Origin of the sequence: Vibrio sp. 2092 (assembly GCF_033339635.1) — a bacterium.
Classification (GTDB): domain Bacteria; phylum Pseudomonadota; class Gammaproteobacteria; order Enterobacterales; family Vibrionaceae; genus Vibrio; species Vibrio alginolyticus.
The window spans coordinates 57,672-115,342 of sequence record NZ_JAWOUY010000003.1; the positions used below are offsets into that span (position 1 = coordinate 57,672).

Annotated in this window: 48 protein-coding genes and 2 tRNA genes (2 of these 50 cut by a window edge); 30 read left to right on the forward strand and 20 right to left on the reverse strand. The window is 44.9% G+C overall.

Features of this window, described 5'->3' with window-relative positions; genetic code table 11:
• From R7P80_RS06715 to hemL, 12 genes are all read right to left on the reverse strand, one after another.
• Window positions 1-282: the 5' portion of a beta-N-acetylhexosaminidase gene (locus R7P80_RS06715; RefSeq protein ID WP_005380048.1), read on the reverse strand. It extends 1,638 nt beyond the left edge of the window; the window shows 282 of its 1,920 coding nt (coding positions 1-282); the start codon lies at window positions 280-282; the stop codon falls past the left edge of the window.
• 8 nt (window positions 283-290) lie between these two features.
• Window positions 291-1,181: an N-acetylglucosamine kinase gene (locus tag R7P80_RS06720; RefSeq protein ID WP_017635903.1), complete on the reverse strand. Its 891-nt coding sequence runs from the start codon at window positions 1,179-1,181 to the stop codon at window positions 291-293.
• 2 nt (window positions 1,182-1,183) lie between these two features.
• Window positions 1,184-2,923 (reverse strand): glycoside hydrolase family 9 protein, encoded by a 1,740-nt coding sequence (locus R7P80_RS06725; protein WP_017635902.1) that lies wholly within the window; start codon window positions 2,921-2,923, stop codon window positions 1,184-1,186.
• A gap of 63 nt (window positions 2,924-2,986) precedes the next feature.
• Window positions 2,987-3,982, reverse strand: a complete 996-nt coding sequence (locus tag R7P80_RS06730; protein WP_005380041.1) for an ABC transporter ATP-binding protein — start codon at window positions 3,980-3,982, stop codon at window positions 2,987-2,989.
• 47 nt (window positions 3,983-4,029) lie between these two features.
• Entirely contained in the window at window positions 4,030-5,013 is a 984-nt protein-coding gene (locus tag R7P80_RS06735) for an ABC transporter ATP-binding protein (protein WP_005380040.1), read from the reverse strand.
• A 2-nt stretch (window positions 5,014-5,015) separates the two neighbouring features.
• Complete coding sequence (locus tag R7P80_RS06740; protein ID WP_047102642.1) at window positions 5,016-6,041, reverse strand: ABC transporter permease; 1,026 nt, start codon at window positions 6,039-6,041, stop codon at window positions 5,016-5,018.
• Between the two features lie 2 nt (window positions 6,042-6,043).
• Complete coding sequence (locus tag R7P80_RS06745; protein ID WP_005380038.1) at window positions 6,044-7,030, reverse strand: ABC transporter permease; 987 nt, start codon at window positions 7,028-7,030, stop codon at window positions 6,044-6,046.
• 170 nt (window positions 7,031-7,200) lie between these two features.
• Window positions 7,201-8,883: an ABC transporter substrate-binding protein gene (locus R7P80_RS06750; RefSeq protein ID WP_005380037.1), complete on the reverse strand. Its 1,683-nt coding sequence runs from the start codon at window positions 8,881-8,883 to the stop codon at window positions 7,201-7,203.
• Window positions 8,884-9,665: 782 nt separating this feature from the next.
• A complete protein-coding gene (locus R7P80_RS06755) occupies window positions 9,666-13,052 on the reverse strand; it encodes a response regulator (protein ID WP_047102640.1) in 3,387 nt (1,128 codons plus the stop codon).
• Window positions 13,053-13,278: 226 nt separating this feature from the next.
• Complete coding sequence (gene rsmC / locus R7P80_RS06760; RefSeq protein WP_025768200.1) at window positions 13,279-14,304, reverse strand: 16S rRNA (guanine(1207)-N(2))-methyltransferase RsmC; 1,026 nt, start codon at window positions 14,302-14,304, stop codon at window positions 13,279-13,281.
• Between the two features lie 76 nt (window positions 14,305-14,380).
• Window positions 14,381-15,466, reverse strand: a complete 1,086-nt coding sequence (locus tag R7P80_RS06765) for an AI-2E family transporter (RefSeq protein ID WP_025768201.1) — start codon at window positions 15,464-15,466, stop codon at window positions 14,381-14,383.
• Window positions 15,467-15,811: 345 nt separating this feature from the next.
• Window positions 15,812-17,107 (reverse strand): glutamate-1-semialdehyde 2,1-aminomutase, encoded by a 1,296-nt coding sequence (hemL, locus tag R7P80_RS06770; protein WP_054579090.1) that lies wholly within the window; start codon window positions 17,105-17,107, stop codon window positions 15,812-15,814.
• A 246-nt stretch (window positions 17,108-17,353) separates the two neighbouring features.
• On the opposite strand from hemL, the gene erpA reads away from it, so the two are divergent.
• The 3 genes from erpA (at window position 17,354) to vmeK (ending at window position 22,030) form a co-directional block, all read left to right on the forward strand.
• Entirely contained in the window at window positions 17,354-17,695 is a 342-nt protein-coding gene (gene erpA, locus R7P80_RS06775) for an iron-sulfur cluster insertion protein ErpA (protein WP_005380031.1), read from the forward strand.
• Between the two features lie 105 nt (window positions 17,696-17,800).
• The gene (locus tag R7P80_RS06780) at window positions 17,801-18,916 is read left to right on the forward strand and encodes an efflux RND transporter periplasmic adaptor subunit (protein ID WP_154205059.1); all 1,116 of its coding nucleotides are present in this window, start codon (window positions 17,801-17,803) and stop codon (window positions 18,914-18,916) included.
• 9 nt (window positions 18,917-18,925) lie between these two features.
• Window positions 18,926-22,030: a multidrug efflux RND transporter permease subunit VmeK gene (gene vmeK / locus R7P80_RS06785; protein ID WP_025768204.1), complete on the forward strand. Its 3,105-nt coding sequence runs from the start codon at window positions 18,926-18,928 to the stop codon at window positions 22,028-22,030.
• Window positions 22,031-22,095: 65 nt separating this feature from the next.
• On the opposite strand, the gene R7P80_RS06790 is transcribed toward vmeK, so the two are convergent.
• A complete protein-coding gene (locus tag R7P80_RS06790; protein ID WP_033905576.1) occupies window positions 22,096-23,388 on the reverse strand; it encodes a peptidoglycan DD-metalloendopeptidase family protein in 1,293 nt (430 codons plus the stop codon).
• 130 nt (window positions 23,389-23,518) lie between these two features.
• On the opposite strand from R7P80_RS06790, the gene tyrS reads away from it, so the two are divergent.
• Both tyrS and R7P80_RS06800 read left to right on the forward strand, forming a co-directional pair.
• Window positions 23,519-24,706 carry a tyrosine--tRNA ligase gene (tyrS, locus tag R7P80_RS06795; protein ID WP_017820416.1) on the forward strand — a complete coding sequence of 396 codons (1,188 nt, stop codon included), beginning with the start codon at window positions 23,519-23,521 and terminating at the stop codon, window positions 24,704-24,706.
• Window positions 24,707-25,124: 418 nt separating this feature from the next.
• A complete protein-coding gene (locus tag R7P80_RS06800; RefSeq protein ID WP_005380062.1) occupies window positions 25,125-25,970 on the forward strand; it encodes a magnesium transporter in 846 nt (281 codons plus the stop codon).
• Here the strand turns inward: R7P80_RS06800 and dacB are convergent.
• Together dacB and R7P80_RS06810 are read right to left on the reverse strand one after the other, a co-directional pair.
• The gene (gene dacB / locus R7P80_RS06805) at window positions 25,949-27,370 is read right to left on the reverse strand and encodes a serine-type D-Ala-D-Ala carboxypeptidase (RefSeq protein ID WP_017820417.1); all 1,422 of its coding nucleotides are present in this window, start codon (window positions 27,368-27,370) and stop codon (window positions 25,949-25,951) included. The two genes, R7P80_RS06800 and dacB, sit on opposite strands and share 22 nt — an antisense overlap.
• Window positions 27,371-27,556: 186 nt before the next feature.
• Window positions 27,557-28,579 (reverse strand): porin, encoded by a 1,023-nt coding sequence (locus tag R7P80_RS06810; protein ID WP_005380064.1) that lies wholly within the window; start codon window positions 28,577-28,579, stop codon window positions 27,557-27,559.
• A gap of 545 nt (window positions 28,580-29,124) precedes the next feature.
• On the opposite strand from R7P80_RS06810, the gene greA reads away from it, so the two are divergent.
• Window positions 29,125-29,598, forward strand: coding sequence for a transcription elongation factor GreA (gene greA, locus R7P80_RS06815; protein ID WP_005380065.1), 474 nt, complete (start codon window positions 29,125-29,127; stop codon window positions 29,596-29,598).
• Window positions 29,599-29,682: 84 nt separating this feature from the next.
• On the opposite strand, the gene yhbY is transcribed toward greA, so the two are convergent.
• The gene (gene yhbY, locus R7P80_RS06820; protein WP_005380066.1) at window positions 29,683-29,979 is read right to left on the reverse strand and encodes a ribosome assembly RNA-binding protein YhbY; all 297 of its coding nucleotides are present in this window, start codon (window positions 29,977-29,979) and stop codon (window positions 29,683-29,685) included.
• A 138-nt stretch (window positions 29,980-30,117) separates the two neighbouring features.
• Between yhbY and rlmE the strand changes: the two genes are divergently transcribed.
• From rlmE to R7P80_RS06905, 17 genes are all read left to right on the forward strand, one after another.
• Window positions 30,118-30,747: a 23S rRNA (uridine(2552)-2'-O)-methyltransferase RlmE gene (rlmE, locus tag R7P80_RS06825; protein WP_104975562.1), complete on the forward strand. Its 630-nt coding sequence runs from the start codon at window positions 30,118-30,120 to the stop codon at window positions 30,745-30,747.
• Window positions 30,748-30,855: 108 nt separating this feature from the next.
• Window positions 30,856-32,829, forward strand: a complete 1,974-nt coding sequence (gene ftsH / locus R7P80_RS06830; RefSeq protein ID WP_017635895.1) for an ATP-dependent zinc metalloprotease FtsH — start codon at window positions 30,856-30,858, stop codon at window positions 32,827-32,829.
• Window positions 32,830-32,881: 52 nt separating this feature from the next.
• Window positions 32,882-33,712, forward strand: a complete 831-nt coding sequence (gene folP / locus R7P80_RS06835) for a dihydropteroate synthase (protein WP_017820419.1) — start codon at window positions 32,882-32,884, stop codon at window positions 33,710-33,712.
• A 19-nt stretch (window positions 33,713-33,731) separates the two neighbouring features.
• Window positions 33,732-35,072: a phosphoglucosamine mutase gene (gene glmM / locus R7P80_RS06840; protein ID WP_005388992.1), complete on the forward strand. Its 1,341-nt coding sequence runs from the start codon at window positions 33,732-33,734 to the stop codon at window positions 35,070-35,072.
• 220 nt (window positions 35,073-35,292) lie between these two features.
• Complete coding sequence (secG, locus tag R7P80_RS06845) at window positions 35,293-35,631, forward strand: preprotein translocase subunit SecG (RefSeq protein WP_005380080.1); 339 nt, start codon at window positions 35,293-35,295, stop codon at window positions 35,629-35,631.
• 16 nt (window positions 35,632-35,647) lie between these two features.
• Window positions 35,648-35,731, forward strand: a tRNA-Leu gene (locus tag R7P80_RS06850).
• 56 nt (window positions 35,732-35,787) lie between these two features.
• Window positions 35,788-35,864, forward strand: a tRNA-Met gene (locus R7P80_RS06855).
• Between the two features lie 225 nt (window positions 35,865-36,089).
• Complete coding sequence (rimP, locus tag R7P80_RS06860) at window positions 36,090-36,545, forward strand: ribosome maturation factor RimP (protein ID WP_005386424.1); 456 nt, start codon at window positions 36,090-36,092, stop codon at window positions 36,543-36,545.
• 36 nt (window positions 36,546-36,581) lie between these two features.
• Complete coding sequence (gene nusA, locus R7P80_RS06865; protein WP_005380084.1) at window positions 36,582-38,069, forward strand: transcription termination factor NusA; 1,488 nt, start codon at window positions 36,582-36,584, stop codon at window positions 38,067-38,069.
• A 22-nt stretch (window positions 38,070-38,091) separates the two neighbouring features.
• On the forward strand, window positions 38,092-40,803 hold the full coding sequence (gene infB / locus R7P80_RS06870; protein ID WP_005380086.1) for a translation initiation factor IF-2: 2,712 nt from the start codon (window positions 38,092-38,094) through the stop codon (window positions 40,801-40,803).
• Window positions 40,804-40,917: 114 nt separating this feature from the next.
• Entirely contained in the window at window positions 40,918-41,313 is a 396-nt protein-coding gene (gene rbfA, locus R7P80_RS06875) for a 30S ribosome-binding factor RbfA (RefSeq protein WP_005380087.1), read from the forward strand.
• Window positions 41,313-42,266, forward strand: coding sequence for a tRNA pseudouridine(55) synthase TruB (truB, locus tag R7P80_RS06880; protein ID WP_017820421.1), 954 nt, complete (start codon window positions 41,313-41,315; stop codon window positions 42,264-42,266). Before rbfA ends, truB begins: the two co-directional genes overlap by 1 nt.
• A gap of 141 nt (window positions 42,267-42,407) precedes the next feature.
• The gene (rpsO, locus tag R7P80_RS06885) at window positions 42,408-42,677 is read left to right on the forward strand and encodes a 30S ribosomal protein S15 (RefSeq protein WP_005380094.1); all 270 of its coding nucleotides are present in this window, start codon (window positions 42,408-42,410) and stop codon (window positions 42,675-42,677) included.
• Between the two features lie 292 nt (window positions 42,678-42,969).
• Window positions 42,970-45,105, forward strand: coding sequence for a polyribonucleotide nucleotidyltransferase (gene pnp / locus R7P80_RS06890; protein ID WP_054574827.1), 2,136 nt, complete (start codon window positions 42,970-42,972; stop codon window positions 45,103-45,105).
• A gap of 178 nt (window positions 45,106-45,283) precedes the next feature.
• The gene (gene nlpI, locus R7P80_RS06895; RefSeq protein ID WP_005380101.1) at window positions 45,284-46,204 is read left to right on the forward strand and encodes a lipoprotein NlpI; all 921 of its coding nucleotides are present in this window, start codon (window positions 45,284-45,286) and stop codon (window positions 46,202-46,204) included.
• Window positions 46,205-46,303: 99 nt separating this feature from the next.
• Window positions 46,304-46,726 carry a MarR family winged helix-turn-helix transcriptional regulator gene (locus R7P80_RS06900; RefSeq protein WP_005380103.1) on the forward strand — a complete coding sequence of 141 codons (423 nt, stop codon included), beginning with the start codon at window positions 46,304-46,306 and terminating at the stop codon, window positions 46,724-46,726.
• A 124-nt stretch (window positions 46,727-46,850) separates the two neighbouring features.
• Complete coding sequence (locus R7P80_RS06905) at window positions 46,851-48,197, forward strand: MATE family efflux transporter (protein WP_033905574.1); 1,347 nt, start codon at window positions 46,851-46,853, stop codon at window positions 48,195-48,197.
• 51 nt (window positions 48,198-48,248) lie between these two features.
• Here the strand turns inward: R7P80_RS06905 and R7P80_RS06910 are convergent, their stop codons facing one another.
• The 3 genes from R7P80_RS06910 to R7P80_RS06920 all read right to left on the reverse strand — a co-directional run bounded on the left by R7P80_RS06910 (window position 48,249) and on the right by R7P80_RS06920 (window position 52,334).
• Entirely contained in the window at window positions 48,249-49,127 is an 879-nt protein-coding gene (locus R7P80_RS06910; protein WP_021034024.1) for a U32 family peptidase, read from the reverse strand.
• Between the two features lie 20 nt (window positions 49,128-49,147).
• Entirely contained in the window at window positions 49,148-50,161 is a 1,014-nt protein-coding gene (locus tag R7P80_RS06915; RefSeq protein WP_225491533.1) for a peptidase U32 family protein, read from the reverse strand.
• A gap of 133 nt (window positions 50,162-50,294) precedes the next feature.
• A complete protein-coding gene (locus R7P80_RS06920) occupies window positions 50,295-52,334 on the reverse strand; it encodes a bifunctional diguanylate cyclase/phosphodiesterase (RefSeq protein ID WP_005380112.1) in 2,040 nt (679 codons plus the stop codon).
• Between the two features lie 363 nt (window positions 52,335-52,697).
• Here R7P80_RS06920 and R7P80_RS06925 point away from each other — a divergent pair, with 363 nt between their 5' ends.
• The gene (locus R7P80_RS06925) at window positions 52,698-53,225 is read left to right on the forward strand and encodes an SCP2 domain-containing protein (protein WP_191907458.1); all 528 of its coding nucleotides are present in this window, start codon (window positions 52,698-52,700) and stop codon (window positions 53,223-53,225) included.
• Window positions 53,209-53,712: a GNAT family N-acetyltransferase gene (locus tag R7P80_RS06930; protein WP_005380119.1), complete on the forward strand. Its 504-nt coding sequence runs from the start codon at window positions 53,209-53,211 to the stop codon at window positions 53,710-53,712. Before R7P80_RS06925 ends, R7P80_RS06930 begins: the two co-directional genes overlap by 17 nt.
• Before the next feature lie 62 nt (window positions 53,713-53,774).
• Here R7P80_RS06930 and R7P80_RS06935 read toward each other — a convergent pair whose 3' ends face one another.
• Complete coding sequence (locus R7P80_RS06935) at window positions 53,775-54,221, reverse strand: hypothetical protein (protein WP_005380120.1); 447 nt, start codon at window positions 54,219-54,221, stop codon at window positions 53,775-53,777.
• A 159-nt stretch (window positions 54,222-54,380) separates the two neighbouring features.
• Between R7P80_RS06935 and R7P80_RS06940 the strand changes: the two genes are divergently transcribed.
• From R7P80_RS06940 to R7P80_RS06960, 5 genes are all read left to right on the forward strand, one after another.
• On the forward strand, window positions 54,381-54,782 hold the full coding sequence (locus R7P80_RS06940) for a DNA polymerase III subunit psi (RefSeq protein WP_005380121.1): 402 nt from the start codon (window positions 54,381-54,383) through the stop codon (window positions 54,780-54,782).
• A gap of 12 nt (window positions 54,783-54,794) precedes the next feature.
• Window positions 54,795-55,250: a ribosomal protein S18-alanine N-acetyltransferase gene (rimI, locus tag R7P80_RS06945; RefSeq protein ID WP_005380122.1), complete on the forward strand. Its 456-nt coding sequence runs from the start codon at window positions 54,795-54,797 to the stop codon at window positions 55,248-55,250.
• A 285-nt stretch (window positions 55,251-55,535) separates the two neighbouring features.
• The gene (gene prfC / locus R7P80_RS06950; RefSeq protein ID WP_005380123.1) at window positions 55,536-57,125 is read left to right on the forward strand and encodes a peptide chain release factor 3; all 1,590 of its coding nucleotides are present in this window, start codon (window positions 55,536-55,538) and stop codon (window positions 57,123-57,125) included.
• Window positions 57,126-57,219: 94 nt separating this feature from the next.
• The gene (locus R7P80_RS06955; RefSeq protein WP_005380125.1) at window positions 57,220-57,417 is read left to right on the forward strand and encodes a DUF5363 family protein; all 198 of its coding nucleotides are present in this window, start codon (window positions 57,220-57,222) and stop codon (window positions 57,415-57,417) included.
• Window positions 57,404-57,671 carry the beginning of a TatD family hydrolase gene (locus tag R7P80_RS06960; RefSeq protein WP_005380129.1) on the forward strand. Its footprint extends 506 nt past the window's final position, so 268 of the gene's 774 nt are visible here — the first part of the coding sequence; the start codon lies at window positions 57,404-57,406; its stop codon lies off the right edge, out of view. The genes R7P80_RS06955 and R7P80_RS06960 overlap by 14 nt, the downstream gene beginning before the upstream one ends.

Consider the following 57,671-nt stretch of genomic DNA (forward strand, 5'->3'; position numbering starts at 1 on the left):
AAAGCCATCCGAGTAATAACGGAATGGGTTCGAACCAATACTGAATTCACAGTAATAGTGATGGTTGGCAGCCAGTACCACCCCTTCTGGCTTAAGTGTGCAAAAACTACCAATTTGAGTCAGTTGACCATTTGAAACGCTGTCTGGAAGAATGTAACGATCGAAAGCGAAAGTTAAGCTCCAGCTGTTTAGGTCTTGGTCGCTCAAGTTATGAAAGGTGAGGCCAAAGCGGCAGTTTTGTTTCTGCTCAGAAAGGACCACGAGATCAACACGATATTCCATATCTACTCCTACGCCGCACTGAGCGAGTAAAGGTTATGTTCTGGTTTGCCAGCAAACATAATTGCGCCTTCAATCGCGTCAAACTGTGGCTCAACAATCCATTGCTGAACTGGTGGTGAGAGCCAACGTAAAATGCGTTCAGCAATGCTACCCATTAAACAAATACGTGTTGCGCCGCGCTTGTTTAATGCCACGAGAAACATTTCTATATCCGCTGCGGTTTGCTTCAGTATTTCAATGGCCAGTGCATCGCCTTGTTCCGCATGTTGGAAAATAGCCGGAGAAAACTGCCCATAATCACGAGGAAGCGCCTGTTTTGACCACGCCACCACGTTGTCGACCTCATTTTCGAAATGCGTCATAAAGTGTTGTGCTAGGGGCGTTTTTTCTCTGATGCCATCTTCAGCTAACAAAACTTGCTGAACTAGGCGTAGCCCCATCACTGCGCCGCCACCTTGATCCGAAATAGGGAACTCACGACCACCGACAACGTGTTGCTCCAATCCTTTAAGGTAGATGCCACAAGAACCGGTTCCCGCAATCATGATTGCGCCATCTTCGCCATTGTGCGCACCAACGCACGCACCGTAAGCATCGGTATTCAGAGTTATACTGGCAAATGGATGAGGAAGAGACATGAAGGCTTGCCAAGATGCTTTGTGCTCTGCGCCAGCAAGGGCTAAGCCGACGTGCATCGACGCGAAATCTTGTTGTGTTAGACCGCCTTGCTCGGTAGCCGAAGTGATGGATTCAAGAATCGAAGCCATTGCTATTTCAGCACCTAGCATGATGTTGGCACTGCCGCTTTTGGCCTCGCCAAGAAAATTACCTTGTGAATCTTTAATCCTGGCTCGACATGACGTGCCGCCACCATCGATACCGACAAAATACATTCCCATGATTATTCTTCCTTCATATTTTTAGAGGTCGCCAACTGAGAAACATGCTGAGCTTGACTCATTATCGCGAGTAAGTACCAAGCGCCATGCGGGATCCATTGTTCGCCCCAGCGCCAGTTTTGTAACACGTCTTCTTTTTGTGCTGGTGGGTTAAATGCAATGTCTTCCTCGTCTTCAAAGCCGCCAGTGATTCCGTTACACACGCCACCTTTTGCGTTGAAGAAACCATATTGAGGGAGGTAATCAGGGTTGTTACGACCATGGCCATCTAGCATGCACATGTCGTATGGGTTTAAGCCTACAACCCAGTTCAATGCATCTTGAGCAAACACAGAAAGTTGTTGCTGTACTTCTTGCGACGCTATATGCGGTTGAGCAAGGTACGCCATGGTCGCGAGTGAGCCCAGTCGAGCATTCTCGCCTTGCCACCAATAGCCGGATTCATTGTTGTGTGCGACAAAAAATGCCTCGCGTTTTGACTCATTTACGCCTTTAACATATTGGCGAGGGTAACCGAATGGGTTGATCACTTTATTCGATATTGTGATCTCAAACTCACACGCTAGGTTGACGATACGTTTTACCGATTCCGCTCGTGCTGAGTCGTCTTCAATTGATAGATATTCGCATAGGGCAATAACTGGTAGACCAGCTTCGGCTGCGTGAAAATATGGACGGCTGCCGTCTTGGTTTGCTGACCAAAAGTGTTGAATCTGCTCGTCGCTCATTTGGCGTGCAACTAAACGTTGCGCCCACAAACGGCTCTCTTCCAAGTAGCGAGTTTCTTTGGTTGCTTTAAACAGTTCTACACAAGCCAGTAGCGCACAGTATTCGTCGATAATGTTTTCTTCCCCATCATTGAGGTACTGCGTATTGTGCTCTTTTAAGTGCCAGTAACCATTTTCGGCAGCGTTGCGGTATTTTTGTTGATCGTATTCACCGTGAACACTTAAACGCGACGCTGCCGCTAGCGCTGCAATGGCGACACCGCCACCTTGTCGAAAGCCTGCTTGATAGTCGTCAAATTTGTGACCAAGTTGAGTTTCGTACGCGCAAATCTCGCGTTGCGCAGTATCTTTGCTCCACTTGTCAAAGACCGTCATGTAGAAAAAGCCTTTTTCGTTTTGCATACGCACAAGAAAGTCTGCACCGAACAGGGCTTCTTCAATCAGACGTGTACGTGTGAAAGCTGCAATGTCTTCGCTTCCTTCAAGCAATGAAACCCCTTTTAGGATGTTCCAAACCACCATTGGGGTTTGTTGAGGATTCAAATAATTCGCGTATGAAAGGTGACTTAAATACTTGCTAACGTCTCCTGATGCGTCGTACCAGCCGCCGTGTACATCAACCTTTTTATTGGAGTTTAGTACTGGAAGTTGTCGATCTTGTTTATCGAAGATCCCGCCGCAACGTTGCGATTTGAAGTAGTGGATCACATCTGACAAAGTTTGATCCAACAGAATGTGTTCGCCAACGATGAAAGAGGAAGAGCGCGTATCTTCTACTTGCAAGAAATAGTCACCTGACGTTGTGAAAGAGGAAAAGTCGATGAGGTAGAAATAGCCCTGATGCCAGTTCGCCACTTTACCTTGTTCTTCAACCGCAAAAGTTGCCACGGTTTGCTCGCTAGTGGCACAAATCAATTGAGCAGTGTAAGAAGACAAGTGTGGTTGTTCGGTCTGGATAATGGCTTTCTTTGGGCCCAGACGTTCATAACCAATGTGGTTAGTCAGTAGCAGCATTCAATGTCTCCGGGAAACGATAAAAACAGGAATGGGTCAGGCTGAACCTGACCCTCGTTATGATTAATCTTCAAATAAGTAACAGCGGACAAAGTGGTTGTCGGACAGTTGAGTGACGCCCGGTAGTCGTTCGCGACATTTGTCGGTAGCGTGTACACAACGTCCAGCAAATGGACAGCCGACAGATTCTGGTGTCCAAAGTGGGATTTCCCCTTTGTTGCCTTTCAGTTTCTCGTGAATAGACTTCGATGGATCTGGAACCGCAGATACCAACAGTTGCGTATATGGGTGTTGAGGATCGTGAATGATTTCTTCAGTATCGCCCCATTCAACCATGTGACCTACGTACATGACCGCGAGATCTTCAGCAATGTAACGCGCTGTTGCGATGTCGTGAGTGATGTAAAGCAGAGACATTTGTTTCTCGAACTTCATCTCTTCCATCAAGTTCAGAACACCGGCACGGATTGATACATCGAGCATCGATGTTGGCTCATCCGCCAATACCACTTCAGCACCAACTGCGATGTTACGAGCTAGGTTTACACGTTGACGCTGACCGCCAGATAGCTGGTGCGGGAACTTTTGCGCCGTTTCTTTTGGTGGAATAAGACCAACTTGTTCAAGTAGGTCGTACACACGCTCTTCCAGTTCTTTCTTGTTGCCCGGTGCTACTTTCTTATGAATCAGCAGCGGGCGCGCAATATGGTGGAAGATATTGTGCGTTGGGTTTAGCGAGCCAAACGGGTCTTGCCACACCATTTGTACACCTTCACGGTAGGTCATTAAATCGTGACGAGAGGTGATGTCTTGGATATCACGACCTTTGTATTCAATGATGCCATCGGTTGGTGCGTACATTTTTGCAATCATTTTTGCAGTAGTAGACTTACCTGAACCAGATTCACCTACCACTGACAAGCCGCGGCTCTTGTACATTTTGAAAGAGACGTCGTTGATTGCGCGCATCTTAGATTGTTTGATTGAGTTACTGTTTAAAGGGAAGTCCTTAACGACATTTTTACCCTCAATCAGCAGTTCGCCGAATTGTTTGCTCATAATTCTCTCCAGTGTAATTTTTGTTCTTAGCTAGCGTTTTTTTGTTGTTAAACCTTAGCTTGAGCAATGGTGTCGCCGTACAAATGGCAATTTGAGAGGCGACCTGGTTCAATTTGACGTAATTGGGTTGGTACACGTGTACATGCTTCATGTACGCGATCGCAACGAGCTTGGAAGCGGCAGCCCCGTGGTACTTCTAGCAAGTTCAACGGGTTACCTGGAATACCAGTCAATTTGGTCTTTGGTCCAGTTAGTGGAGGGAAAGAGCTACCCAAACCTTTGGTGTAAGGGTGGTAAGGACTTTCCAGAATTTGCTTAGAAGGCGCGACTTCAATCAACTCACCTGAGTACATGATGCCGATACGATCCGAGAACTCGACCATCAATGACAAGTCATGTGTGATGAACAGAATTGAGAAACCAAACTCTTCTTTAAGCGCGTAAATTTTTTGTAGAATTTCACGTTGAACCACTACATCCAATGCGGTAGTCGGTTCGTCCATGATGATCATTTTTGGGTTCAGAGCCAAAGCGATTGCGATTACTAGACGTTGACGCATACCACCAGAGAACTGGTGCGGGTAATCACTCAATCGGCTAGGGTGGATATCAACGATTTCCAGCAGACCTTCAGCGCGTGTTTTTGCTTGAGCGCGAGTCATATTGGTATGACGCATGATGACGTCACAAAACTGCTCTTCCATGGTTAGAACAGGGTTCAAAGCGTTCATCGCACTCTGGAATACCATCGACATTTCACTCCAGCGGAACGCTTGCATGCGATCATCGCTGTACTGAAGGATATCTTCACCGTTGAAGATAACCTCACCACCTGTGATAAACGCTGGTGGCTTATGAAGGCGCATTAGTGAGAAGGCAACAGTGGATTTGCCACAGCCAGATTCACCAGCCAGACCGAATACTTCACCTGGTGCAATGTCGAAGCTCACGTTGTTACAGGCGCGGACATCGCCCGCGTCTGTGATGTAGTCTACGCATAGGTTACGGATGGAAATTAGTGGTGCAGTCATGATTATTTATCTCCGCTCCATAGTGCATTTTGTGGTGCCAGTTCAGGCTCACGCTCTTTCTTGTCTTTTGCTGCTAGTTTTTTCCAGCGTTTCATGCCTTTGTGAGAACGAAGTTGAGGGTTCGCAATTTCGTCAACGGCAAAGTTCAACAGAGCAAGACCAGTAACCAGTAGTGTTAGGGCAATACAAGGTGCTAGTACTTCCCACCATGCGCCAATCAGCATGGCTGATGAGGTTTGCACGTTGTAAAGCATGATGCCCCAACTGATCGTGTTGGCATCACCCAAACCTAGGAACGAAATGACCGCTTCAGTGTTGATCGCCAACATTACTGAGCCAATGAAGCTCGCACCGACAATTGGGATAAGGTTTGGTAAAATCTCAACGAAGATGATGCGGAATGAAGACTCTCCCAATACTTCGGCAGCTTTAACGAACTCTTTCTCGCGTAGTGCCATAGTTTGAGAGCGGACAACACGTGCACCCCATGCCCAAGAAGTACCAGCGATAATCAAGGCAATGGTGAGTGGGCCTGCTTCACCGATAAAGGCCGCCAACACGAATAGCAATGGATACTGCGGGATTACTAACATGATGTTCATCGCGGCACTCAATACGTCATCCACTTTACCGCCGAAGTAACCTGCCGATATACCAATGACTGTTGCTAAGAAACACACGATGATGCCAGCACCAAAGCCTACACCCAGTGATACTCGTGCACCGTAAGCCACCTGCGACCAGATATCGCGACCCATTCGGCTAGTACCTAATACGTGGTCGGCCTTTTTAGACATAAGCAGTGTACGACGATCGTCTGCTAGGTTTTTAGCGACCCAACCATCAGGGTTGTTTTGTGCCTGTTTTACAACAAAGCTTGGGTATTCGTGTGGGTTACCGGTTCGCTTGTCTGGCGCATGCTTTGTAAGTAAAGGAGCGGCAATCGCAACGAACACGAACAGCGTAACAATGCCAAGACCAATGCGAGCAAATGCGTTACCTAAAATAAGTTTGAATAGTTCTTTCATGATTATTTGCCTCCCGTACGTAGGCGAGGGTCTAGAATCATGTACAGCATGTCAGCCATTAAGTTGAAGCACAGCATGAACATCGTCATGATAATTAACTGACCTTGAAGTACTTGGTAGTCACGAGCGTGAATTGCGTTCAATAGAACAGTACCTAGGCCTGGGTAGTTGAAAATCATCTCGATGATTAATTGACCTCCAATGGCCATACCTAAAGACATAGACAGTGCGGTAACACTTGGAAGTAGTGCGTTACGTGCGGCGTAATTAAAGACGACGCGGTTTTCACTCAGCCCTTTACCTTTAGCCATCGTGATATAGTCTTCGGCGAGAAGGTTGATCATGTTGTTACGCATGTTAACTAGGAAGCCACCAATTTGAACGATGGTTGCACAGAATAGAGGTAATACAGCGTGGTAACCCACGTTCTTGATGAACTCCCAGCTTGTCCAATCAGGAATAGTACCTGGCGTGTAAGCATAGCCAGATGGGAACCATTTCAGGCCAATCGCAAAGGTAAACAGCGCTAACATTGCGATAACCATTTGTGGAATAGCTTGAATGATCAATGTACCAGGCGTTACGAATGCATCGTACTTACTACCGCGCTTCCAGGCGGCAAAAATACCAAGGACAGAAGCGATGGAGAAAGAAAGTACAACCGCAGTACCAGCTAGAAATAGTGACCAGCCAAATGCACTACCTAGTAAAGAATTAACTGAAAGTGGGTAGAACTGGATTGAGGTGCCTAATTCCCAACTTAGAATGTTTTTAATGTACGAGAAGTACTGAATGTAAATTGGCCCATCAACGAAACCGAGCAGTTCTTTCATTGCTGCGATTCGTTCTGGAGTCACCTGTACTGAAGCATTAGCAAACATCATGGTAACTGGGTCACCAGGCATTGCTCGCGGAATAATAAAGTTTAACGTCGCTGCAACTAAGAGCGCGACAAGATAGAACGACAAACGTCTTAAAAAATAACCCATAACTCACACCTTACTCACCCAGATTTTTTCCCTGTTTCTGGTTTCAGGTCGCTCCTAGCGAAATTTAGAGCGAAAAATCCCCTGACGACTAGCGCCACATATTGGTTTCGTTAACAAGGGATTTTTATAGGCGGCACACGGGATGCATGCCGCTTGAAATGAACTTCTACTTATTTAACTGGTTTTAGGTCCAGTACGTGAAGTAGACGCTCTGGGATACCTGCCCAAATGTTTGGACGGCCCTTAGGGTTTTCTTCGTTCCACCAACCAGTGAAGCGAGTTGTGTTGTATTGGTACATGTACGCGCCAGATAGCACAGGAATAGTTACTTGGTCCTGAGCAATGATCTTCTGAATGCCATGAGCGATCTCTAGCTGTTCTTGCTTATCTGCTGTCTTGTAGAAGCTGTTAAGAAGACCGTCTAGCTTATCGTTCTTGTAGAAGTGCATTGCAAAGCGAGGCATGCCGTCACCAGCTTGTAGCTTCGAGTTGTAGCCACTATCCCAGTACAAGTGTGGATCTGCACCGTGGAAGTAGTTGGTGTAAGCAACGTCGTAAGTACCTTCTAGCATTGCTTGGTTGTATACCGAGAAGTCCGGTGTACGAGCACGAGCTTTAATGCCCACTTCTGCTAGTTGCTCAACGGCTAGTTGTACTGTGTTGTTGAAGTCAGTCCAACCGTTTGGTGATTGAATTAGAAGCTCGAAAGACTTGCCAGATGGTGTATCCACAAAGCCATCTTTGTTTACATCTTTGAAGCCAGCTTTAGCTAGAAGCTTTTTCGCACCTTCCGCGTTGTATGTGTTGTAGCCTTTGTACTTGTTGTGCGTCTCTTCATCAGACCAAGCTTCGAATGCGTAGCCAAGGCCAGATGCGAAGTCGTTCACTGTACCGCCGCCGTAGAAAGCGATATCAATAATAGTTTGACGGTCTAGCGCCATAGAGAACGCACGACGGAAGTCAACGTTAGTTAGCGCTTCGTTTTTCGCAGCGTCTGGGTTTTTGAAGTTCACTACAAATGCTTGAGTACCCGCTGGTGGGTACCAGTAGTGGTGATTCGGACTTGCTGCAGCGTACGTACGGTCGATGTCTGGTACGAATGAAGACGTCCAGTCCATTTCGCCGTTAACGATTTTGCCCAAGAATTGGTCGTTGTTCGCGATTTGCGGCACACGCAGACAGTCTACATCTAGGTTGTCTGCATCCCAATAATTCGGATTCTCACACTGGATATATAGCTGCGGTGTGAAAGTGTCGATTTCGGTAAATGGACCACTGCCTACTGGATTTTCGTTTGTGAATGTTGCTGGATCTTTTACTTTGCTCCATACGTGCTTAGGTACGACGGGTACTTTCGCAATTTCGTAAGGAACGTTTGAGTTTGCTTCGCTTAGACGGAATTTAACTTGGTAGTCGTTAACTTTTTCTACGCCAGTCACCCAAGAGTTGATACCAGATTGGTCTAGCTCTGGCTTCTCTTTAACTAGGTTGAAAGAGTAAACAACATCATCAGCGGTAAACGCTTTGCCATCAGACCATTTTACGCCCTTACGGATATCGAAGGTTACGCTCATCAGGTCATCAGCCATGGTAAAGTTTTCTGCTAGACGAAATACAGGCGTGTTACCGTGCATTTCGTTAAAAACAACGAGCGGCTCGTAAATAAAGTCGGTTGTTGTGTGCAGGTTAGTTGCACCCAAGAAAGGGTTAAAGTTACGAACGAAAGTTGTAAACTCTTTAGGGTGGATAGTCAGTTCACTGCGTTCAGCCGCAGTAGCTACCGATGCAAAACCTGTAGTAGCCGTTGCAATAATTGCTGTTGCTAGTGCTGTTTTTTTAATATTGGCAAGCATAGCTGTTCCTTACTATTTGCTTTCATTTCACTAAATGGAATTGAATGTCATCAATTGATAAACACTTTCTAAGACCTACCTCTTGTACATGCCTTACTCATTACAACATTGAGTTTCGCCAAGAGTGGCCTGTAGGCCTTAGGCAGGAGTAAGAAAACACCTTATCCATAAAATAATCAAACTTGATTCCCGTTAAAAACGTTAAAATCTCTGAGCTCTCCGTTATAAACGTTATTTTGGCTAATTTTAACCAGTAGAGGGACAAAAAATAAACGTTGATATGCGTCGCAGTTTATATCCTTGTTAATAATGAGTGTTGGTGATTACTAACCTGGTGATCTATTTAAAATATACGTTTCTTGCTTGGTTTCTAGGTTCGGAGATCTCGCTCACATGCAGAAATAGTGTTAATTAATCAGCTAAAAATTAATCTGCCGTTCTGTTGTGATTAAGTTCGCAATCTCTATCAATAGTTCGTCAAAATCCGCTTGTTATCTGAAAAATGGCCTTTTTTATCGACAGTTTTCTTCCGTTTGTTGTCCTTTTTTTATTGTATGAATGAAGTTTTTTCGGTTGCTCGAACTTACCTAGTTAAGACAAGTTAAATGGATAAGGTCGTACGTTTTGAAGACCAACAATAGATAGCGTTGTCTAACCGAATGTTCGTTATTGGAAATATGTTAATGGGGTAGGAAGAGGCGGTCTCTTTTATCTCAAGGAAGGGAATACTCGAATAACAAAAAAGCCCAGCATGCACGCTGGGCTAGTTTTTTTGATAAATATTAGCTGGTCAATAGTCGCTGTAGTTTATCTCGTTGTGCTTCTATGTATGCTCTCTCGGGGCTCTGTTCTTTGCAGTGTTCGAGAATGAACTCTATCGAGCTTAGCACCGTTCTCCAACGTGGTGTTTTGGGTAATGTTTCTATACGCATGTATTTATCTAAGGTGCGTGTTTGTAAAGTACTTCGGTCTAGATAAACGCGCCACAAGCCACTTTGCTCTGCAAATGCGAATTTACTTTCACCCGTTACAGATTCCCAATACTCTAAAGCATGTGTCATTGCGTCGACTAGAACTTCCCGCATAAGTTCTTGCTTGTCCTTTTTATTACCGAGTGCTTTGTCTGCAAGGCGCGTAAATTCTCCGCCAAGCTCTTTTAGCTTTTGCAATTGGTCTTTGTCACCATCAAATGCATAACTTGAAAGCACTTCTACGGCGGTTTCTAGATTATGTATGCGAGCGGCACTGGCTCCACCGCCGACATTAAAGATGTACATGATATCTAACCCTGAACCTTCAGGGAGCTTAAGAATGTCTGCTTCGATGTTCTGACGAATATCTTCAATATAGATATCAATCTTGCCACAGTAATGAGGTTGTTTGACGGTTAGATATTTAGGGGCAATCAGCTCATCAGCAGATGAGCGCTTTAGCTGTTCTAAGCTGCGCTTGAATAGCTTACAAGCAGCTTCGTTAGCAAAGCGAATACGCTTGTCTTCACGTAGACAGATGATAGCTTCAGGAGCCGATTCTAGCTGTTCCAACAAACGACCTTGAGTCTCAAGTAAGCTTGCTTCAACGACTGCTCGCTGTCTAAGTTCAGACTCTAGCACTTTGTTTTCCATATGGCGCATTTCTGCTTTACTTGCCGTTAAATGCGCTTGGATACGTGCCGCCAACTCTTGTTTATTAAATGGTTTCGATAAATAGTCGTTGGCTCCTGCCTCAAAACCTCTTACACGATCTTCTGTTTGACTGAGTGCGGTGAGCATAATGATTGGCAACTCGGCATGATCATAGGTTTCACGTAGTTCACTACAAACTTGGTAGCCGCTCATGCCTGGCATCATGATATCCAATAACAGAAGTTCCGGCTTCTCTTGCTCGACGAGCGCTAACGTTTCTGGCCCATCGGAGACGGTACGCACACGATAGCCCTCTAAACGTAAAAAGCTTTCAAGCACGCGTAAGTTTACTGGTTCATCGTCAGCAACATACAGTAACGGGCCGTCTGGGTTCTCTGGAAGTGATAAGTCTTCACTGTTCTCTACATTAACTTCAGGGATTTGGAAGTGTCCGTGCGCAGCTAGAGTCTGGGTTGCTAGGATTTCTTCTTTACTGGCGAGCGGTAAAGTGAAACTGAAGGTAGTTCCGACCATTGGTTGGCTACTGACGTATAACGAACCTCCCATTAATTCGATCAATTGGCGGCTAATGGAGAGCCCAAGTCCTGCACCTTGACGATAACGGCTCGCGTCTTGCCCTGCTTGGATGAGTGGTTCAAAAATATGTTCAAGTTGTTCTGCGGGAATTCCTTGTCCAGTATCCACGACTTGTACGCGTACATGATCATCTACCACATTAGCGGAGATAACAATTTTACCTTCTGAGGTGTATTTAATCGCATTGCCAATCAGGTTATATAGCACTTGTTCAAGGCGTTGCGGGTCAGCTGACACTGCTTTTAAATCCGCAGGGACTTGGTTGATGATGCGGATGGTTTTACTTCCAAGTAAATGGCTAGAAAGCTCTAAAACCAATCGTGTTGCACTGCCCAAACTCACTGCTGATTTCTGGATATCCATGCTTCCATAACGCATTTTATGATAATCCAACAAGTCATCGACTAGATTAGCGAGACGCTGACCACTTTTAATGATGATATCAAGCTGATATTTCTGGCTAGCGGGGATCGCGCCATTGGCGCCGGACGCTAAGGTTTCAGCAATCCCGACCATGCCGTGTAACGGTGTACGAAGTTCATGAGAAGTCGTGGCTAAGAACTCATCTTTTAATTTATCGGCCAATTGCAGTTCTTCATTCTGTTTCTGAATGATCTGTATGTTGCTTTCTAGTTCTTCATTTTGCTTCTTAATGGTTTGAATCTTCTCTCGAATAGAGCGTTGCATTCGTTCAAAGCTTAACGCAAGCCGACCAATTTCATCTTTACGAACCGTATTAAAAGACGTGTCATCAAGATCCCCTGCAGAGACCTTTTCGGCAACCCAAGTCAATTTCAGCAACGGAGAAGTGATAAAGTTTGATAAATAGTGAGAAGCGATCACCACAAGGATAATGGCGATCAACATAGCGATAACGAATAGTTTTTCGAGTTGATGTATACGAGCGAAAGCTTCGTTTTCTGGTAACTGTACGACGAGCGCCCAAATCACACCACGAGTTTCAATCGGTGCATAAGCCGCGATGATCTCTTCACCTAAACCGTTTGTGTAAGTGCCGACACCAAATGCACCAGAGAGTGCTTTATCGATCACTTCTAAACTGTTCTTAATGTCGTCTTGTTTCGTGTTAATTGTGCGAGGTTGGTGATCATTTCCAACCAGCAAGGTGTTAATTGATGACTCTCGGTTGGCGTCTGCGGCTAACTTAGTGATGCCATTATTTGGCAAGCGGAACATGGCATAGCTGTGTAGATAACCTTGCTGAACAATTGGTGCACCTAGCCAAGCGACTGATTTCCCCCCTTCCAGCTCGAAGTCAGACACAATCACAGGAGTGTAGTCTTCGTTTACTTTTCGACGTTCAGTCACATCATCGGCGAGACGCTTGAAAGTTTTGCCAAGTGCCGAGTCTTTGTAGGGGCCTGATAACAAGTTCGTTCCGTAGTTATCGTCTTTGTTGATCGAGTAGGTGACGTTACCATTGATGTCTACCAGCAAAATGTCATTAAAATCAGAGCGCTTGAGGAGCTCTAAGTAGGCCCAATGATAGCGTTTATGTAAAAGCCGGTAACGTTCACTTCCTACATAGTTGGATGACTCGGGTAACGTTGAGGTTTTGATTTGGTCTCCGCTGCCCTCGATGTAGCGCTGTTGGGCGTTTTTACGAGACTCTTCAATATCATTGCCTAAACGACTAAAAGCATTGACGAGACCGTAGAATCGGCCACCACTGGCGTAAGCCAACTCTGAGCGCACAAAGCCCATGACTTCGGTTTCTCGTGCCTCAAAGTAGTCGATGATTTGCTGCTGTTTTGTATCTCGAACAGACAGTAAGTGTGAGGTGCTTTGTTCTTGCAGATCTTTACTGTGGGACTGCAAGAAAAAGATCGCAGTAATGGTAAGAGGTGTGATACTGAGCACCAGAAATGCGGTCATCAGTGTACTCTGAAGGCGCTTAAATTTCTGTTTTTTGTAGAATTTAAACATGGATAAGATTACAACTCATAATGGGCAGTTCTAAAACATACTTCGCTGCCGAGGTTCTCGTTAAAAACGGATAAGATGTTCAACTAGATAGAATTAACAAAATTAACGAGTTTTTTTTCTTTGACAAGAAAGTTAGTTGTAAAGCGTGCAGGGTGACGCAGTTTTTCTTATGAGTGTTGAATTTATGAGAAAAAATCGCGCAGGTTTGTGCCTGCGCGGGGGGAAGTTATGATTTTTTCGCGTAGTAGATAGAAAATTTATTGGTCTTATTTAGCGTCTCGCAATTATTAAACGCCCGCTCGATAATTGGTGGGTATTTTAAGAAGCTATTCGCGACAATCACCATTTCGCCGTCTTTGGTTAGATATTGTGGTGCCTGACCCAACAAGGTTTCCGCTGCGTTGTAATTTGTGTCTAAACCACTGTGGAATGGCGGGTTGCTGATAATAAAGCGGTAGTCTTTTGCGGTATCCGAGTATATATCTGATGCAAATACGCGTCCGGATAAACCATTCGCTTCTAATGTGGCTTGGCTAGAAGTGATCGCATAAGCATTAATGTCACACATCTCAATCGCGATCTCTGGATTCGCTTTCGCCATAAACGCACCGAGCACACCTGCACCACAACCAAAGTCGAGCACTTTGCCCGACAGCTTAGGTAAGGTTTCAAGCAGCAATCGGCTACCTAAGTCGAACTCGCCATGGCTGAATACGCCAGGTAGGCTCTTAACCGCTAGCGACTGCTCACCGAGTGTAACAGTGTAAGACTTAAACCAATCTGCTTGGTTGAAAGGTTTTGGTTCATTGAGGCAATTACCCCAGTAAAATGAGCAGCGACGAGCAGAGTCGTACTTGTTCACAGGGCCGTATTCTTGGAACATCTTCTCTATGCTCTTGATGCCGGAGCGGTTTTCACCAACGATGACGATTTCGGTGTTAATGCCCAGTTTCGCCATCAACATCGCCAGCAAGTATTCTGCTTCAGCTTTTGCCTTTGGCCAGTATAAAAGGACCATGTCTGCTTTTGTTTCAACATCAAACACAGAGCCAAAATGACTTTTCACTTTGTCAGAGGTTTGAATTTGGCGGTAGTAGCTATAGTTGGAAGTAAACACTTCAACAGACTCACAATGAGCCACTAACTCAAGAGGAAATAGGTCTTCAACTTCACCAGCGACTAAAACGTGTTTTCCGTTGAAGTATTCAAGTTGGCGCTGAGCTATTTGGCTAGGAGCGATATAAGCAGACATAAATTTGGTTCATCAGAAATAATTTGGGGCAGATTTTCGCACAATCTGCCCCAAGCTTGAAGTGATTAAGCGGTGACTAGCTGTTGTCTTGTTGGTTAAGGAAGTCTTTGAATTCTTCCTCGTAGATATTAAACAGTACCATGGTCACGGCAAAAATAAGTGGGCCGTAGATAAGACCAATCAAACCAAACAGATGCAGACCACCCAGTAATGAGAAGAAAATCATAAGGGTATTCATGCCGGCGCTGCCTTGCATTAGCAACGGACGCAATAGGTTATCTATAGAGCCAACGACAACTACACTCCACACCGTCAAGAAGATAGCCCAAGTCATATCGCCTGTTAAGAACAAGTACGCTGCTGCAGGAATCCAGATTAGTGCGGTTCCTACCACTGGAATGAATGATGCAAAGCCCATCATTGTTCCCCAAAATAACCCAGGGAAGCCGGCGAGCCACATACCGATACCGCCAGCCAGACCTTGAGCAATCGCTGTCATGAATGAGCCCATTACGGCTGATTTAGAAACTTGCTCTATCTCTGTCAATATGCGGTCTTCTTGGCTACGTGAGAGTGGCAGGATATGACGAATCGCAGAGATAATTTTGTCGTGGTCACGAAGCAGAAAAAACAGCACAAACAGCATTAGGAAGAAGTTCATTAGGAAGTTGGTTGCGTCTCCTAAAATCTTTGCGCTGATAGCGACTAAGTTAGAGCCAAACGATGTGGCAAATTGACCAATTTTCTCAGCAATGGCTTTGGGCTCGATTTTATCAAAAGGTAAGTACTCATTAACAATCGATAAGCCTTTGATAACGAAAGGATGTTGGAATATATCTTGGATGCCACCATTGGTAACCCAATTATATGTATTTTGTGAGAAAACAGAGCCTTGCTGAACAATGGCGGCAAACACAAATAAAAGCGGGATAACAATAATAAACGTCAAGACGACACATGACAGCAGTGCCGCCATATTGGGGTGCTTGGGAATTTTCTGCTCAAACCATTCGTGTATCGGAAACATGAGCAAAGAAATGATAAAAGCCATCACAATTGAATTGATATATGGCTCAACCAATAAGTAGCAAGCAAAAGCAGCGGCGAGTAAAGCAACCATTAGTACTCGGTGACTCGACGTTATTTTTACATTATTTGGCATGGTATTAGTCCAACTTACAGGTGACGTTTACGGTTTATGCCTTCAATGATGGCATGTAACCTTTATTACTTTGCACTCTTAACTCTTTCAAGCTTATGACAATGCCGAATTAGAGCAGGGCGATGTACCTTGCTATAATGACTACAAATCAGTCGGTTATCAATCAAGAGATGAGCTATGGGTTGTTGCAACGGTGATAAAAAGTGTCAAACCGAGAAAAAAGCTAAGCGAATACCGTGGTTTGGCATTGTCGTTGGGGTATTAGCGATATTGGTTATTTTGAATTGGCAATAAAAAAGGACCGTTACGGTCCTTTTCTAAATGCGTTATCGCCGTTTTTAGCGATTACTTCGCTTCTTCTGCAAGAACAGCAAAACAGCGGTCAGCAGCTTCTAGTGTGGCATCAATCTCTTTTGAACCATGAGCGAGTGAAGTAAAGCTCGCTTCAAACGCAGATGGCGCAAGGTAGACACCGTGTTTTAGCATTAAGTGGAAGAAACGCTTGAAGCGTTCTACATCGCACTTCGTTACGTCTTCGTAGCAAGTTACTTTTTCTTGGTCAGTGAAGAAGAAGCCGAACATACCGCCCACTTGGTTAACAACTAGCGGAATACCGTGTTTTTCTGCTAGAGACTTAAAACCTTCAGCAAGTTGTTTCGTTTTAGAAGCTAGGCGCTTTTCGTTGCCTTCTTCTTTTAGAAGGTTCAAACATGCGTAGCCTGCTGCCATTGCGACAGGGTTACCGGAAAGGGTACCAGCTTGGTAAACTGGGCCTGTAGGTGCAACGTATTGCATCACTTCTTTACGGCCACCGAAAGCACCTACTGGCATACCGCCACCAATCACTTTACCCAGTGTCGTTAGGTCGGGTTTGATGTTGTAGTGTGCTTGCGCGCCGCCTAGAGCAACACGGAAGCCTGTCATTACTTCATCAAAAATTAGTAGCGTGCCTTCTTGATCACAGATTTCACGTAGCCCTTCGTGGAAGCCTTCCACTGGTGGAATACAGTTCATGTTGCCTGCTACTGGCTCAACGATGATACAAGCAATTTCGCCTTTGTTAGCAGCAAATAGCTCGCGTACAGAATCTAGGTCGTTGAATGTTGCTGTTAGCGTGTGTTTAGCAAAATCTGCAGGAACGCCAGGAGAGCTTGGTTGGCCTAGAGTTAGTGCACCAGAACCTGCTTTTACTAGCAAGCTATCAGCGTGGCCGTGGTAACAACCTTCAAATTTCATGATCTTATCGCGACCGGTGAAGCCACGTGCAAGGCGAATCGCGCTCATAGTAGCTTCAGTACCAGAACTTACCATGCGGATTTGCTCCATTGATGGAACAAGCTCAGAAACTAATTCTGCCATCGCGATTTCAAGTTCTGTTGGCGCACCGAAGCTAAGACCGCGTTGCGCTGCATCAATTACTGCTTCGCGGATAACCGCGTGGTTGTGGCCAAGAATCATTGGACCCCAAGAGCCAACGTAATCAATATACGCTTTACCATCGGCATCAAAAATCAGTGGACCGTCTGCTCGTTCGATAAATAGCGGAGAGCCGCCAACGCCGTTGAATGCACGAACTGGTGAATTGACACCGCCAGGGATGGTTTGCTGAGCTTTTTGATACAGCTCTGATGATTTGGTCATGGGGTTATCCTCTTTTGATTGCTCGGACCAAGTGGAGCGCATTGTACCTAGCTATAATCAAGTTAGAAACGTTTTGCTTAATTTATGTGTTGTTTCGCAGTGTAATCTTATATATCCGCATCTGTTATAAAGAATCGGCGGCGAATACTTGAACGAGTTTGTCAGGTATTGGATAATCGTCTCAATTAGCACAAATTTGACGTCTTGCTTCAGGCTTGACGCATTACACGAGTGAGAGAGGTCTTCGTGAGCGAAGTAAACGTACCATTATCTTTTTCTGACGCAGCAGCATCTCGCGTTAAAGCATTGATTGCTGAAGAAGAAAACCCAGCATTGAAACTGCGCGTATACATTACTGGCGGCGGCTGCAGCGGCTTCCAATACGGCTTTACTTTTGATGAAAATGTAAACGAAGGCGATACAACAATCGTAAACAGTGGTGTAACACTGGTTGTAGACCCTATGAGTCTGCAATATCTCGTTGGCGGTATTGTTGACTACACAGAAGGGTTGGAAGGAGCGCGCTTCTTCGTAAATAACCCCAATGCAACGACAACATGTGGTTGTGGTGCATCGTTCAGTGTGTAATTAACACCTAACAGGCAGCTAATGGCTGCCTGTGCTTTATGTAGAAGGATGTCACGTAAAGCACACGCTCGCAGATATGCAGAGAAATAATAAAAAGGACTTTATATGTCTGGACTTTCTTTTGGACGCCGAATTGTCGAGCGCCCTTGGCTAGTATCTCTTATCCTCGTCTTACTTCTTGTTGCATGGCTAACCATCGGCCAACTCAAAGCACAAGATGATCATCCTAACTCTTCAACATCCACGAACACGACACCACTTGCAAAGGTGATGTTTGATACTTTTCTTGCCGAACCTACCAGTAAAACCATTGAATTGTATGGACGAACAGCGCCCAATCGTCAAGCGCGTCTTGGCGCCGAAGTTGCCGGTAAAATAGTCAGTCTTAACATAAAGAAAGGCCAAGCGGTCAAACAGGGACAAGTGATCGCAAACATCGATAAGCGCGACCTTGGCATTCAACTTAAACGGGCCCAGGCGATGCTGTTGGTTAAAGAGAAAGAGTTTAATGCAGCTAAATCGCTAAAAAGTCGTGGACTGCAAGGTGAGGTTGCATTTGCGACAGCGCAAGCAGCGTTGGTAGATGCACGTGCGAATTTGAGTAACGTGCAAACGGCTTTAAGAAATACTGAGGTTAAAGCGCCATTTGATGGCATCGTAGATCACCACTTTGTTGAGTTAGGTGATTTTGTCGGGATTGGCGATCCTATTGCGACGGTCATTGATTTGGATACTTTAGTGATTGAAGCCGATGTCAGTGAACGGCATATACAATACCTTAAGGAAGGCCTAGAAGCCGACGTAAGAACCATTAACCAACAGCATCATCAAGGTCGTGTGCGCTACATTGGACGTGTTTCTTCTGCTTCTACTAATACATTTCCAATTGAAATCGAAATTGATAATCAAGACGCAAGAATTCCTGCCGGTATGAGCGCAGAAGTACAGCTGCCTTTGAGTGAAGTGTTGGCAGTAAAGATTACGGCTGCCATGTTAGCACTAGATGAAGAAGGTAACTTAGGTGTCAAGACACTGCGTAATGAGCATGTTGAGTTTGTTCCAATTCAACTCGTTAAGGCCGAGGATGATGGTGTGTGGCTCTCTGGGTTAGGAGAGCGTGCAGACATTATCGTGCTGGGACAAGGTTTTGTGCGAGATGGTGATCAAGTACTGGCCAATAAAGTTGATGACGTAGTTGTTGAAGCGGCTAGTGAGCAGTAAGGAGCACTTATGTACACTCTGATTGATGCTGCGTTATCCCGCGCTCGCACCATGCTGACATTACTGGTGATGATCTTAATTGCCGGTGTCATTACTTACGTCACTATCCCCAAGGAATCGAGCCCTGATATTACCATTCCTATTATCTACGTTTCTGTTGGGCATCAAGGCATTTCTCCCGTCGATGCCGAACGTTTATTAGTTCGGCCAATAGAGCAAGAGTTGCGCTCTATTGAAGGCGTAAAAGAGATGACCTCTGTGGCATCAGAAGGTCATGCTTCGGTGACGCTGGAATTTAGTGTTGGAGTGGATCTTGATAAAGCGATGGCAGATGTGCGTGATGCGGTTGATCTTGCAAAGCCAAAATTACCAGAGGACAGTGATGAGCCAACGGTAAATGAAGTCACGTTTGCATCTGAAGAGCCTGTTTTGACTGTTGTTCTATATGGCACCGTACCAGAGCGGACCATTGTACAGATTGCCAGAACGCTACGTGATCGTTTGGAGAGTTTCCGTCAGGTTCTTGAAGTTGAAATCGCAGGGGATCGCGAAGACATCGTGGAAATAGTTGTCGATCCGCTATTGATGGAAAGCTACGGTCTCGATCAAGCGGATATCTATAATTTAATTGCCTTGAATAACCGAGTTGTGGCTGCGGGGTTTGTCGATACTGGGTATGGACGCTTTTCGGTAAAAGTCCCATCGGTTTTTGATTCACTGAAAGATGTGCTTGAACTACCGATCAAGGTGAATGGCAAAGAGGTGATCACTTTTGGCGATGTGGCGACAGTACGGCGTGCATTTCGCGATCCTGAAAGTTTTGCTCGTTTAGATGGCGAATCTGCCATCGTTTTGGACGTAAAAAAACGGGCAGGGGAAAACATCATTGAAACGGTTGAGCTGGTAAAAGAAGTACTGGCTCAGGGACAGAAGCGCGCCGAGTGGCCCGACAATTTGCAAGTTAAATACACTTGGGATCAATCCGACGATGTCAAATTGATGCTCAGTGATCTACAAAACAATATCTTATCCGCAATTATCCTCGTAGTTATCGTCATTATTGCCATATTGGGGGTTAGGACCGCGCTTCTCGTGGGGATTTCTATTCCAGGATCGTTCTTGACTGGGTTGTTGGTGTTATCGGTATTTGGGCTGACGGTCAATATCGTCGTACTGTTTGCTTTAATTATGGCAGTAGGCATGTTGGTGGATGGTGCCATTGTGGTGACAGAGTTTGCAGATCGGCGCATGCAAGAAGGAACGCCACGTAAAGAAGCCTATCGAGATGCAGCAAAGCGAATGGCCTGGCCGATTACCGCATCCACAGCAACCACATTGGCTGCGTTTGCTCCGTTACTTTTCTGGCCAGACATCACTGGTGAGTTCATGAAGTACTTACCACTTACTTTAATTGCTACCTTGGCCGCTTCACTGATGATGGCTTTACTGTTCGTTCCTGTCATCGGTGGGATCATTGGCAAGCCTCAAGTCGTCAATCAGAAAGCTCAGCGAGAAATGGTGGAGCTGCATAACGGCAACTTTGAAAAAGCGACAGGCATTACCAAGCTTTATTACCAGACTCTGTCGGTAGCGATTCGTCATCCATGGAAAGTCTTACTCAGCGCGATACTGCTAGCGGCAGGTGTCGGCTTCACTTACAACAAAGCTGGCTTGGGTGCAGAGTTTTTCCCTGAGGTGGACCCTGCCTTTTTTACCGTTAAAGTTCGTTCTTATGGTGACTTGTCTATTCACGAAAAAGATGTTGTTATGCGCGAAATCGAGAAGGTGATGCTCGGTCATGACGAGTTTGAAAGTGTCTACACGCGCACGGGGTCGAGCGATAATGGGGACGAGATTGGCCAGATTCAAATAACGCCTGTGGATTGGCAGTATCGACGCAAAGTGAAAACCATTATTGAGGAACTAAAAGAGACGACAGATCGCTTTTATGGTGTTGAACTTGAGTATAAATTCCCGGACGCAGGACCGCCTGTCGAGCATGATCTCGTGATTGAAGTATCATCACGAAACTTGAGTGTTAGTGCGTTAGATGAAGCGGCCAAAAAAGTACGACATTGGGCTGATGGTAATCCTGCACTGACCAACTTGAGTGATACCACTAATAAGGAAGGGATTGATTGGCAAATTGATATCCAGCGAGATGACGCCTCTCGCTTTGCAGCGGATGCTACCTTAGTCGGGAATACCGTCCAGTTTGTTACGAACGGCTTGAAAATAGGCGATTATTTGCCTGATGATGCAGATGAAGAAGTCGATATTTTGGTGCGCTATCCGCAAGATAAGCGCGACATAGGTCGATTTGATCAGCTGAGAGTGAAAACGGCAGCTGGTCTAGTACCGATTACGAATTTTGCTCAAATCAAACCAGATCATAAGCAAGACACCATTCGTAGGGTCGACGGTCATCGAGTTATCAATATTAAAGCGGATATGGTGGAAGGTTACAATTTAGCGCTTGAATTACCTAAGATTGCCGCTGGAATGGAACAGCTCGAGTTACCGGAAGGCATTGAATATAAGATTCGGGGGCAAAATGAAGAGCAGGAAAACTCATCAGCATTCTTGCAAAATGCTTTTATTGTCGCGCTTGGTGTGATGGCTTTGATTTTAATTACGCAGTTTAATAGCTTTTATCAAGCTTTCTTAATCCTTAGCGCAGTGCTGTTTTCTACTGTTGGTGTCTTCGCTGGGTTACTTATTTTCCAAAAGCCATTTGGCATCATTATGTCGGGAATTGGAGTGATTGCGTTGGCTGGTATCGTGGTAAACAACAATATTGTTTTAATCGATACTTATAATCAGATGCGTAAACGTGGCTTAGAAAAATCTGAGGCTATTTTGCGTACGGGTGTGCAGCGTTTAAGACCCGTTTTACTTACGACGGTGACCACCATATTAGGCTTATTGCCAATGGTGTTAGAAATGAACATCGACTTAGTTAATCAGAAAGTGGAGTTTGGCGCACCAAGCACTCAATGGTGGTCTCAGCTTGCGACCGCTGTCGCGGGTGGTTTGGCGTTTGCGACTTTGCTAACGTTAGTTCTGACACCGTGTTTGCTTATGCTCGGGAGAGAGCATCACTCCGAACAGTAAGCTTTATCGTGATGATATCGACAAAACAAAAAGGGCAGCGAAGCTGCCCTTTTCAATACCTTGCCTTACTTCATTGCTAGCAGTTTGCTGTAGCGTTCAAGCTTGTCCATGCTAACTTTCGCGTTTGCCATGAAAGTTTGTCTCGCTTTTCCTGTCAGGGATTTAGATTGTGGCAAATTCACCGTGCGCGGGTTTTTATGGACACCATTCACAAGGAACTCATAGTGCAGGTGAGGGCCAGTTACACGGCCAGTTCCGCCAAGCGTACCGATGGTTTGGCCTTGCTTAACGCGTTGACCAGCTCGTACAGTACGTTTGGTTAAGTGCAGGTACTTGGTAATGTAAGTATTACTATGTTTAATGAAAACGTAGTTACCATTAAATTTGTTGTAAGACGATTTTTGAACAACACCATCACCAGCCGCCCAAATCGGGGTGCCCACTGGTGCTGCATAGTCCGTGCCTCTATGAGGACGAACGCGTCCCGTCACTGGATGTAAGCGGCGTGGGTTGAAGTTAGACGAAACTCGACGGAAATCCAACGGCGCGCGTAAGAATGCTTTTTTCATTGCACGCCCATTTTCGTCGTAATACTTGCCACTTTTCTGATCCAATATTGCGGTAAAGGTATCGCCTTGGTTTTTAAAGATCGCAGCAATGATTTTTCCACGGCCGATTACTTCTCCTTCTACCACTTCCTCTTGGTAAAGTACTCGGAAGCTGTCGTTTTTACGAATATCTAAAGCAAAGTCGATGTCCCAACCAAATATGCCAGCCAGTTCCATGATTTGGTTACCATTTAATCCAGAAGATATTCCTGCATTCCAAAAGTTTGATTTGATGGTGGCTTCAGCGTAGTTGTACTGGAAGTCGACTTCTTTTTTATCAACTTCAGAAACGTACTTGCCGTCTTTTAATGTGATACGAAAAGTCTCGAACGCGCTTAGTGTTCTTCTTAGCTGCACCAAGTCGTTATTTTCGTCAAAACCAAATTGCAATCGGTCACCAGGTCGAAGCCGAGTTAACTGTTTTTCCACTTCTTTGTCTGATGACACCAGTTCATGTAATAGACGAGCAGAAAGCCCTACGCGACTAAATAAGATGGCAGCACTCTCGCCATTTTTTACCTTGTATGTCTCCCAGCGCAGCACGGCGGGAACCGCAGGCGATGAACTATTTAGTGCACTGAGTTCGAGGGAAACTGGAACAGGATAATGTTGACCAACTTTTAATCGGCTCTGCTGCGGGTCTAGGTCTTGCGGATCAGGTAAAAAGAAGAGCGCGAAGATAATCAGCGCACTAAAAAAACCGATCAATACTTTGTGCAAGAGTGGAAGTCGGACAAAAATCGAATGCATGAGGTACTTGATTGCTAAATTAAACGGAAAAAGTGACAACTACCTAGTCTAACGTGTTTCAAAATGCATCGCTATTCAAGTAATATGTTCAGCTATTATATTTTTGCCAAATCTGTGGGAGTGAACAAGAATGGCGAGCATTGAAGCTGCACTAGCCGAGATTAAGCGCGGTGTTGAAGAGCTGATTCCAGAAGAAGAGCTAATCGCAAAACTAAAAGAAGACCGTCCTCTACGTATTAAATTGGGCGCTGATCCAACAGCACCTGACATTCACCTAGGCCATACGGTTATTTTCAATAAGCTTCGCTTGTTCCAAGAACTAGGTCATGAAGTGACGTTCCTAATCGGTGACTTCACTGCAATGGTTGGTGACCCAACAGGTAAAAACACAACTCGTCCACCGCTAAGTCGTGAAGACGTATTGCGTAACGCTGAAACGTACAAAGAGCAAGTGTTCAAAATTCTCGATCCTGCAAAGACTAAAATTCAGTTTAACTCTGAGTGGCTGTCTGAATTGGGCGCAGAAGGTATGATTCGCCTTGCGGCAAACCAAACCGTTGCTCGTATGCTAGAGCGTGACGACTTTAAAAAGCGTTACGCGGGTGGTCAGCCAATTGCTATTCATGAGTTCATGTACCCACTTCTACAAGGTTGGGACTCAGTAGCAATGGAAACGGATGTTGAATTAGGTGGTACAGACCAGAAGTTCAACCTTCTAATGGGTCGTGAACTGCAAAAGTCTCACGGTCAAAAACCTCAGGTTGTACTGATGATGCCGCTTCTAGTGGGCCTTGATGGCGAGAAGAAGATGTCTAAGTCAGCAAACAACTACATCGGTATCAGCGAAGCGCCAAGCGAAATGTTTGGTAAAATCATGTCTATTTCTGATGACTTAATGTGGAGCTACTACGAGCTGCTTTCTTTCCGTCCTCTGGAAGAGATTGCTCAATTCAAAGCTGATGTAGAAGCGGGCAAAAACCCTCGTGACATCAAAGTATTGCTAGCAAAAGAAATTATTGCTCGTTTCCACAGTGAAGCCGATGCCGATGCAGCAGAGCAAGAATTCGTAAACCGTTTTGCGAAGAACCAAATTCCTGATGAAATGCCAGAGTTTGACTTTGACGCAGGTCGCCCAGTGAGTAATCTGTTGAAAGAAGCAGGTTTATGTCCATCATCGTCAGATGCGATGCGCATGGTTAAGCAGGGCGCTGTGAAGATTGATGGTGAAAAAATTGCGGACAGCAAATTTGCTCCAGAAGCGGGTACTTACGTGTTCCAAGTAGGCAAACGTAAATTTGCTCGTATTACTATTCAGTAATCCATAATGACTGCAAATGAAAGCGTCCGAAGGGCGCTTTTTTTGTATGAAAATTTAGCAAAAACGGCAAAGTAAAACTTCCATACCTGATGAACTTTGCTACTATACTTGCGCTGCCAATAATGGCAGCGCTATCGGAGATTTACATGAACAATACCGACCATCCTCCCAGTCGTTGGGTGAGTAAGATTAAGGGAGCGAAATAACCCGCTTCGGTATTGGCGATCTCCGCCTTACCTAAGTGGTGAGGCATCTTTTCTAATTTTCTTCTCGTTATTTCCTTCATACATTCTGAATAGACAGTGCATTCGCATTGGTTTTCTCTGTGCATCTTATTTGTTGTCTGACTTTTAGCGTGCAAGAGTGGCTTTTCATGCTTTGTCGATGGTCGTTACCAATGCCAATCGGGAGATTCGCCATGACGGTAATGAACAACACTTTTATTGAAACAACACCAAACTTTTCTGAAGTAGAAATTGGTGCAGCTCGCAATGCATTCTTGCAGTACGAGCAAGAGCAACAAGTCCATTTGCTTACGGTTATGCCGATTGATGAGGCTGTAGGTATTTTACAGCATTGCTCTGTCGGCTATGTGAATAGTCTTATTGCTCAACTTGAGCAAGCAGGCCATGACAAACGCGCACGTCATTATGCTCACCAATTAGGTCTGCATATGTCTGAAGTTGATACACCTGATGGTTATTTATCGACTAGTGTTTTGGGGCACGTGAAGCAGCGTATTGGGTGGATCATTGCACTGGCTCTTTTAGGGATAGTGTCAGGCTTGATCATTGCTCAGTATGAGGACACCCTTAGTCAGCTTGTTTTACTTGCAGTGTACATGCCAGTGATTGCAGCTGCTGGTGGTAACACAGGAACACAAGCAGCAACTTTAGTGATTCGTGCTCTTGCTACTGGAGAGTTAAAAAAACGCCAATGGTTAGAAGTTTTGTGGAAAGAGAGCCGAGTCGCTCTATTTATTGCGCTAGCGATCGCTATCGTGATGATTGGACGCATTATGTTATTTAGTGCAGGACAATCAACAGGAGGCTTTGAACTGACCGATATCGCACTGGCAATAGCAGTTGCGCTGTTCATTCAAGTCACCATTTCTACAACATTGGGCGGGCTGTTGCCAATTATTGCACGAGCTTGCAAGTTGGACCCAGCCGTATTGGTGAGTCCAGTTCTTGCGTCTATCGTCGATATTTCAGGAATGTGGATTTACTTTAACGTGGTGAACTATTTCTTAGGTATTGCCTGACTAAAGTTCACAATGTCATTGTAAAAAAGCTGCTCAAAATGTGTAATCGGGGCGATGACAGGTGTGTTGTCGTCCCGTTTTTCTGGGAAGTAGTCTGAAACAAACTGAACAAAAATGGTGTTAGGTTGACCATTTTTATCCAAGCCATATCCAGCCATATTGTAAGTCCCGTAGATAGAGCCACTTTTCGCGATCAGCTGTCCTTTAATTGGAAGTTTTCGCATACTTTGTCGGTACTTTAATGTGCCGGATTCACCTGATTTCGGCATGATGGCAATCAATTTGAGTTCGTTTTCATGCTTCCAAATATAGCGCAGCATTTCAGCCATCTTGGTCGCGGAGATCCGGTTATTTCGCGAAAGTCCTGAGCCGTCTTCTAGGCGCGCATTACGAATATCAATACCAGTGTTGGCGAAAATGATCTGCTTGATCGCTTCTGTACCGTTAGTAAAACTGCCTGGCTGAACGAAAAATTTAGCACCAAGTGTTTTGGTTAATGTGTCGGCAATCAAGTTGTCAGAGTTTTTGAGCATATCTTCAAGAATGTCTGGTAAGGCCTTTGATTGATGCATTGCGATGAGCTTTCGCTGCTTTTCTGGCGCCGTACCGACCCTAATCTTTCCTGATACTCCAATGTTGAGCTCCTTGAGCAAAGTCGCCAACCTTTGACTGGTGTAACGCTCAGGGTCTTGAACCGCAAATTTCAGTGGCAATGGTTTGTCTCTTTCAACCAAGCACCCTGTTAGCTTGTAGTTGTTATCGGGATTTGCAACTAAACCTAAGTCACAATGACGACTTTTCTTAATGGTTTTAGAAACTGTTTCTACGGTACTTGTGACACGAATAGGTTGATGCTCTGGTACGTAGACCCGCGTTCCACCATCTTTTTGTGTATAGATAGAGGCTTGTACACAGTTGTTATTGAGTGTGATGGTCGATGCCGGAGCGCTGTAGCAAACTCCCAAGATATCCCACGGCCAGCCCACCGCACGGTTATAACCAGTGAATGCGCTGTTATCGAGCCATAGGTCACCGTTAATCCGTTTTAAGCCATTTTTCTTAGCTAGAGTGAGAAGTGATTTTAAGTCGTTGGTTTGGAGTGTTGGGTCGCCGACAAAGTAAATCACTGCATCTGAGTTCGACGTTTCCAGCTTGGTTCGAAACCGGAAATTATCACCCAGTTCTAGCTTTGCGGCTAATGCGGTGACGATTTTTAATGTACTCGCTGGTGGGAACAGTTGTTCGGTAGGATGAACACCGTCAAGCTCAGCATTTTCACTGAGTTTTTCCGCAACTAAACTGATGCGGGCGCCTTCAGGCAACACCTCTTGATGAGGGTACGCTTGTGAAAAAGCAGAAAGTAATGAAGAGAATATGAGCAAGGGCCAACGTAAACGCATAATGATACTTTCTAAGGTGAGTTATGTGATTGAGTATACGCAAGTCCTTTCAATATGCTAGGTAACTAAAGAAATGCTTCAAATGTCTTCATGAATGAGACACGAGAGAAAGGCGCGCTGCTTAAAATGAAGTATAAAAAATGCCCGCTTCAAGCGGGCATTCGATATTCTAGTCAAAGACCGGAATTAGAAGTCGTAACGTAGACCTAGAGCTAGCTCGTCTTCAGCATCGATCTTAGTTGCAACTGTTTTGCTCGTGTCAGTTGAACCAAACTTGTCACCTGCATCAATCAGGTTGAAGTTGTAAGAAATGTAACCACGGAAGTTAGGCTTGAAGTAGTAAGAAGCATCAACAGCGAAGTTGTTTGCAGAAGTTTCGTTGTTAGTTTCTGCATTGTTGTATGATGTTGTAAATACTGTTTGGCCTAGAGTGTAAGCACCCGCTAGCTCGTAACCAGTGTAATCAACTGTGTTACTGTTGTTTGAATCTTCCATTTTCTCGCCGTCAGTGAATACACCAGCGAAGTAAAGATCAGACATTGTGTAAGATGCAGCTAGCATGTACTCGTTAGCTTTGTCTTGATCTGCGTAACCAGCACCTAGCTCAAGACCAGTGTCAGCTAGAGCGTAGATTGCAGATAGAGAGTAACCGTCTTGTTTGTTGTCGTAGTACTCACCAGTGTTTTTGTTTTCCATACGATCAGCGAAGCGGTAGCTTGCTTTTACGCTTAGGTTTTCAAACTGGCCTTTGTAAGCCATCATGTTGTCTGTACGGTCTGATACAGCTAGTTTGTCTGCTGCAGAGTTACCGTGGTAAGCCATGATATCTGTGAAGTCAGTGATAACGCCTAGTGCACCTTCAGTTTTACCGTATGCGAACTCACCGTAAGCACCGCCAAGACCAGCGTAAGCAAGACGAGTTTCTAGATCGCTCTTGTCGTCGCCGTCTACAGTACCGTTTTGAGCAGTCTCAAATTCACCTTCCCAGAAACCAACACCGTATAGGTTGTCATTGATTTCTTGTTTACCAAGGAAGTTTAGACGGATGCGAGATTTGTCTTGAGCGTCGCCATCTTTCATAGATAGACGTGCTTCAGCACGGCCGCCCATTTCTAGAGAAGTACCGTCTTGGTTGTAAAGTTCAGCTGCGTTTACGCCAGTTGCCATAGCTGCTGCAGATACAGAAAGAGCAATTAGAGTCTTTTTCATCTTATTTGTCCTAGTTAGCTGTCCATAATCATTGTTGTATGGGGGAGAGGTGATCTCTCACAAGTTGTTGGTCCAAAATTGGCTAATTGAGCGATATAGTTCGCACTTGTAAGCCATTGATCTAACAACTCGCTGGACATGTTTTACTGCTAAAGTTTCCGTATGAGTTAGTAAAATGATATAAATCCCACTGATGAACACTGTTCAATTGTGCGTTGTTTTTATTTAAATTACTGTTTTTGATTGAAATTATTGGCAATGACATTGGCCTGACATTGATTAGTTTTTATCTTTTTTGAGGTTTTTGGTGTAATGAACAGTGTTGTTTTTCAATAAATTGAGAAGGTGATTCGCCCTAGAACCGCTCTAAAAGTGAGTCATATCATTATGCCGAAAAGGCATAGTCTTACTGTCTTTCGAATTAAGATGATTTCGTCCGGGAGTTTGTTTACACTAAACGAAATACATCTTTAAGCGCACTACCCAGTCCTATGACAGGGTGGGCTTTTTTTGTCCAAAGACCCATTTGGGCTTGAGGTTATAAAATGGAAAAAGTTCCAATGACACTACGTGGCGAGCAAAAGCTACGTGCAGAACTCGATCGTCTACTTAAACTACGTCCTCAGATCTCAGAGGCAATTGCTGAAGCTCGTGAGCTAGGTGATTTAAAAGAGAATGCTGAATATCACGCCGCTCGTGAAGAGCAGGGCATTTGTGAAGCACAAATCCGTGACATTGAATACAAACTGTCAGTTGCTCAAGTTATTGATGTAACGAAGATGGAGAACACGGGTAAAGTTATTTTTGGTTCAACCGTAACCTTGATTGATATCGACACCGAAGAAGAAAAAACGTACCAAATCGTTGGTGATGACGAAGCCGATATCAAAGCAGGTCGCATTTCAGTGAGCTCACCTATTGCTCGTGGCCTGATTGGTAAGATGGAAGGCGATGAAGTTGCTATTCAAACTCCGGGTGGCGCGAAAGACTTCGAAATTGACCGAGTAGAATATATCTAAGTCGTTTGGAGTAGCATTATTACTCTGATAAAACGCAAAAAGGTCGCCTCAGGCGACCTTTTTTCTTCAGCAACGTAAGTAGAGTTACTTACGAGGGATTTCGATTTTACGCTCTTCAGACTGGCGGTATAGCACAAGCACTTTACCAATAGTCTGAACTTTTTCAGCGCCCGTCTCACGTACGATAGCGTCGATGATTAGCTGTTTTGTTTCACGATCTTCCGAAGCAACTTTTACTTTGATAAGTTCGTGATGGTTAAGAGCGATTTCAATTTCTGCTAGCACGGCTTCTGTAAGTCCATTTGCGCCCATTAGCACAACAGGTTTTAAACTGTGAGCTAGGCCTTTAAGGTGCTGCTTTTGTTTGGTGCTTAGGTTCATTACGCGGCCAATTTTCTTTAAAATAAGGGTTGAAAAAAGCTATTTTAACGCCATCTATTGCTGAAGACTATAATTTATTGAGTAATAGGTAGCGCCTATTAAAACAATAGCTCCAATTTGTGCCTTGTTGGGATTAAAATGAGTAAACAAAAACATTCGGCTAGTTCTGGTCGTTGGTTGAAAGAACACTTTGATGATAAATACGCGAATGAAGCCCGAAAAAAAGGCTACCGCTCACGTGCTTATTTCAAGATCGATGAGATTCAAACGAAAGATAAATTGTTAAAGCCTGGAATGACAGTCGTCGACTTGGGGGCCGCGCCGGGCGGATGGTCTCAATATGCTGCTAAGATAGTAGGGGACAGTGGGCAGATCATTGCGTGTGACTTGCTTCCTATGGACCCGATTGCTGGCGTTAGCTTTTTACAAGGCGACTTTCGTGATGATGCGGTATTGGACGCTTTGCTAGAAAGGATCCAACCTTCCATGGTAGACGTAGTAATGTCTGATATGGCGCCTAACATCGCGGGAAACAATTCTGTTGATCAACCTCGCGCTATGTATTTAGTTGAATTAGCTTTAGATATGTGTCGACAAGTTCTAGCGCCTAATGGTAGCTTTGTCGTAAAGGTTTTCCAAGGGGAAGGCTTCGATCAGTATGTGAAAGAAGTCCGAGACATGTTTAAAGCCGTAAAAATTAGAAAACCAGACTCATCGCGAGCTCGCTCTCGAGAGGTCTTCGTCGTAGCCACTGGTTACAAAGGTTAACCATTTTGCTCTCTTGAGAGCGTGTTAACACTATAGCTACAGTTAATGAACTGTAGTACCCTACCTTTAATTACAATTAGTTATCGAGAGGCTTACACCTTGAGTGACATGGCAAAAAATTTAATTCTGTGGCTTGTTATCGCCGTCGTATTGATGTCGGTATTTCAGAGCTTTGGCCCTGGAGAAAGCAATGGCAGAACCGTGGATTACACCACGTTTGTACAGGAAGTTGGCCAAGGCCAGATTCAAGAAGCAACTTTTAAAGACGGTGAAATTAGCTTTGTTCGTCGTGGCGGCGGTGCCAAAATGGTCACTTACATGCCAGTGTATGACCAAAAGCTTCTAGATGACCTAATTAACCAAAACGTGAAAGTACAAGGCACGCCTCCAGAAGAGCAAAGCTTGCTTGGTACTATCTTCATCTCTTGGTTCCCAATGATCTTACTAATTGGTGTATGGATTTTCTTCATGCGTCAAATGCAAGGCGGCGGTGGTAAAGGCGCCATGTCTTTTGGTAAGAGCAAAGCTCGAATGATGAGCGAAGAACAAATCAAGACAACTTTTGCTGACGTTGCTGGTTGTGACGAAGCAAAAGAAGACGTGAAAGAACTGGTGGACTACCTACGCGATCCAAGCCGCTTCCAAAAACTAGGCGGTAAGATTCCAACGGGTGTTCTAATGGTTGGTCCTCCTGGTACGGGTAAAACGCTTCTAGCGAAAGCCATTGCCGGTGAGGCGAAAGTACCATTCTTTACTATCTCTGGTTCTGATTTCGTAGAAATGTTCGTTGGTGTTGGTGCATCTCGTGTGCGTGACATGTTTGAACAAGCAAAGAAAGCTGCACCTTGTATCATCTTTATCGATGAGATCGATGCGGTAGGCCGTCAACGTGGCGCAGGTGTTGGTGGTGGTCATGATGAACGTGAACAAACACTAAACCAAATGCTCGTTGAGATGGATGGTTTCGAAGGTAACGAAGGTATTATCGTTATCGCTGCGACTAACCGTCCGGACGTGCTAGACCCTGCGCTACTGCGTCCTGGTCGTTTTGACCGTCAAGTGGTAGTTGGTCTTCCAGATGTACGTGGCCGTGAGCAGATCCTAAAAGTTCACATGCGTAAGGTCCCTCTAGCGGGTGATGTAGAGCCTTCTCTCATCGCACGTGGTACTCCAGGCTTCTCTGGTGCTGACCTAGCAAACTTAGTTAACGAAGCAGCCCTGTTTGCTGCGCGCGGTAACAAGCGCAACGTTTCTATGGTTGAGTTTGAACTGGCGAAAGACAAAATCATGATGGGTGCTGAGCGCCGTTCAATGGTGATGTCTGAGGAAGTGAAAGAGTCAACCGCATACCACGAAGCGGGTCACGCGATTGTTGGTCGCTTGGTTCCTGAACACGATCCAGTGTACAAAGTGTCTATCATTCCACGTGGTCGTGCGTTGGGTGTAACAATGTACCTTCCAGAGCAGGACCGCGTGAGCATGTCTCGCCAACACCTAGAATCAATGATTTCTAGCTTGTACGGTGGTCGTTTAGCAGAAGAACTTATCTACGGTGCTGACAAAGTATCAACCGGTGCTTCTAATGATATCGAGCGCGCAACAGATATTGCTCGTAAGATGGTTACTCAATGGGGTTTCTCTGAAAAGCTTGGTCCTCTGCTGTATGCAGAAGATGAAGGCGAAGTGTTCTTAGGACGTAGTGTAACTCAGACTAAACATGTGTCTGACGATACAGCGAAGTTGATTGATGACGAAGTTCGTCAGATCATTGACCGCAACTACGATCGTGCGAAGAAGATTCTTCAAGAGAACATGGATATCATGCATGCGATGAAAGATGCGCTGATGAAGTATGAAACCATTGATGCTCGCCAGATTGATGACTTAATGGAGCGCAAAGCTGAAATTCGTGAGCCTGCGGGCTGGAGTGATAACTCAGCAAGCAAACCAGAAGACAGCGACAAGCCTCAAGCAAAGCAAGAAGTTAAAGAAGAAGCAACGGAGACTGCGAAAGATGCAGAACAGCCTAGCTCTTCTGAAACAACTTCTAACGAAGCGCCTGAAAAGAAAGACTCTGAATAAAGAGTATCGATAATATTAAACCCCGAGTTATCTCGGGGTTTTTGTGTTTATGATGATGATTACAGCAAATAACAAATCTTTGGACCTTTCGCGTCCACATGTCATGGCCATTCTAAATGTGACACCGGATTCCTTTTCGGATGGCGGTAAATACAACTCAATTGAACTTGCTCTTGCTCAAGTTGATAAAATGATAAAGGCTGGTGTAAGTATTGTTGATGTTGGTGGTGAATCGACAAGACCTGGTGCACCGGATGTGTCTTTGGAAGAAGAGCTTAGGCGTGTTGTCCCAGTAATCAAAGCCATTCGTGAAAAGTATGATGTGTGGATTTCCGTTGACACCAGTAAAGCAGAAGTGATGCGTCAAGCAATTGATGCTGGGGCTGATTTGATCAATGACATCCGCTCGCTGCAAGAGCCAGGTGCTCTGGAAGTCGCAGCAGAAGCAAACCTTCCAATTTGTCTGATGCATATGAAAGGTCAGCCTAGGACCATGCAAGTTGACCCTCATTATGATGATTTAATGGGGGACGTGTCGGCTTTTCTAGAAGAACGTATCGCGGCGTGTGAAGCAGCAGGGATTGATAAATCTCAACTGATTCTCGATCCTGGGTTTGGCTTTGGCAAAACAATCGAACACAATTATCATATGCTTGCTCATCTTGAAAAGTTTCATGAATTCGGCCTGCCTATTTTGGCTGGCATGTCTCGTAAATCCATGATCTTCAAACTGTTAGACAAGCCAGCGGCAGAGTGTACGAACGCAAGTGTCGTTTGTGCTACGATTGCCGCGATGAAAGGCGCGCAGATCATTCGCGTGCATGACTTTGAAGAGACAATCGAAGCGATGAAAGTTGTTGAGATGACGAAAAACAATATTTAAATATAATAAAGGAAAGTTTATGTCGAATGAAAGACGTTACTTTGGTACTGACGGTGTGCGCGGTAAAGTAGGACAATACCCAATCACTCCAGACTTCGTACTTAAGCTTGGCTGGGCTGCTGGTCGTGTACTAGCGAAACAAGGCACAAAGAAAGTTATCATAGGTAAAGATACACGTATTTCAGGTTATATGCTTGAATCTGCACTAGAGGCAGGCCTTGCAGCTGCGGGACTTAAAGCAACATTTACTGGTCCCATGCCAACTCCAGCTGTGGCATATTTAACTCAGACTTTCCGTGCCGAGGCTGGTATTGTGATTTCTGCATCACATAACCCATATTACGACAACGGAATTAAATTCTTTTCTTCTGAGGGTACTAAGCTACCTGACGATATCGAATTGGCGATCGAAGCTGAGTTAGATAAAGAAATTGAATGTGTGGAGTCTGCTGAGCTTGGTAAAGCAACCCGTCTAAATGATGCAGCTGGTCGTTACATCGAATTCTGTAAGAGTACTTTCCCATCTGAGTTGAGCCTTGCGAACTTTAAGATCGTAGTAGACTGTGCGCACGGTGCAACGTACCACATCGCTCCAAATGTCTTCAAAGAACTTGGGGCAGAAGTTATCGCTATGGGCGTAGAGCCTAACGGCATCAACATTAATGAAAAAGTGGGCGCAACAGACGTACGAGCACTTCAACAGCGTGTTGTTGAAGAGCAAGCGCACCTTGGTCTCGCATTTGATGGTGATGGTGACCGCATCATTATGGTCGATCACCTAGGTAACAAAGTTGATGGTGACCAAATTGCTTATATCATCGCTCGTGATGCTCTTCGTCGTGGTGAGCTAAAGGGTGGTGTTGTTGGTACACTAATGACTAACTTGGGTATGGAAAATGGTTTAAAGCAGCTAGGCATTCCGTTTGTACGTGCCGCTGTTGGTGACCGTTATGTCATGGAGCAACTGCTAGAAAAAGGTTGGAAAATTGGTGCTGAAAACTCAGGCCATGTGATCTTATTAGATAAAGTCACAACCGGCGATGCGATTGTTGCTGCACTTCAAGTACTTGCTTCTGTAATTGGCAGCGATATGTCTTTATATGAACTATCGCAAGGAATGACACTATATCCTCAGGTTTTAGAAAATGTCCGTTTCTCAGGAGAAAGTAACCCTCTTGAAGCTACAGCTGTATTAAACGCTGTCGCTGAAGTAGAGGCGACACTTGGTGATAAAGGGCGTGTACTGCTGCGTAAGTCTGGCACTGAGCCTTTGATCCGCGTTATGGTGGAAGGCGAAGATGGTGAACTAGTTCAACACTCAGCATTGAAAATCGCTGAGGCTGTTAAAGCAAGTTGTTAATCATTGCGTTAAAGCATGTCTTGAATGAAAAGGGCATCTTTTGCCCTTTTTTTGAGCGCTTAACGCATTGGCATTGATTTTTTACTAATTTTCCCTTGTCAGCGTTACTGGCTTTCGCTAGTATTGCTCCGCCTCCCGTTAGGAGGTCGCTAGCCTTGTTCATAATGATTTATTCTTTTGAACGGCGCTGGCTCAACAATTTGGAACATAGGTGGAAAAAATGTTTTCAGTTCTACTTGTGATTTACCTGTTGGCAGCGCTTGGTGTGATTGGCCTTGTGTTGATTCAACAAGGTAAAGGCGCAGATATGGGAGCCTCGTTCGGTGCTGGTGCTTCAAACACAGTGTTTGGTGCTGGCGGCTCAGGTAATTTCTTAACCCGAACAACTGCTATTTTAGCAACCGTATTCTTTATCGTTAGCTTGTTACTTGGTCGTATGTCTACGCACCAGACTGAATCACAATGGGTAGACCCAACGTTAGGTCAACCAGTTGTTGAACAAGTTAAGGATGCAGCGAGTGAAGTTCCTGCCCCAGCGGGTGATGAAATTCCTCAATAAGCTGTAAGGTTTTGATGCCGAGATGGTGAAATTGGTAGACACGCTAGCATGAGGTGCTAGTGCCTTAGGTGTGAGGGTTCGAGTCCCTCTCTCGGCACCATGTATTTACAAACTTGTAAATCACTTGTTTGCGAGTATAATGCTCAGCAAGTCGGACGCGGGGTGGAGCAGCTTGGTAGCTCGTCGGGCTCATAACCCGAAGGTCGTCGGTTCAAATCCGGCCCCCGCAACCAATCTCTTTCTTTAAAAGGAAATCGTAGATTGGCAAGTTTGCGTAGTGCTAACCACACTACGAGTTAAGAAAAGCAATTGTTGGCTATTCTTAACGTATCAGGGTCCAGCAGCATAAAACCCCGACTATCGGGGTTTTTTGTTATCTGAGCTTTTTGAAATAGCTCAGATACTGCTTGGTTTTTTGATTGGGCTCTGAGCCCTTTTTTTGTTTCTGGAGTGGTTAAATGACTGGTTTAGAAAGACAACTTACTGAAATGCTTGACGCGCCAGTAGCGGCATCAGGTTATGAGTTAGTTGGATTAGAATTCATTCGTGCAGGCGCGCACTCAACGTTACGTATCTACATTGACCATGAAAATGGTATTAACGTAGACGACTGTGCAGAAGTTAGCCACCAAGTTAGTGCAGTTTTAGACGTTGAAGATCCAATTTCTGTTGCTTACAGCCTAGAAGTGTCTTCTCCAGGTTTAGAAAGACCACTTTTTAAAGCAGCACATTACGAGCAATTTATTGGTCACGAGGTCAGCATCGTATTGAAAATGGCTGTAGCAAACCGTCGTAAGTGGAAAGGTATTATCCACGGTGTTGATGGCGAAACAGTGACAATTACTGTAGACGGTCAGCAAGAAGAGTTTGCTCTAAGTAACATTTCCAAAGCTAACCTGATCCCTAAATTTTAGTTCCCTAAAAAAGTTTAAGCTTAGAGGCTAAATACAATGAGTAAAGAAATTTTAGCGGTAGCAGAAGCGGTATCGAACGAAAAAGCGGTACCTCGTGAGCGTATCTTTGAGGCTCTTGAGATTGCTCTAGCAACTTCTACAAAGAAAAAATACGAAATCGAAATCGACGTACGTGTTGCCATTGACCGTAAAACCGGTGAGTTTGTAACTTACCGCCGTTGGTTAGTTGTTGATGACGTTGAGAACCCTACAAAAGAGATCTCACTAGAAGCAGCGCAATACGAAGATGACTCAATCGAGCTTGGCGACTACGTAGAAGACGAAATCGAATCAGTAACGTTTGACCGTATTACGACTCAAACTGCTAAGCAAGTTATCGTACAAAAAGTTCGTGAAGCTGAGCGCGCACAAATCGTTGAACAGTTCATCGACAATGAAGGTGATCTAATCACTGGTGTCGTGAAAAAAGTAAACCGTGACACAATCGTGCTTGATCTTGGTAATAACGCTGAAGCGGTAATCCTGCGTGATGACCAACTTCCTCGTGAAAACTTCCGTCCAGGCGACCGTGTACGTGGCCTTCTTTACAAAGTCGCGCCTGAAGCACGTGGTTTCCAATTGTTCATCACTCGTTCTAAGCCAGAAATGTTGGCAGAACTGTTCCGTGTTGAAGTGCCTGAAATCGCAGAAGATATTATCGAGTTGAAAGGCGCGGCACGTGATCCTGGTTCTCGCGCTAAGATCGCTGTCAAAACAAATGACAAACGTATCGACCCTGTAGGTGCGTGTGTTGGTATGCGTGGTGCACGTGTACAAGCTGTTTCTGGCGAACTTGGTGGGGAGCGTATCGATATTGTGCTTTGGGATGATAACCCAGCTCAATTCGTTATCAACGCAATGGCGCCAGCTGATGTTGCTTCTATCATCGTTGATGAGGATGCACACTCAATGGACATCGCAGTTGAAGCTGACAACCTAGCGCAAGCTATCGGTCGTAACGGTCAAAACGTGCGTCTAGCATCTCAACTAACAGGTTGGGAACTGAATGTTATGACAGTTGCTGATCTTCAGAAGAAACACGCTGAAGAATCACAAGCATCTATTGAAAACTTCATGAAGTACCTAGATATTGAAGAAGACTTCGCTCAACTTCTTGTTGAAGAAGGTTTCTCAACGCTAGAAGAAATCGCATACGTGCCAGTTAACGAGCTACTAGAAATCGATGGTTTGAATGAAGAACTAATCGAAGAGCTTCGTGGACGTGCAAAAGATGCACTAACGACGATCGCACTAGCACAAGAAGAGTCTTTTGAAGGTCTAGAACCAGCTGAGGACCTACTTGCACTTGAAGGTCTTGAGCGTGAGATGGCATTTAAATTGGCAGCGAAAGGTGTAGCGACACTGGAAGATCTTGCTGACCAAGGTATTGACGATTTAGAAGGTATCGAAGGCCTGACCGAAGAACGTGCAGGTGAGCTAATTATGGCCGCACGTAACATCTGTTGGTTCGGCGAAGAAGCATAATTTTCGGCAAGGAGGAAGCGGCATGACACAATTAACAGTTAAAGCACTGAGTGATGAGATTGGTACGCCAGTCGACCGCTTGATTGAACAACTTGCTGACGCTGGCATTAAAAAGGCGAGCTCTGACAATGTTACTGATGAAGAGAAGCAGAAGCTTCTCTCTCATTTAAAGAAAGAACACGGTGATAAATCAGGTGATTCAGAGCCGACTCGCCTTACGCTTCAGCGTAAAACTCGTAGTACACTTAGTGTGAACGCGGGTGGTGGTAAGAGTAAGAATGTTCAGGTTGAGGTGCGCAAAAAACGTACATACGTGAAGCGCAGCACAATTGAAGATGAAGCGAAACGTGAAGCTGAAGAAGCAGCACAACGTGAAGCAGAAGAAGCAGCAAAACGTGCAGCAGAAGAAGCTGCAAAACGTGAAGCTGAAGAAGCTGCGAAACGTGAAGCTGAAGAAGCTGCAAAACGTGAAGCGGAAGAAAAAGCGAAACGTGAAGCTGAAGAAAAAGCGAAGCGAGACGTAGATACGAATGCACAACGTAATGCTGAAGAAAAAGCAAAGCGTGATGCTGAAGAGAAAATTAAGCAAGAAGCAGCGCGAAAAGAGGCCGACGAGCTTAAACGTCGTCAGGAAGAAGAAGCTAAGCGTAAGGCTGAAGAGGAAAGTCAGCGCAAGCTTGAAGAAGCTCGCGAATTGGCTGAAAAGAATAAAGAGCGTTGGTCTGCTGCAGAAGAGAAAAAGGGTGATATGGAAGATACAGATTACCATGTAACGACTTCACAATACGCACGTGAAGCCGAAGATGAAGCAGATCGCAAAGTAGAAGGCGGTCGTCGTAAGAAGAAAAAAGCAGCTTCGGGTAAAGACGACCAAGCTCGCGGTGGCCGTAACAACCAACGTGGCGGTAGAGGTCGTAAGGGCAAACTTGCTAAGCCGACTTCAATGCAGCACGGGTTTGATAAGTCAGCAACGGTTGCTAAGCAAGACGTTGTAATTGGCGAAACGATCGTTCTATCAGAACTTGCTAACAAGATGTCGGTTAAAGCGACAGAAGTTATCAAAGTAATGATGAAGATGGGCGCTATGGCGACTATCAACCAAGTGATCGACCAAGAAACAGCACAACTTGTTGCTGAAGAAATGGGCCATAAAGTAGTTCTTCGTAAAGAGAACGAACTGGAAGAAGCGGTACTATCTGACCGTGACACTAACGCGGAAGCAGTTCCACGTGCTCCAGTTGTTACTATCATGGGTCACGTTGACCACGGTAAAACGTCAACACTTGACTACATCCGTCGCACACACGTTGCTTCTGGCGAAGCGGGTGGTATTACTCAGCACATTGGTGCGTACCACGTTGAAACAGACAACGGCATGATCACGTTCCTTGATACTCCTGGACACGCAGCGTTTACTGCAATGCGTGCTCGTGGTGCTCAAGCGACAGATATCGTTGTTCTTGTAGTTGCAGCAGACGATGGCGTAATGCCACAAACAGTAGAAGCGATTCAGCACGCGAAAGCGGCAGGCGTTCCTCTAATTGTTGCTGTGAACAAGATCGATAAAGAAGACGCGAACCCAGATAACGTTAAGAACGAGCTTGCTCAATACGACGTTATTCCTGAAGAGTGGGGCGGTGAGAACATGTTCGTTCACATCTCTGCTAAACAGGGTACAAACATCGATGGTCTTCTAGAAGCAATCCTTCTTCAGTCTGAAGTTCTTGAACTTACAGCTGTAGCTGAAGGCATGGCATCTGGTGTTGTTGTTGAATCTCGCCTAGATAAAGGTCGTGGTCCAGTTGCAACAGTACTTGTTCAATCAGGTACACTAAACAAAGGCGACATCGTTCTTTGTGGTCAAGAATACGGCCGTGTTCGTGCAATGCGTGATGAGCTAGGTAAAGAAATTACTTCGGCTGGCCCATCTATCCCTGTAGAGATCCTAGGTCTTTCAGGTGTACCATCTTCAGGTGATGAAGCAACAGTAGTTCGTGACGAGCGTAAAGCGCGTGAAGTAGCTAACTACCGTGCTGGTAAGTTCCGTGAAGTGAAACTTGCTCGTCAGCAGAAATCTAAACTAGAGAACATGTTCTCTAACATGACTGCTGGTGAAGTTGCTGAACTTAACGTTGTACTTAAAGCAGACGTTCAAGGTTCTGTAGAAGCAATCGCAGACTCACTAGTTAAGCTATCTACTGACGAAGTTAAAGTGAACATCGTTGGTTCTGGTGTTGGTGGTATTACGGAAACTGACGTAGTACTAGCGGAAGCTTCAAACGCAATCATCCTTGGCTTTAACGTTCGTGCAGATGCTTCTGCTCGTCGTGCTGTTGAAGCCGCAGCTGTTGACTTACGTTACTACTCAATCATTTACCAATTGATTGACGAAGTGAAACAAGCAATGGGCGGTATGCTTGCTCCAGAATTCAAGCAAGAGATCATTGGTCTTGCTGAAGTTCGTGACGTGTTTAAGTCACCGAAACTGGGCGCTATCGCTGGTTGTATGGTTACAGAAGGTGTGATCAAGCGTAACAACCCAATCCGTGTACTACGTGATAACGTTGTTATTTACGAAGGTGAACTAGAGTCACTACGTCGTTTCAAAGATGACGTTCAAGAAGTTAAGAATGGCTACGAATGTGGTATCGGCGTTAAGAACTACAATGATGTTCGCGTTGGTGACCAAATCGAAGTCTTCGAAATCGTTGAAATTAAACGTACTCTAGACTAATTGACTAAAATTACTAATATTGTCTTTGAAAGATAAGTAGTAATTGGTTGTTGAATACACCATGGGGGGCTGGCTTTGACCAACCCCCCATTCTTTCTATATAAGAGTAAAGATATGTCAAAAGAATTTAGCCGCACGCAGCGCGTTGCACAGCAGCTGCAAAAAGAACTAGCGATGATCCTTCAACGTGAAGTTCGTGACTCTCGCCTTGGCATGGTGACGATCTCAGACGTAGAAGTCTCTCGTGACCTAGCTTACGCAAAAGTATTTGTGACCTTCCTGTGTGTGGGTGAGCAAACACCTGAATCATGTCTAGCAGCGCTACGTGAGCACGAAGTGCACATTCGCATGATGTTAGGTAAGCGTATTCGTCTACGTTTAACGCCAGAAATCCGCTTCCACTATGACAATACGCTTGTTGAAGGTATGCGTATGTCTAACCTAGTGTCTGAAGTCGTTAGTTCAGACAAACAAAAGCAAAAAGATTCTGGTCGTGAGGACGAAGAATAATGGCTCGTCGTCGTAAAGGTCGTCCAATTAATGGCGTTATACTGTTGGACAAACCAACAGGTATCTCTTCCAATGATGCACTGCAAAAAGTAAAGCGAATCTACTTTGCTGAGAAAGCAGGCCACACTGGAGCCTTGGACCCATTAGCGACAGGCATGCTGCCAATTTGCTTGGGTGAAGCGACAAAATTTTCTCAGTTTCTTCTTGATTCTGATAAACGCTACCGTGTGATCGCAAAGCTGGGTGAACGTACCAATACGTCTGACTCGGATGGTGAAGTTGTAGAGACGCGTCCAGTCGATGTTACGTTAGACAAGCTAGAAGCGTGCATCGATCAGTTCCGTGGTGAATCTGATCAAGTGCCTTCCATGTTCTCTGCGTTGAAGTATCAAGGTAAACCCTTGTATGAATACGCTCGTAAAGGCATCGAAGTTCCGCGTGAATCTCGTAAGATCACGGTATATGAGATTGTTCTTCACCGTTTTGAAGGCGATGAAGTAGAGATGGAAGTGCACTGCTCTAAAGGTACCTATATTCGTACTATCGTTGATGATCTGGGCGAAATGTTAGGTTGTGGTGCGCACGTAACTATGCTTCGTCGTACTGGTGTTGCTAAATACCCTTACGAGAATATGGTAACACTTGAGCAACTAAATGAGTTGCTAGAGCAAGCTCACCGCGAGGAACGAGCGCCTCGAGAACTACTGGACCCACTGCTTTTGCCAATGGATACAGCGGTAGAAGACTTACCAGAAGTCAACTTGGTGCCTGAACTGGCGGATATGGTCCAACATGGGCAGCCCGTTCAAGTATTTGGTGCTCCGACAGAGGGCTCACTTCGCCTTACTATGGGTGAAGAACGCTTGTTTATTGGCGTTGGCGAAATGAACGAAGATGGCAAAATCGCTCCTAAGCGATTGGTCGTGTTCCGAGATGACGTTGCATCCAAGTAAATGATTGAAAATACCGACCTGAGTGTCGGTATTTTTATATTGCACGAGATAGGAAATTTCCCTATAATCCGCGCTTCGCGTAGCGGCTGAATCAGAGATTGGCTGCTACAACTTTAAACCTACTCTTATTAGGAGAGAATTATGTCTCTGAATGCAGAAACTAAAGCAGCAATCGTTGCAGAATACGCACAAGGCGAAGGCGACACTGGTTCACCAGAAGTTCAAGTAGCTCTACTTACAGCTTCTATCAACCACCTACAAGGTCACTTCAAAGCGCACAAAGGCGATCACCACAGCCGTCGTGGTCTTCTACGCATGGTTTCTCGTCGTCGTAAGCTTCTAGATTACCTAAAAGGTAAAAACCTAGCTCGCTACCAAGACCTAATCAAACGTCTAGGCCTACGTCGCTAATCAGCGACTGCATAGCAGTTTGTCTAAAAAGGGGCTTTATGCCCCTTTTTTGTTGCCTAAATTTAGCCAAATTAGACTTATGCCGTTATAATACTGGCGGCTAAACCTTGTAAGAGGTTTTCTCAAAAGCTCATAGCATTACAGTCAACCACGTCGACCAAAAGGTCGCGACTATTCAAAAGGAACTTCCGAGTTTCTTTTTACTAGTCGCGATTCGTAATGCCTTGAGTGTCAATTAACACATCTAAGATTTCTTTAAGCACTAAAGGAAGATTAGAAACAAGGAATAACAATGTTCGAAAAACCAGTTGTTAAAACGTTCCAGTACGGTAACCACACAGTTACTTTAGAAACTGGCGTTATTGCACGTCAAGCTACAGCAGCAGTTATGGTCACAATGGATGATACGTCTGTATTCGTATCTGTTGTAGGTAAAAAAGAAGCCGTTGCAGGTCAAGACTTCTTCCCACTAACGGTTAACTACCAAGAGCGTACTTACGCTGCGGGTAAAATCCCAGGCGGCTTCTTCAAACGTGAAGGTCGTCCTTCTGAAGGCGAAACGCTAACAGCTCGTCTAATCGACCGTCCAATCCGTCCGCTATTCCCAGACGCGTTTAAAAACGAAGTTCAGGTTATCGCGACAGTAATGTCTGTAAACCCAGATGTTCAGCCAGATATCGTTACAATGATCGGTACTTCTGCTGCTCTTGCTATCTCTGGCATTCCATTCAACGGCCCTATCGGTGCGGCGCGTGTTGGTCATATCGATGGTCAGCTTGTACTTAACCCTAGCCAAACTGAACTAGAAACTTCTAAGCTTGACCTTGTTGTTGCAGGTACAGAGTCAGCAGTATTGATGGTTGAGTCAGAAGCGGACAACCTAACTGAAGAAGAAATGCTAGCGGCGGTTGTTTATGGTCATGACCAACAACAAGTTGCTATTAAAGCTATCAACGAATTCAAAGCAGAAGTTGCAACTCCTGCTTGGGATTGGGTTGCTCCTGAAGAGAACACAGCGCTTAAAAATAAGATTGCTGATCTAGCAGAAGCTAAACTTGTTGAAGCCTACCAAATTACTGAGAAAATGGCTCGTTACGACCGCATCCATGAGATCGCTGCGGAAGTAAATGAAGTTCTTCTTGCTGAAGATCCTGAAGCAGATACAAAAGAAATCCACACTATCTTCCATGATCTAGAGAAGACAGTAGTACGTAGCCGTATTATTGCAGGTAACCCTCGTATCGATGGCCGTGAAAAAGACATGGTTCGTGCACTAGATGTACGTACTGGTGTTCTTCCTCGTACTCACGGTAGCGCGCTATTCACTCGTGGTGAAACTCAGGCGATCGTTACGGCAACGCTAGGTACTCAGCGTGATGCTCAAATCATCGATGAGCTAACTGGTGAGCGTAAAGATCACTTCCTACTGCACTACAACTTCCCTCCATACTGTGTAGGTGAAACTGGTTTTGTAGGTTCTCCTAAGCGTCGTGAAATCGGCCACGGTAAACTGGCGAAGCGTGGTATTGCTGCAGTAATGCCTTCTGTTGATGAGTTCCCATACACAGTACGTGTTGTATCGGAAATCACTGAATCTAACGGTTCATCTTCAATGGCTTCAGTATGTGGTACTTCTCTTGCGCTTATGGACGCAGGTGTACCAATCAAAGCATCTGTTGCTGGTATTGCAATGGGTCTTGTTAAAGAAGGTGACGATTTCGTTGTACTTTCTGACATCCTTGGCGATGAAGACCACCTAGGTGACATGGACTTTAAAGTAGCAGGTACTAACACTGGTATCACTGCACTTCAAATGGACATCAAGATCGAAGGCATCACTAAAGAAATCATGCAAATTGCGCTTAACCAAGCTCAAGGCGCACGTAAGCACATCCTATCTGTAATGGATGAAGCAATCTCTGGTGCTCGTGAAGACATCTCTGAATTTGCTCCGCGTATTCACACGATGAAGATCAGCGCTGAGAAGATCAAAGACGTTATCGGTAAAGGTGGTGCAGTTATCCGTGCTCTAACTGAAGAGACTGGTACAACTATCGAAATCGAAGACGACGGTACTATCAAGATTGCGGCAACTGAAGGCACTGCTGCGAAAGAAGCTATCCGCCGTATCGAAGAGATCACTGCTGAAGTTGAAGTGGGCCGTATCTACACAGGTAAAGTTGCACGTCTAGCAGACTTCGGTGCATTCGTAACGGTTCTTCCAGGCAAAGATGGTCTTGTACACATTTCTCAAATCGCAGAAAAACGCGTAGAGAAAGTGTCTGACTACCTAGCTGAAGGTCAAGAAGTTCAAGTTAAAGTTCTTGAAATCGACCGCCAAGGCCGTGTACGTCTAAGCATGAAAGAAGCGGTAGAAAAGCCAGCTGAAGAAGCTGCTGCTGAAGCACCAGCTGCTAAAGACGAGTAAGACAAAATGAGACTTTCAGCCTTTTATTAGATTAAGGGCCTGAAAGCATGTTATAAAAGGGGAGCATTTTCGCTCCCCTTTTTTGGTTTGTTTCGATGTATTAACCTCAAACGAGGTTATCGCCTATATTGCATTAAGAGAAATAAATCTTGAGCGGTCCAAACAGGAGTATCAATTAGTGAAATGGTTTCAAACCGCAATTTTATGTGTTGCTATCGCGCTGACCGGTTGTGCAAATACTTCTCAACAATCAGCACAAAAGTGGTTATATCCACCGATGGCGGTGCCACTTCAGCCTAGTGTTCAACAAGAAGTACAAATCGCGCGTCTCTCGCAGTTGCTACAACGTCCCGACCTTAGTGATGAAGTGCGCGCTAAAATGCATTATGAGCGCGGTAGCTACTACGACAGCGTTGGTTTACGTGATCTTGCCCGTTTGGACTTTAACCAGTCTTTGCAGTTGAATCCTGCTCAGCCGGACATCTTCAATCTTTTGGGAGTATACTTTACCCAAGTAGGAGAGTTTGATGCGGCATATGAAGCGTTTGACTCGACCATAGAGTTGGCTCCTGATAATACCTATGCTGAGCGCAACCGTGCGATTGCACTGTATTATGGTGGCCGAATCGATCTCGCTTTAGAAGATATGACCAAGCATTATCAAGAAATGCCAACGGATCCTTTTCGTTCATTATGGCTGTACATCATCGAAGCTGAGCAAAATCCAGAGCAAGCAAAAGCCAATCTTCAACAGCGTTATTTACGAGATCGTAGTGAAGAGTGGGGGTGGGTTCTTGTTGCTATCATGCTGCGAGACGTCTCGGACGAAGACGCGCTTAAAGCAATTATGGATGGAACGAGAGAGAACTATCGCCTAGCTGAACGATTGACGGAAACGTATTTCTACCTTGGAAAGCGTAATCAGCTTGAAGGTGATATCGCAAGTGCCATCTCACTTTATAAGCTCGCGATTTCGTTCAACGTTTACGATTATGTTGAGCATCGCTATTCTTTCTTGGAGTTGGCGCAAATTTACGATCAATTACAGCAAGATAGATTGGCCAAGTTAAAGGCTGCCAAGAAGCTGGAAATTGAATGATTTAGAGCCGCTCGATGAGAGCGGCTTTTTTTATGATTGAACTTGATGAGTGACTCATTTAAAATAGTTAGTCTTGCTAACTAAGTGGTGGTGGCTTTTATGGCATTAGAAGAAAGCTTGATTGATTTAGAGCGTTTTTGCGCCAAAGCTTGGCGTGTCTATGCCAAAGAAGATCCATTATCACATCTAAGCTTTAATGAGTTCGATTATTTACGTGTGATTCAGGTTTACCCTGAGGGTGTGCGAATAACCGATCTTGCAGAAGAGCTGCAAGTGACTAAGCCTTCCGCATCGACAATGGTTGTGCGTTTGGAAAAAAAGGGTTTGGTGAAACGCATCGCATGTAATGAGGATGCTCGTGCTAAGCGTGTGTTGCTTACGGAAGAAGTCGCAGAAAAAATGTCTTTGGAGCAGGTAGTGTACAAAGATATCTCTGACCAAATGATGCAACAATTAAATCAGCAAGAAGCTGAACAGTTACAAGCTTTATTGAATAAAGCATTGAGTAATAAGTCATTTTAAACTGAAGCAAAGGCCTCAGCTGTATGGTTTAGTTTTTGTTGTTTCATCTTTCTTTTATTTAATTTAACCATTTAGTTAGCCTTGCTAATTAAATGGTTAGCTTTGCTAACTACTGGTGACAGTCATGCAAAACTCAATTTATAGACAGTTTTGGAAATATACGATTCCAACCGTCGCAGCAATGCTCGTAAACGGTTTGTATCAAATAGTTGATGGCATTTTTATTGGCCGTTATGTTGGCGCTGACGGATTAGCTGGGATCAATGTTGCGTGGCCTATTATCGGTTCGATCCTCGGTATAGGAATGATGATTGGGGTGGGGACTGGCGCGCTGACTTCTATCAAGCAAGGAGAGAACGATCATGAAGGCGCTAAGCGAATCCTAACGACCGGATTGACGTTGTTAGCGGCATTGATGCCGATCGTTGCTACAATATTGTTCTTGTTTTCGGATGAATTTATTCGCTGGCAAGGTGCGGAAGGGCGAGTGTTTGAACTTGCGCTGCAATATTTGCATATTCTGATTGTCGCGTGCGTATTCACGTTGGGTTCTATCGCAGTTCCGTTTTTATTACGCAATGACGACAGCCCGAACTTAGCAACGATTTTGATGGTCATCGGTGCCGTTATTAACATTGTATTAGACTACGTATTTATTGCTTGGTTGGAGTGGGAGTTAACCGGAGCCGCTATTGCCACTGCACTTGCACAATTAGTGGTCACTGTGCTCGGTATTGGTTACTTCTTTACTTCAAAAGCAACATTACGCCTTCGTATCCGCGACTTCAAAGTTCAGGTTGATGCTGCACCAAAGATTATCATGATAGGTACATCAAGTTTCTTTATGTACGCCTACGGCTCTGTGATGGTGGCACTGCACAACTCGTTATTTGCTCAATACGGAAGTGCAATGTTGATCGGAGCGTACGCCATTTTGGGGTACATCGTGACGGTTTACTATCTGATAGCAGAAGGAATTGCGAATGGTATGCAGCCTTTAGTGAGCTTCAACCACGGTGCACGTAATCAGGAGAACATCAGAAAGTTATTAAAGGTCGCGATGGGGACATCTGTGCTTGGTGGGGTGGCGTTCGTTGTTTTGATGAACCTTTTCCCGTACGAACTGGTTGCGGTGTTTAATAATGCTGACCAACAGTTGATTGATAGCACCGTGATCGGGATTCGTTTACACATGTTTGCGTTGTTCTTAGATGGTTTTTTAGTTGTGGCGGCCGCGTACTATCAATCAGTAAACAAAGGCAGCAAAGCTATGTTTGTAACACTAGGCAACATGCTGGTCCAGTTGCCATTCTTATTCATTATGCCGAAACTTTTCGGCGTGACAGGTATTTGGTTAGCTTTCCCATTGTCTAACATTGCATTGAGTTTGGTCGTGATCAGTATGTTGTGGCGAGATGTGAAAAAGCTGCTTAATGAGAGTTCTGTCGAACCAAGGGTGCAAGCCTGCTAACAAAAGCTAACAGATAAAAGCGAGGCTAGGCCTCGCTTTTATCTTTAAGGATTAAATGGTTTTTACTTCTAAGCCCGCTAGTTGATGCCAATAGCCATTGCATTGGCGGCTTTCGAGCTTTTCAGGATTATCGCCGTATTCGTTTGAGCGAAAACGCTCTAACTCTGAAAAAGTGTCGATACCAAGAGGGCTTAACCGGACCACATCAACCAGCCCTTTCATAGTAGGTAAGTCATTGATGAGGTTGTAGCAATACCCTGACTGTGTTTGAATGCCGTTAAGGTTAAAGACTTCTTGCCCTTCTTGGCTGCTGACCTGGATACCCGTAGGGTATTTGATACAGCAGGTTTCGCAATCGTCTTTCGCTCGGTTTTCAGCTCGGGCTGTGAAACAGCGAGCGGAATACGCTAAAGGCAAATAACCGTGGCTAAATACCTCAACTTCAAACTTGTTACGAATACCAAGCTCGTCACACTGAACTAAAGTATCGTTTAACCATTCGCGAGATAGCTCGACAGGCATGCACCAACGCATCATACCTTGCTTCAAAAATAAGTTGAGCGTGTGTGCGTTATAAGTATTGATTGCAGGGCCAACGACGAAAGGCACTTTATGCTCTGATGCCAATTGAACAGCAGATACGTCATTTGCTTCAATCGCGAAGTCACCGTTGTCGATGTACTTCTTCATTATGTTTACTTCACTCGGAGCTTCTAGTAGTGCCATTGTTGATAGCACCACTTGCTTGCCAGATGCAGACAGCTCTTTTGCGATTTCAAGCCAATGCGAAGGCTTCATTTCTCGACGTTTTGAACATACGGTTTCCCCAAGATAGATGATGTCCGCGGAGCTTGATTTCGCTTGTTCATAAAACGCTTCGATATCTTGTTTTGGCCAGAAGTACAACAGCGGACCAAGCGCGTATTTCATTGAATTATCCATCTTAACCTCTACTGCCATTTGCGGTGATAAGCACCAAGTGTGGTCTGCGTACCTTCAGACACGTTTGCCAATGCGGCATCCCAAGCCGCTTCGACTTGATAAGCTTCTGGGTTTGCTTGGTAACGGTCAATCGCGGCTCGCCATGTTCGAGTGACTTGTTCTACGTAAGCTGGGCTACGTTGGCGACCTTCAATTTTTACAGACGCCACATTTGCAGCAAATAGTTCTGGCAGCATAGAGAGGGTGTTCAAACTGGTTGGTTCTTCCAGTGCGTGGTAGCGTTTTTTCTCGCCTTCGATTTCTGCTTCGAAACGACCTTTACACAAGGTAGGGTAGCCCGCATTTTCACCGGAGCTGTAGCGATCGATCAAAATGTCGTTAAGGCGGGATTCCAGACCATTTTCTGTTTCTTGCCAGCGAACGTACTTAGCTGGAGAGCATGCTCCCACAGTGTTTGGAGACTCGCCTGTCATATATGACGATAGGTAGCAGCGACCTTCAGACATGATGCAAAGGCTACCAAAAGCAAAGACTTCTAACTCGACATCGCTAGTGATGTTGCGTGAAAGCTGTTTGACCTGATGAATCGATAAAACGCGAGGTAATACTACCCGTTTTACGTTGAAGTTTTGTTTGTAAAAATCAATGGCTGCGACGTTGGTCGCTGATGCTTGCACTGAAAGGTGTAGTTCTAGATCGGGATATTTGCGAGCCGCGTACTCCAGCACTGCAATGTCTGCAACAATCAGCGCGTCTACACCCAGTGCCGCTGCATTGTCTACTGCGTTCGTCCAGCGCTCGAAGCCATTGGGATGAGCGAAGGTATTCAACGCGACATGAATTTTTTTATTGCGGTCATGAACGTATTGCACCGCTTTTTCTAACTTTTTGCCGTTAAAGTTGAGGCCAGCAAAGTGACGGGCGTTGGTATCATCTTTGAAACCAATGTAGACGGCATCGGCACCGCAATCAATCGCAGTTTTTAACGCAGGCAGGTTACCCGCGGGACACAAGAGTTCCATATGCTCACAATCATTGAGAATAAAAAGGTGTCCGCATTTTATGAAGAATTATGAATAGCGAAATTGACCTAAGTTAGGTTTAGCTCAATAAAGTCGATATTTACCCCTTGCGAGTAAGGGTATCGGGTCGGGGTTAGTTCTTGTGACGACGATTCTGTACAAACAGCTCTTCAATTTCATGTTTTGGCTGCGGGCGATAAAAATGGAATCCTTGAATCGCATTACATTGAAGGTTAGAGAGCAGGGTCGCTTGCTGGTGGGTTTCCACCCCCTCGGCAACGACAGTTAAGTCGAGCGACTTACCCAGATTAATGATGTTTTCAATCACAGTGACTTGTTTCGGTAGTGTGTCGATATCATTAATAAAAGCGCGGTCGATTTTTAGCTCGTCAATAGGAAAACGCGCTAAGTAGGAAAGAGAAGAGTAGCCGGTACCAAAGTCATCGATAGAGAGAGCGAAGCCAAGCTTTTTAATCGCATTCAACATTTGCAGTGTATGTTCGCTATCACTCATCACGGCACTTTCGGTTAGCTCGAAGGTAATGCAGCTTGGATCAAGCTCGGTAGTGCGAAGCAGCTTTTCCATAAAGTCGATCAGCTGTGGGTTGCCAAATTGCTCGGGAGAGAGGTTGATGGCGACACGGCCTGGCAGTATGCCTTGTTGCTTCCAACGTTTTACCGTATTGAAAACATCACGCATCACGACACGTCCAAGGTGTTCTATTAACCCAGCGCGCTCGGCGACAGGAATGAATGAGCCAGGACTAATGTACCCTTCGACTGGATGCTTCCAACGAACGAGCGCTTCTGCGCCGTTGATACTGAAGTCTCGCGCGTTAACCTTAGGTTGATACCACACTTCCAAACCGTTCTGCTGCAATGCTTTTTGCAGTTCAATTTCAAGCCACAAACGCATACGCGCTTCTTTGTTCATTTGATCGTTAAATTTGATCAGACGATTTCTACCACGATCTTTGGCTTCATACATCGCAGTATCGGCATTTTGTAGTAGGATTCGCGCATCTTGTCCGTCTTCAGGGTATCGAACGCTACCAATTGAACACGCAAGGCGTTTACTGAAGTGGTGCAAGTCGAAAGGTTGGTTGATCAACGAGATAATGCGATCGGACAAAATTTCAGCCATGCGGGTGTTTTCTGGCTCCGGCAGAATGACGCCAAACTCATCGCCACCCAAATGACCAATAATCGCTTGGTTTGGCAGTAACCGTTTAAGACGGGCCGATACCTCTTGAATCACTTTATCGCCAATATGGTGACCAAGTGAGTCATTAATGTTTTTGAAGTTATCGATATCCAAATAGAACACCAGAAGCGGTGTTTGCTTTTTGATCAGCTGTTCCAAACGTTTGGTGAAGCCAAAGCGGTTGTAGAGTTTGGTGAGCGAGTCAATGTGTATGTCTTCATTCGATGCAGAAGACAGGTTTTTGGGCGCATCATCAGCATCTTGGATTAGGATAATTTGAGATTCGCTACCTAATATCGCCGTGGAATCCGCGTGTAGCTGAACTTTCCGTTCAAAGCCGCATCTTGCACTGGTTAAGCAGACAAAAGGTTTGTCAGAAATTAATGTACTCAATCGATGACTAAATACCTTTTTACTGTTTTCATCGATGAATAAACGACTTAGCTCTTCGCCCAACAATTCATGAGGAGAGTTAAGTCCGAGAAGGCGCGCTGATGCGGGGTTCGCAGAGATGACAATATCATCTTCGATAAGCAGTAAGCCGTCTGGTAGCAGTTGTGTTAACTTCGCAAACTTACTTTCGGACTCTTCTAAGGAGCGAACGAGTATCTGCTTTTCTGAAGTATCGACAGCGTGAAAAACAACAAAGCGAATGTCGTTACCTTCAAAAACTGGCGAAAGACTAAAGTGAAGACTGGTTTCAAGGTCGGTTTCATCGAGCGTGATTTCGGCTTCGACATGTGCCCCTTTGAACGCGCGCTGATAGTATGGTGCAAGCTTCTTATAAAACTGTTCACCCAGCACTTGGCAATCGTTTAAGCCGACGATTTCCTCATGACTTAAACCTGCGATATCGCAGTAACGGTCACTTACCATTCGATAATTGTGTTTTTTATCAAGAATGGCAAAGAAGAAAGGGCTATTTGAGGTTAGCGTGGCAAACCAATGTTTTAATTGCTGGGAAGGCATTAGGGTATTACCGATCTCCAATGAGCCAGATTATTCGTCCGTGTATAAAAAGCGACACCCTGATAAGCCTGCGGCGATCTACCACCAAGCCAAAGTGTTACTTGCCATTAAAGGGCTCGCGGTTTTAGCTGTGCAGTCGACAATCACATGGATACGCTCAGATAACTATAACTTTGAAAATACGGTTGTAAAAGTGTTTATCCACCTGTTCGCATCAATAATACACGTAAGTTCAAAAAAAGAAGCGTTAGTGAGCAATAAACCACCAATCTAAAATAAGCACTTTATTGATACATAACAGTAATCTCATCGCCACGATTGCTTAATATAAGCAACCTAATGACAAAGTAACGGATAATGAACGTGTTAAACAAGATTCGCAGTCAACTAGTAAAGAACGCAGCTAATATTTTGCGTTCTCCAGTCCAGTTATTACCACAGCCAATTCAGCAAAAAGCGTTGCTAGAAGGGCTAAAAATGGTGTTTAAAGAAGCCTTGGAAGATGGTGACTTTGAGTTCCTTGAAGACAAGTGGTTAAAAGTTGCGATTGAAGACTTGAACTTAGCATGGTACATCAGCTATCAAGACGAAAAATTGGTGGTAGCTGAAAAACCAGTTCAGGAAGATGTGAGTTTTAGTGGTAATCTAAACGACCTAGTACTGATTGCTGGTCGTAAAGAAGACCCTGACACACTGTTCTTCCAACGTCGCCTTTCAATTGAAGGTGATACTGAGCTTGGCTTAGAAGTGAAAAACTTAATGGACAGTGTCGACTTAGAGCAGTTACCGAAAGCAATGCAAGTCGCTTTGAATCAATTGGCTGATTTTGTTCAGAAAGGAGTTCAAGCGCCTGCACAACCAACCGGAGTAGCGAATGCTTATTCGAACTGAAGCCCCAGCGGACATTCTTACCATTGACCGCTTATTGAAACACGCCTTCCCGACGGAAGCTGAAGCTGAGCTTGTGATGCGTTTGCGCGAAAACAGCAAATTCACGCTTTCCTTAGTCGCGTGTACAGATGAGGGAGAGGTGATAGGCCATGCTTTATTTAGCCCTGTGACCTTAAATGGTGAAGATTTGTCATGGCAAGGGCTAGCGCCATTAGCTGTTCATGAAGATTACCGTCGCCAAGGCATCGCTGCAGAGTTGATCAAAGAAGGTTTTGATTCACTGCGTGATTTTGGTTACCCAGTGTGTGTGGTGTTGGGCGATCCTGATTATTACGCGCGCCAGGGTTTTCAATCATGCGACGAGATGGGCTTTGAATGTGCTTGGGATGTCCCTAAAGGTGCATTTCGAGTCGCAGAGTTGGTCGAAGGTCAATGTGCTGGACGCTCCGGACGCATAGACTATGCGCCAGAGTTCTCTGAACTGTAAATGAAAGAAGCCCACGACTAAGTGGGCTTCTTTCTTATTCACTGAAAACTGAGATAGGGAGGTTAGGATGACTGGTTACTTTTCTTTTTGCCCCAGACCTCTATTTTCGCTTTTTTACTTACCCCTAGCAGGCTAAGTTTTGTGCTTCCCCAGCTACTGTAAGTCATTTCAATCCGTTTTAGCTTGGCTTCTTTTGTACCTGGAAGGCTCCAGGCACGAGTCGACAATCCGCTTGTTAGTACGCCCATAGAGGAAAGCTTTTTCTCACTACCATCTGTCATGACGACTTTTAAACCATTCATGTCTACCGTTCCTTGCACACATTTTAGTTTTATTTTACTGAAGCTTCGGTTTCGGAATAGGCTATTTGGTGTCACGGTATCTGTTTCTGTATGAAAGTTAACGGTTTTCGTTGCAATCAGCTCCCACTCATCGCTGTTATTAGCAAAAACACTCACGCTGGTGGCGGCTACCAGTGTGCAAAGTAGTAGCGTATTTAAGAATTTCATAATGTACCTCATATGTCATACCCAATGTGTGGCCGTTGGCAAAACGCTATGTTCAGGAATATCCAAATCATCTCATTGTGTTCAGGTGTTCCTTGAAGTCCTTTAGGTATAATCGCGATAATTTGATAGGATTGCCCTCGTTCAAATAGGTGACGGAAAATGTCAATTAACGAGAAACAGTATTTACGTGAAATGGGGATCAGCACATGGGAGCTGGTACACCCTGAAAGACTGGAAGGCTATCAATCGCCATTATTGGATTTGCAAAGTTCATGTAAACTCCTATTGGTATCGCCAATATGTCCAGAAAACGAGACGGCATTGATGTTTGAGCGCGTATTAAAAAGCATTAAGCTCACGCTTGATGATGCGCTACACCTAGAGCCTGAGCGCTTATCCATGCTGGGTGAACATCAGCTAGAGTGGGTGTGGTTTGCAGGCTGTGAGGCTGATCAAAGCATCAAGGCAAAGCACCTGACCTCGCCACTATTACAAGATATTGATGGTAATAACGAACAGCGCCGCGCATTGTGGCAACAAATCTGTTCGTACTCTTCTTAACGGAGCTAATGCGTGACAATTGAAATTACGCCGATGCGTGCAGAGCACCTCGACCAAGTTTGGCAAATCGAGCAGCAAGCACATTCTCACCCTTGGGCCGAATCTTTGGTTCGTGACTTATCCAGTCGCGGTGCTTGCCATCATGTGATGCTGGAAGGCTCTCAAGTGGTTGGTTACTTCTATGGACAGAATATTGTTGGAGAAGTGACACTATTAAATATTGCAGTAGCGCCTTCTCAACAGGGCAGAGGGCTAGGGCAAAAATTGCTGGACGCGTTTATTGAATACTGTGAACAAGCCAAAGCAGAGAGTGCTTGGTTAGAAGTGCGTGAAAGTAATCACCCAGCTATCCATATTTATGAGCAAGCAGGTTTTAATGAAGTGGACCGTCGTTACAACTATTACCCAGCTAAATCGGGAAATGGTAAGGAAGACGCCATTATCATGAGTTACTTATTTTTGAGTTAGTTTTAGGCCGTTACTAATTACCTCATCAACACTTATGCTTTAAATGCGTATCCGGATTCGAGGCTTTTGAATATGTAATAATAATTTTTTGAATTTTTACATCTCTTTGTGTGGAGCTGGCTTTCCCTTGTTAGTTGCAGGTAAAGGCTGGTGAGCCGAGTAAATTCAGTTCATGTCTTTCCAGTTTGCTAGCACAGCGATAATAAGCGAGAATACCGCACAATATCGAATAGTAGATATGCTTGCCTATTTTGTGAGCATGAAAGTAATTTAGAAGATTAACTAATGTCAAATCCCCTTTTTTTAGGCGAAGTGTCTAAGCGCAGAACGTTCGCTATTATTTCTCACCCGGATGCGGGTAAAACCACCATTACTGAAAAAGTACTGTTATTCGGAAACGCGATCCAAAAAGCAGGTACGGTTAAAGGTCGTGGTAACGCACAGCACGCAAAATCAGACTGGATGGAAATGGAAAAGGAACGTGGTATCTCGGTAACCACTTCTGTAATGCAGTTCCCTTACAATGACTGTCTGGTAAACCTACTTGATACGCCTGGACACGAAGACTTCTCGGAAGATACATACCGTACGTTAACGGCAGTAGACTCGTGTTTGATGGTTATCGATGCGGCGAAAGGTGTCGAGGATCGTACACGTAAGCTGATGGAAGTAACGCGTCTGCGTGACACGCCAATCGTAACCTTCATGAACAAACTTGACCGTGACGTTCGTGATCCAATGGAAGTATTGGACGAGGTAGAAAACGAGTTGGGCATGATGTGTGCGCCAATTACATGGCCAATCGGCTGTGGTAAAGAATTTAAAGGTGTGTACCACATTCACCGTGATGAAACGATTTTATACGAATCAGGTCACGGTCATGAGATTCAAGAAGTTCGAATCATCAAAGGTCTCGATAACCCAGAGCTTGATGAAAAAGTTGGTGCAGGCCTTGCGGAAAGTGTTCGAGAAGAGCTTGAGCTTGTCATGGGTGCTTGCCCTGAGTTTGATTTGGAAATGTTCTTAACAGGTGACCTGACGCCAGTTTACTTCGGTACTGCATTAGGTAACTTTGGTGTGGATCATATGCTAGACGGTCTAACTGAATGGGCTCCAGCGCCGAAAACTCGTCAAGCGGTTGAACGTGAAGTTGAAGCGACTGAAGAGAAGTTCTCTGGTTTCGTATTTAAGATCCAAGCGAATATGGACCCAAAACACCGCGACCGTATCGCATTCATGCGTATTGTATCGGGCACTTACACGCAAGGTATGAAGATGAACCACGTTCGTCTTGGCAAGCAAGTGAGTATCTCTGATGCAGTAACCTTTATGGCTGGTGACCGTGCACGTGCAGAACACGCTTACGCCGGTGACATCATTGGTCTACACAACCACGGCACTATTCAGATTGGTGATACCTTTACGCAAGGTGAATCACTGAAGTTCTCTGGTATTCCGAACTTCGCTCCGGAACTATTCCGTCGTATTCGCCTGAAAGATCCATTAAAGCAGAAGCAGCTTCTCAAAGGTTTGGTTCAGCTATCAGAAGAAGGTGCGGTACAGGTATTCCGTCCTCTACAGAACAACGATCTGATCGTTGGTGCCGTTGGTGTACTTCAGTTCGATGTTGTTGTGGCTCGTTTGAAATCTGAGTATAACGTTGAAGCGATTTATGAAGGCATTAACGTTGCAACTGCTCGTTGGGTTGAGTGTGGTGATGCGAAGAAACTGGATGAGTTCCAACGCAAGAATCAAGCGAACTTAGCATTGGATGGTGGTGATAACCTAACGTATATCGCTCCAACAATGGTTAACTTAAACTTGGCGAAAGAGCGTTTCCCTGACGTTGATTTCCGTGCGACGCGTGAGCACTAATTTGCACGGTTAGGGTAAGCCTTAACGCAAACTAGATTTTAAAACGCCCTTGGCTATAAACTTAGCCAAGGGCGTTTTTATATAAGGATAAGATATGAATTGGTTTAAACGTGGGCTAAAGCGTTACGACAACTGGTGTAAAGAGATGGGGTTAACTCCCGATCAGAAACGCAGTTGTGTCCCATATCGAAAAGACCCAGCCCATCAAACTGAAGAAAAGAGTGAAGCCCAACCATCCTCTGATTTTCTGCCCGCAGATACAGATAAAAAGCGTCAAGATGAAGCTCTTTGATACGCACTGCCACTTTGATTTTGATGTGTTTCAAGATGACTTTGCACATCAACTTGAGCTTGCTCAAACGCAAGGCGTCGCAAGAATTTTGATTCCTTCCGTCGGTCCGCAAAACTGGGCTCGTATTCAAACTTTGGCAGAGCAACATGCCAATTTGTATTATGCGCTCGGCTTTCATCCGTATTTTCTTGAAGATAACGTTGAGCAGCACCTTACAGAGCTAGAAGGCTATCTAAATCAAAAAGGGCAGCAGT

What these genes read in the sequence shown, in the direction of transcription:
- truB (WP_017820421.1), top strand. Translation starts at nt 41,313, where the DNA reads ATGGCTCGTCGTCGTAAAGGTCGTCCAATTAATGGCGTTATACTGTTG.
- R7P80_RS06735 (WP_005380040.1), bottom strand. Translation starts at nt 5,013, where the DNA reads ATGACTGCACCACTAATTTCCATCCGTAACCTATGCGTAGACTACATC.
- vmeK (WP_025768204.1), top strand. Translation starts at nt 18,926, where the DNA reads ATGTACACTCTGATTGATGCTGCGTTATCCCGCGCTCGCACCATGCTG.
- infB (WP_005380086.1), top strand. Translation starts at nt 38,092, where the DNA reads ATGACACAATTAACAGTTAAAGCACTGAGTGATGAGATTGGTACGCCA.
- R7P80_RS06915 (WP_225491533.1), bottom strand. Translation starts at nt 50,161, where the DNA reads ATGGAACTCTTGTGTCCCGCGGGTAACCTGCCTGCGTTAAAAACTGCG.
- R7P80_RS06955 (WP_005380125.1), top strand. Translation starts at nt 57,220, where the DNA reads ATGAATTGGTTTAAACGTGGGCTAAAGCGTTACGACAACTGGTGTAAA.
- R7P80_RS06730 (WP_005380041.1), bottom strand. Translation starts at nt 3,982, where the DNA reads ATGAGCAAACAATTCGGCGAACTGCTGATTGAGGGTAAAAATGTCGTT.
- R7P80_RS06905 (WP_033905574.1), top strand. Translation starts at nt 46,851, where the DNA reads ATGCAAAACTCAATTTATAGACAGTTTTGGAAATATACGATTCCAACC.
- R7P80_RS06725 (WP_017635902.1), bottom strand. Translation starts at nt 2,923, where the DNA reads ATGCTGCTACTGACTAACCACATTGGTTATGAACGTCTGGGCCCAAAG.
- prfC (WP_005380123.1), top strand. Translation starts at nt 55,536, where the DNA reads ATGTCAAATCCCCTTTTTTTAGGCGAAGTGTCTAAGCGCAGAACGTTC.
- R7P80_RS06900 (WP_005380103.1), top strand. Translation starts at nt 46,304, where the DNA reads ATGGCATTAGAAGAAAGCTTGATTGATTTAGAGCGTTTTTGCGCCAAA.
- secG (WP_005380080.1), top strand. Translation starts at nt 35,293, where the DNA reads ATGTTTTCAGTTCTACTTGTGATTTACCTGTTGGCAGCGCTTGGTGTG.
- hemL (WP_054579090.1), bottom strand. Translation starts at nt 17,107, where the DNA reads ATGACCAAATCATCAGAGCTGTATCAAAAAGCTCAGCAAACCATCCCT.
- R7P80_RS06755 (WP_047102640.1), bottom strand. Translation starts at nt 13,052, where the DNA reads ATGTTTAAATTCTACAAAAAACAGAAATTTAAGCGCCTTCAGAGTACA.
- R7P80_RS06740 (WP_047102642.1), bottom strand. Translation starts at nt 6,041, where the DNA reads ATGAAAGAACTATTCAAACTTATTTTAGGTAACGCATTTGCTCGCATT.
- R7P80_RS06780 (WP_154205059.1), top strand. Translation starts at nt 17,801, where the DNA reads ATGTCTGGACTTTCTTTTGGACGCCGAATTGTCGAGCGCCCTTGGCTA.
- R7P80_RS06720 (WP_017635903.1), bottom strand. Translation starts at nt 1,181, where the DNA reads ATGGGAATGTATTTTGTCGGTATCGATGGTGGCGGCACGTCATGTCGA.
- rpsO (WP_005380094.1), top strand. Translation starts at nt 42,408, where the DNA reads ATGTCTCTGAATGCAGAAACTAAAGCAGCAATCGTTGCAGAATACGCA.
- tyrS (WP_017820416.1), top strand. Translation starts at nt 23,519, where the DNA reads ATGGCGAGCATTGAAGCTGCACTAGCCGAGATTAAGCGCGGTGTTGAA.
- rbfA (WP_005380087.1), top strand. Translation starts at nt 40,918, where the DNA reads ATGTCAAAAGAATTTAGCCGCACGCAGCGCGTTGCACAGCAGCTGCAA.
- R7P80_RS06800 (WP_005380062.1), top strand. Translation starts at nt 25,125, where the DNA reads ATGACGGTAATGAACAACACTTTTATTGAAACAACACCAAACTTTTCT.
- rimP (WP_005386424.1), top strand. Translation starts at nt 36,090, where the DNA reads ATGACTGGTTTAGAAAGACAACTTACTGAAATGCTTGACGCGCCAGTA.
- folP (WP_017820419.1), top strand. Translation starts at nt 32,882, where the DNA reads ATGATGATTACAGCAAATAACAAATCTTTGGACCTTTCGCGTCCACAT.
- R7P80_RS06935 (WP_005380120.1), bottom strand. Translation starts at nt 54,221, where the DNA reads ATGAAATTCTTAAATACGCTACTACTTTGCACACTGGTAGCCGCCACC.
- pnp (WP_054574827.1), top strand. Translation starts at nt 42,970, where the DNA reads ATGTTCGAAAAACCAGTTGTTAAAACGTTCCAGTACGGTAACCACACA.
- R7P80_RS06810 (WP_005380064.1), bottom strand. Translation starts at nt 28,579, where the DNA reads ATGAAAAAGACTCTAATTGCTCTTTCTGTATCTGCAGCAGCTATGGCA.
- R7P80_RS06765 (WP_025768201.1), bottom strand. Translation starts at nt 15,466, where the DNA reads ATGCCAAATAATGTAAAAATAACGTCGAGTCACCGAGTACTAATGGTT.
- R7P80_RS06750 (WP_005380037.1), bottom strand. Translation starts at nt 8,883, where the DNA reads ATGCTTGCCAATATTAAAAAAACAGCACTAGCAACAGCAATTATTGCA.
- R7P80_RS06920 (WP_005380112.1), bottom strand. Translation starts at nt 52,334, where the DNA reads ATGCCTTCCCAGCAATTAAAACATTGGTTTGCCACGCTAACCTCAAAT.
- rlmE (WP_104975562.1), top strand. Translation starts at nt 30,118, where the DNA reads ATGAGTAAACAAAAACATTCGGCTAGTTCTGGTCGTTGGTTGAAAGAA.
- glmM (WP_005388992.1), top strand. Translation starts at nt 33,732, where the DNA reads ATGTCGAATGAAAGACGTTACTTTGGTACTGACGGTGTGCGCGGTAAA.
- dacB (WP_017820417.1), bottom strand. Translation starts at nt 27,370, where the DNA reads ATGCGTTTACGTTGGCCCTTGCTCATATTCTCTTCATTACTTTCTGCT.
- R7P80_RS06910 (WP_021034024.1), bottom strand. Translation starts at nt 49,127, where the DNA reads ATGAAATACGCGCTTGGTCCGCTGTTGTACTTCTGGCCAAAACAAGAT.
- nusA (WP_005380084.1), top strand. Translation starts at nt 36,582, where the DNA reads ATGAGTAAAGAAATTTTAGCGGTAGCAGAAGCGGTATCGAACGAAAAA.
- ftsH (WP_017635895.1), top strand. Translation starts at nt 30,856, where the DNA reads ATGGCAAAAAATTTAATTCTGTGGCTTGTTATCGCCGTCGTATTGATG.
- yhbY (WP_005380066.1), bottom strand. Translation starts at nt 29,979, where the DNA reads ATGAACCTAAGCACCAAACAAAAGCAGCACCTTAAAGGCCTAGCTCAC.
- R7P80_RS06940 (WP_005380121.1), top strand. Translation starts at nt 54,381, where the DNA reads ATGTCAATTAACGAGAAACAGTATTTACGTGAAATGGGGATCAGCACA.
- greA (WP_005380065.1), top strand. Translation starts at nt 29,125, where the DNA reads ATGGAAAAAGTTCCAATGACACTACGTGGCGAGCAAAAGCTACGTGCA.
- R7P80_RS06930 (WP_005380119.1), top strand. Translation starts at nt 53,209, where the DNA reads ATGCTTATTCGAACTGAAGCCCCAGCGGACATTCTTACCATTGACCGC.
- R7P80_RS06790 (WP_033905576.1), bottom strand. Translation starts at nt 23,388, where the DNA reads ATGCATTCGATTTTTGTCCGACTTCCACTCTTGCACAAAGTATTGATC.
- R7P80_RS06745 (WP_005380038.1), bottom strand. Translation starts at nt 7,030, where the DNA reads ATGGGTTATTTTTTAAGACGTTTGTCGTTCTATCTTGTCGCGCTCTTA.
- rsmC (WP_025768200.1), bottom strand. Translation starts at nt 14,304, where the DNA reads ATGTCTGCTTATATCGCTCCTAGCCAAATAGCTCAGCGCCAACTTGAA.